General features: G+C 44.8%; 51 protein-coding genes (1 of these 51 running past the window's edge). 28 read left to right on the top strand and 23 right to left on the bottom strand.

The annotated features are described in order from the left end of the window. From P5674_RS01045 to P5674_RS01005, 9 genes are all read right to left on the bottom strand, one after another. A protein-coding gene (locus P5674_RS01045) for an N-6 DNA methylase (protein ID WP_006619130.1) crosses the window boundary here: on the bottom strand, positions 1-1519 show its 5' portion. The gene continues 14 nt to the left of window position 1, outside the view; only the first 1519 of its 1533 coding nucleotides appear in the window; the start codon lies at positions 1517-1519; the stop codon falls past the left edge of the window. Positions 1520-1521: 2 nt separating this feature from the next. Continuing rightward, the gene (locus P5674_RS01040; protein WP_006619131.1) at positions 1522-1965 is read right to left on the bottom strand and encodes a hypothetical protein; all 444 of its coding nucleotides are present in this window, start codon (positions 1963-1965) and stop codon (positions 1522-1524) included. Positions 1966-2679: 714 nt separating this feature from the next. Then, entirely contained in the window at positions 2680-3720 is a 1041-nt protein-coding gene (locus tag P5674_RS01035; protein WP_006619132.1) for a UbiA prenyltransferase family protein, read from the bottom strand. A gap of 57 nt (positions 3721-3777) precedes the next feature. Further along, positions 3778-4803, bottom strand: a complete 1026-nt coding sequence (locus P5674_RS01030) for an NAD-dependent epimerase/dehydratase family protein (RefSeq protein WP_152088601.1) — start codon at positions 4801-4803, stop codon at positions 3778-3780. Then, the gene (locus tag P5674_RS01025) at positions 4800-5366 is read right to left on the bottom strand and encodes an ElyC/SanA/YdcF family protein (protein WP_006622036.1); all 567 of its coding nucleotides are present in this window, start codon (positions 5364-5366) and stop codon (positions 4800-4802) included. Before P5674_RS01025 ends, P5674_RS01030 begins: the two co-directional genes overlap by 4 nt. After that, positions 5366-6424: an NAD-dependent epimerase/dehydratase family protein gene (locus P5674_RS01020; protein WP_006622035.1), complete on the bottom strand. Its 1059-nt coding sequence runs from the start codon at positions 6422-6424 to the stop codon at positions 5366-5368. Before P5674_RS01020 ends, P5674_RS01025 begins: the two co-directional genes overlap by 1 nt. After that, complete coding sequence (locus P5674_RS01015) at positions 6417-8546, bottom strand: hypothetical protein (protein WP_315669723.1); 2130 nt, start codon at positions 8544-8546, stop codon at positions 6417-6419. Before P5674_RS01015 ends, P5674_RS01020 begins: the two co-directional genes overlap by 8 nt. 39 nt (positions 8547-8585) lie before the next feature. Then, positions 8586-10004, bottom strand: coding sequence for a GMC family oxidoreductase N-terminal domain-containing protein (locus P5674_RS01010; protein WP_006619137.1), 1419 nt, complete (start codon positions 10002-10004; stop codon positions 8586-8588). Further along, positions 9997-10365, bottom strand: a complete 369-nt coding sequence (locus P5674_RS01005) for a hypothetical protein (protein WP_006619138.1) — start codon at positions 10363-10365, stop codon at positions 9997-9999. The genes P5674_RS01010 and P5674_RS01005 overlap by 8 nt, the downstream gene beginning before the upstream one ends. A 218-nt stretch (positions 10366-10583) precedes the next feature. Here P5674_RS01005 and mnmA point away from each other — a divergent pair, with 218 nt between their 5' ends. Further along, positions 10584-11663: a tRNA 2-thiouridine(34) synthase MnmA gene (gene mnmA, locus P5674_RS01000; protein ID WP_006619139.1), complete on the top strand. Its 1080-nt coding sequence runs from the start codon at positions 10584-10586 to the stop codon at positions 11661-11663. 133 nt (positions 11664-11796) lie between these two features. Further along, complete coding sequence (locus P5674_RS00995; protein ID WP_014277482.1) at positions 11797-12438, top strand: ParA family protein; 642 nt, start codon at positions 11797-11799, stop codon at positions 12436-12438. Positions 12439-12499: 61 nt separating this feature from the next. On the opposite strand, the gene P5674_RS00990 is transcribed toward P5674_RS00995, so the two are convergent. From P5674_RS00990 to P5674_RS00980, 3 genes are all read right to left on the bottom strand, one after another. Next, a complete protein-coding gene (locus tag P5674_RS00990; protein ID WP_006617138.1) occupies positions 12500-13909 on the bottom strand; it encodes an NAD(P)(+) transhydrogenase (Re/Si-specific) subunit beta in 1410 nt (469 codons plus the stop codon). Beyond that, positions 13906-14202 carry an NAD(P) transhydrogenase subunit alpha gene (locus P5674_RS00985; protein ID WP_006617139.1) on the bottom strand — a complete coding sequence of 99 codons (297 nt, stop codon included), beginning with the start codon at positions 14200-14202 and terminating at the stop codon, positions 13906-13908. The genes P5674_RS00990 and P5674_RS00985 overlap by 4 nt, the downstream gene beginning before the upstream one ends. Positions 14203-14317: 115 nt before the next feature. Beyond that, positions 14318-15463, bottom strand: coding sequence for a Re/Si-specific NAD(P)(+) transhydrogenase subunit alpha (locus tag P5674_RS00980; RefSeq protein WP_006617140.1), 1146 nt, complete (start codon positions 15461-15463; stop codon positions 14318-14320). A 479-nt stretch (positions 15464-15942) separates the two neighbouring features. Between P5674_RS00980 and P5674_RS00975 the strand changes: the two genes are divergently transcribed. From P5674_RS00975 to P5674_RS00935, 9 genes are all read left to right on the top strand, one after another. Further along, on the top strand, positions 15943-16458 hold the full coding sequence (locus P5674_RS00975; protein WP_006617141.1) for a DUF2808 domain-containing protein: 516 nt from the start codon (positions 15943-15945) through the stop codon (positions 16456-16458). Positions 16459-16590: 132 nt separating this feature from the next. Continuing rightward, the gene (gene rpmH / locus P5674_RS00970; protein ID WP_006617142.1) at positions 16591-16728 is read left to right on the top strand and encodes a 50S ribosomal protein L34; all 138 of its coding nucleotides are present in this window, start codon (positions 16591-16593) and stop codon (positions 16726-16728) included. Between the two features lie 176 nt (positions 16729-16904). Further along, on the top strand, positions 16905-17294 hold the full coding sequence (gene rnpA / locus P5674_RS00965) for a ribonuclease P protein component (protein WP_006617143.1): 390 nt from the start codon (positions 16905-16907) through the stop codon (positions 17292-17294). Then, the gene (locus tag P5674_RS00960) at positions 17266-17658 is read left to right on the top strand and encodes a PH domain-containing protein (protein WP_006617144.1); all 393 of its coding nucleotides are present in this window, start codon (positions 17266-17268) and stop codon (positions 17656-17658) included. Before rnpA ends, P5674_RS00960 begins: the two co-directional genes overlap by 29 nt. Before the next feature lie 140 nt (positions 17659-17798). Then, entirely contained in the window at positions 17799-18971 is a 1173-nt protein-coding gene (gene yidC / locus P5674_RS00955) for a membrane protein insertase YidC (protein ID WP_006617145.1), read from the top strand. Between the two features lie 8 nt (positions 18972-18979). Continuing rightward, positions 18980-19456, top strand: coding sequence for a Jag family protein (locus tag P5674_RS00950; RefSeq protein WP_014277484.1), 477 nt, complete (start codon positions 18980-18982; stop codon positions 19454-19456). A gap of 37 nt (positions 19457-19493) precedes the next feature. Further along, complete coding sequence (locus P5674_RS00945; protein ID WP_014277485.1) at positions 19494-19997, top strand: YceD family protein; 504 nt, start codon at positions 19494-19496, stop codon at positions 19995-19997. Between the two features lie 7 nt (positions 19998-20004). After that, positions 20005-21510, top strand: coding sequence for an AAA family ATPase (locus tag P5674_RS00940; RefSeq protein ID WP_014277486.1), 1506 nt, complete (start codon positions 20005-20007; stop codon positions 21508-21510). A 126-nt stretch (positions 21511-21636) separates the two neighbouring features. Then, positions 21637-22077, top strand: a complete 441-nt coding sequence (locus P5674_RS00935) for an SH3 domain-containing protein (RefSeq protein ID WP_006619271.1) — start codon at positions 21637-21639, stop codon at positions 22075-22077. 355 nt (positions 22078-22432) lie between these two features. On the opposite strand, the gene galT is transcribed toward P5674_RS00935, so the two are convergent. From galT to P5674_RS00920, 3 genes are all read right to left on the bottom strand, one after another. After that, on the bottom strand, positions 22433-23443 hold the full coding sequence (galT, locus tag P5674_RS00930; protein WP_315669721.1) for a galactose-1-phosphate uridylyltransferase: 1011 nt from the start codon (positions 23441-23443) through the stop codon (positions 22433-22435). 45 nt (positions 23444-23488) lie between these two features. Then, positions 23489-24544, bottom strand: coding sequence for a 4-hydroxyphenylpyruvate dioxygenase (gene hppD / locus P5674_RS00925; RefSeq protein ID WP_006622014.1), 1056 nt, complete (start codon positions 24542-24544; stop codon positions 23489-23491). Positions 24545-24630: 86 nt separating this feature from the next. Beyond that, entirely contained in the window at positions 24631-26031 is a 1401-nt protein-coding gene (locus P5674_RS00920; protein WP_006622013.1) for an NYN domain-containing protein, read from the bottom strand. A gap of 415 nt (positions 26032-26446) precedes the next feature. Here P5674_RS00920 and P5674_RS00915 point away from each other — a divergent pair, with 415 nt between their 5' ends. After that, positions 26447-27964: a UbiD family decarboxylase gene (locus P5674_RS00915; protein ID WP_006670706.1), complete on the top strand. Its 1518-nt coding sequence runs from the start codon at positions 26447-26449 to the stop codon at positions 27962-27964. A gap of 90 nt (positions 27965-28054) precedes the next feature. Here P5674_RS00915 and P5674_RS00910 read toward each other — a convergent pair whose 3' ends face one another. Both P5674_RS00910 and P5674_RS00905 read right to left on the bottom strand, forming a co-directional pair. Continuing rightward, a complete protein-coding gene (locus P5674_RS00910) occupies positions 28055-28852 on the bottom strand; it encodes a pentapeptide repeat-containing protein (RefSeq protein ID WP_315669720.1) in 798 nt (265 codons plus the stop codon). Positions 28853-28987: 135 nt separating this feature from the next. Further along, positions 28988-31360 (bottom strand): DNA phosphorothioation-associated putative methyltransferase, encoded by a 2373-nt coding sequence (locus tag P5674_RS00905; RefSeq protein WP_006670708.1) that lies wholly within the window; start codon positions 31358-31360, stop codon positions 28988-28990. A gap of 140 nt (positions 31361-31500) precedes the next feature. Between P5674_RS00905 and P5674_RS00900 the strand changes: the two genes are divergently transcribed. Next, the gene (locus tag P5674_RS00900; RefSeq protein ID WP_008051942.1) at positions 31501-32730 is read left to right on the top strand and encodes a potassium/proton antiporter; all 1230 of its coding nucleotides are present in this window, start codon (positions 31501-31503) and stop codon (positions 32728-32730) included. Between the two features lie 28 nt (positions 32731-32758). Next, entirely contained in the window at positions 32759-33313 is a 555-nt protein-coding gene (locus P5674_RS00895) for a DUF3124 domain-containing protein (protein WP_006622007.1), read from the top strand. 60 nt (positions 33314-33373) lie between these two features. Here the strand turns inward: P5674_RS00895 and P5674_RS00890 are convergent, their stop codons facing one another. Together P5674_RS00890 and P5674_RS00885 are read right to left on the bottom strand one after the other, a co-directional pair. After that, on the bottom strand, positions 33374-34396 hold the full coding sequence (locus tag P5674_RS00890; protein ID WP_006622006.1) for a serine hydrolase domain-containing protein: 1023 nt from the start codon (positions 34394-34396) through the stop codon (positions 33374-33376). Between the two features lie 15 nt (positions 34397-34411). Further along, entirely contained in the window at positions 34412-37621 is a 3210-nt protein-coding gene (locus P5674_RS00885; RefSeq protein ID WP_315669719.1) for a hypothetical protein, read from the bottom strand. A 362-nt stretch (positions 37622-37983) separates the two neighbouring features. Between P5674_RS00885 and P5674_RS00880 the strand changes: the two genes are divergently transcribed. The 4 genes from P5674_RS00880 to P5674_RS00865 all read left to right on the top strand — a co-directional run bounded on the left by P5674_RS00880 (position 37984) and on the right by P5674_RS00865 (position 43029). After that, positions 37984-38208 carry a hypothetical protein gene (locus tag P5674_RS00880; RefSeq protein WP_006622004.1) on the top strand — a complete coding sequence of 75 codons (225 nt, stop codon included), beginning with the start codon at positions 37984-37986 and terminating at the stop codon, positions 38206-38208. 348 nt (positions 38209-38556) lie between these two features. Beyond that, a complete protein-coding gene (gene ppc, locus P5674_RS00875) occupies positions 38557-41664 on the top strand; it encodes a phosphoenolpyruvate carboxylase (RefSeq protein WP_006670891.1) in 3108 nt (1035 codons plus the stop codon). Between the two features lie 213 nt (positions 41665-41877). Next, positions 41878-42480: a hypothetical protein gene (locus P5674_RS00870; RefSeq protein ID WP_006622002.1), complete on the top strand. Its 603-nt coding sequence runs from the start codon at positions 41878-41880 to the stop codon at positions 42478-42480. A 45-nt stretch (positions 42481-42525) separates the two neighbouring features. Next, the gene (locus P5674_RS00865; RefSeq protein ID WP_006622001.1) at positions 42526-43029 is read left to right on the top strand and encodes a YbjN domain-containing protein; all 504 of its coding nucleotides are present in this window, start codon (positions 42526-42528) and stop codon (positions 43027-43029) included. A 104-nt stretch (positions 43030-43133) separates the two neighbouring features. On the opposite strand, the gene P5674_RS00860 is transcribed toward P5674_RS00865, so the two are convergent. Then, positions 43134-44435, bottom strand: coding sequence for an LCP family protein (locus P5674_RS00860; RefSeq protein WP_006622000.1), 1302 nt, complete (start codon positions 44433-44435; stop codon positions 43134-43136). 63 nt (positions 44436-44498) lie between these two features. Here P5674_RS00860 and P5674_RS00855 point away from each other — a divergent pair, with 63 nt between their 5' ends. Both P5674_RS00855 and P5674_RS00850 read left to right on the top strand, forming a co-directional pair. Next, complete coding sequence (locus P5674_RS00855) at positions 44499-45548, top strand: mannose-1-phosphate guanylyltransferase (protein ID WP_006621999.1); 1050 nt, start codon at positions 44499-44501, stop codon at positions 45546-45548. Positions 45549-45699: 151 nt separating this feature from the next. Beyond that, positions 45700-46665: an aldo/keto reductase gene (locus P5674_RS00850; protein WP_315669718.1), complete on the top strand. Its 966-nt coding sequence runs from the start codon at positions 45700-45702 to the stop codon at positions 46663-46665. Between the two features lie 252 nt (positions 46666-46917). On the opposite strand, the gene P5674_RS00845 is transcribed toward P5674_RS00850, so the two are convergent. Further along, positions 46918-47136: a hypothetical protein gene (locus P5674_RS00845; protein ID WP_006619289.1), complete on the bottom strand. Its 219-nt coding sequence runs from the start codon at positions 47134-47136 to the stop codon at positions 46918-46920. Between the two features lie 216 nt (positions 47137-47352). Between P5674_RS00845 and P5674_RS00840 the strand changes: the two genes are divergently transcribed. Continuing rightward, a complete protein-coding gene (locus P5674_RS00840; RefSeq protein ID WP_014277498.1) occupies positions 47353-48669 on the top strand; it encodes a hypothetical protein in 1317 nt (438 codons plus the stop codon). A gap of 10 nt (positions 48670-48679) precedes the next feature. Here P5674_RS00840 and cobS read toward each other — a convergent pair whose 3' ends face one another. Continuing rightward, positions 48680-49480 (bottom strand): adenosylcobinamide-GDP ribazoletransferase, encoded by an 801-nt coding sequence (gene cobS, locus P5674_RS00835; protein WP_315669731.1) that lies wholly within the window; start codon positions 49478-49480, stop codon positions 48680-48682. Between the two features lie 510 nt (positions 49481-49990). Between cobS and P5674_RS00830 the strand changes: the two genes are divergently transcribed. The 5 genes from P5674_RS00830 (at position 49991) to P5674_RS00810 (ending at position 54456) form a co-directional block, all read left to right on the top strand. Beyond that, positions 49991-50440: a hypothetical protein gene (locus P5674_RS00830; protein WP_006617290.1), complete on the top strand. Its 450-nt coding sequence runs from the start codon at positions 49991-49993 to the stop codon at positions 50438-50440. Between the two features lie 45 nt (positions 50441-50485). Continuing rightward, positions 50486-51598: a tRNA guanosine(34) transglycosylase Tgt gene (gene tgt / locus P5674_RS00825; RefSeq protein ID WP_014277499.1), complete on the top strand. Its 1113-nt coding sequence runs from the start codon at positions 50486-50488 to the stop codon at positions 51596-51598. A gap of 102 nt (positions 51599-51700) precedes the next feature. Next, complete coding sequence (locus P5674_RS00820; protein WP_006617292.1) at positions 51701-51838, top strand: photosystem II reaction center protein K; 138 nt, start codon at positions 51701-51703, stop codon at positions 51836-51838. 196 nt (positions 51839-52034) lie between these two features. Continuing rightward, positions 52035-52832, top strand: a complete 798-nt coding sequence (locus P5674_RS00815; protein ID WP_315669717.1) for a tetratricopeptide repeat protein — start codon at positions 52035-52037, stop codon at positions 52830-52832. A 379-nt stretch (positions 52833-53211) separates the two neighbouring features. Beyond that, positions 53212-54456 carry a hypothetical protein gene (locus P5674_RS00810; protein ID WP_014277502.1) on the top strand — a complete coding sequence of 415 codons (1245 nt, stop codon included), beginning with the start codon at positions 53212-53214 and terminating at the stop codon, positions 54454-54456. A 65-nt stretch (positions 54457-54521) separates the two neighbouring features. Here the strand turns inward: P5674_RS00810 and cysK are convergent, their stop codons facing one another. Next, on the bottom strand, positions 54522-55490 hold the full coding sequence (cysK, locus tag P5674_RS00805; RefSeq protein WP_006617295.1) for a cysteine synthase A: 969 nt from the start codon (positions 55488-55490) through the stop codon (positions 54522-54524). A gap of 277 nt (positions 55491-55767) precedes the next feature. Here cysK and rnc point away from each other — a divergent pair, with 277 nt between their 5' ends. After that, entirely contained in the window at positions 55768-56508 is a 741-nt protein-coding gene (gene rnc, locus P5674_RS00800; protein ID WP_006617296.1) for a ribonuclease III, read from the top strand. Next, positions 56501-57580 (top strand): Gfo/Idh/MocA family protein, encoded by a 1080-nt coding sequence (locus tag P5674_RS00795; RefSeq protein WP_006617297.1) that lies wholly within the window; start codon positions 56501-56503, stop codon positions 57578-57580. Before rnc ends, P5674_RS00795 begins: the two co-directional genes overlap by 8 nt. The last annotated feature ends 91 nt before the right edge of the window (positions 57581-57671 follow it).

The raw sequence follows: 57671 nt of genomic DNA, 5'->3' as shown, positions 1-57671 counted from the left end.
CCCCAATTCCCCCCCCAATTCCTCGTCTATCTACATGGTGGGGGGAAGGAAACCGGGTTTCTTTGAGAAATCGGGTTTCTAGCAGGGGTGATAGCCTCGGATGTAAATTTAAACAATTGAGAATGCTGGTTTTGATGGGTCTTTTTTCATCCCAGAAAATCAGTGAATTATAAAAAGCGATCGCCTCAGCAGAAGTGAGTATTTGAAATACTGCGATCGCCTCCGGTTCAGTGTCGAAGCTCAAAAAATAAACCGTATCATCAAATAAAACAGGTTTTCCCTTCAGGGGACTTATCAATTGAAACTCTAGTTTTTTGTAAAGCCCACAAATCGCGATTTTCCAAGGTTTAAAGGTATAGTCTCCTACCCCAAAAATAGCAAAACGAGGATGATTTTGATAAATTTTGCTTTGGCGACCATCTAAATTCGCCGCATTCTGTTCAAGATAATTCCAAGTTTGGGGCGCATGGTGTTTAATTAAAGCTGTGTCTTCACCCAGAGATTTTTGAGTAACCAGGACATATTTATCAGTTTGGCTAATCTTCCCATTAGCAATATCTGAACCTTTCAAAAGTGGAAAAATATAATCATCCTCCAGGTTAACTTTTTCTCCCCAACCATTCACCAGATCATTATTAACTTGACGAAGTTCCATAATTTTGGCACAATCATGTTTAATTCCCGATCGCCATTTAATCAAGGGCTGAGTTTCGGAATAAAGAAAACTCAGTTTTTGAAAAGTGACCATATCCGCAATCAGCCGATTATGAGAGAAACCAATCCTCTGGAAATCTGCACTTTCCAGACTGGGGAAAATATCACAAAAATAGCGTTTTAATTTACCCGAAAATTCACAGAATACAAAACATGATTCAACCGCCGCATTAAAATACTTTTTAGCATCAATTCTATAGGTGGAAAATTGACATACATTTTTTTGGCGATCGTGCAAATAGTATAAAATTTTTCTGGCAACAGAAGTTTTACAAACCATCCCCAGATAGCTATGTTCATAATTCTGCAACCATTCAATAATTTGAATAAGCATCCATTCCGATAGGTCAAAATTGCTTTTTCCAGTTAAAGCATCTAATCCTTTATATCCGAGAAAGTTGCTTTTTTGCGGCAAATTATTACCCGATATTAACCCTTGTTGTGAATTGGTAATCCAAGGCAAATTACCTATAACCAAGATTTCCCCCGACTGTTCCAAGTTTGACAACGGGAAATTTAACAAATCTCCATGGTGCAAAATAACTCGCTGATCATGTTTAATAATTGGACTATTTTTAGCTGCTTTAATATAATCAGGGTTAATCTCTAATCCGACAATTTTTGCAGCCGACTTAAACTGTTGAATCGATGCCACAATGAAATTACCGACACCACAGGTGGGTTCCACAATCAAATCTGGATTAACCCCTAAACTTGACAATTTTTGGCAAATTCGTTCCGCTAACTCTATAGGAGTTTGAAAATCTCCATATTCTATTGTTAATTTGCTTTTGATAACGGACATGGCTACTCAAAACGATAAACGGTAATTATACCATCTTCTTGACCTGCACGTTCAATCACTCTTCTATACTGTAATCTCCATTGTAAAGCATTGGAAATTGTCAAAAACCCAAGTTCAGGAGGATTAGCCATGATTTCTTCGGCAATATTTATGGCTTCAATTTCATCAACGGGGAGATTTCTATCCCACATAAACGCAATTAAATCATCAACATTTCCTTCATTGTGCAAAATTTCACGAATCCCGCGAGTCATTTGAAAATCGGCTGTTTTCTCTGATTGCACATAGATCACATTCAGAATCTTTAGATTAGCAGTTTGATTGTCATGATGATCTAGTTTGTCGTAAACAAACACTAATAGAGAATATCCTAAACCAAAAATTTTTTGTCTAGCTGACTTGAAAGGACAGGATGACTGAGGCTGTTTGATACTCGTCACTTTCATATCAACTTGAAGTTCCGGGAAATCAATACCAATGGCTGAATTTCCTTCTCTAAAATCATAATTATTTTTGAGGTAGTGTCTAAATTTTTGCTCTAAGTAAGTCCCTACCTTTTTACCATCTGTAATTCCATAAAGTGAAGGTTATAGATGTTGAGATTCTAAGATGGAAAATCTTTCGGCTTCAGAACACAGAGTTTTTATGGTTAAGGCTTGCATAGCGGATAACACTGATCACAGTAAAACAGGGTAATATAGTTAAGGGCGAAGAGTCTCCGGGAGGGAACAGCACACCCGGAAACCGTAACTGCTGTCTGCCGGGTCAATACAGTCGCGGTAGGCACAACGACAGTAACCCGGAAAGCTGCACCACGAACCGCCCCGCACCACCCTTTTGTCTCTGGATTCCAAAAGGTTAACTAAATTTTCAACATAGATATGCAGACCATTCCACACTCGACCATTCGAGGGGGCACCGCCAATATAGTGGCGTGTTGGAAATTACTGACGGGGGTGGTTCCCCTATGGCAGTTGTAATTAGCGAGGTCAGGTCATAACCGCATACGGTACAGGTTTCGACCTCGTTTTCTGTGTATTTGGTTTCACAGATTGGACATTTAGCCATAATTCCCAAACCTGATTTACAGCTAACTAATTATACAACAGATTGATCACCCTCGGCAATCTAAAGAAATCGGGTTTCTAGCATGGGTGATATTAAAGAAAAATATGCAGGTCAAAATAGACGATCGCTAAATAGGAAACTAGCCACAGAAATAGGCTGATTTTAATGCTGTTATCTTCGATTAAAATGCGATCTGGTTCTTCTCCGGCTGCTAAAACTGTGACGATCCGTTTGTAGTGCATTACTGCATAATAGACAATGGGAACGGTGATGACTAAGGAAGTGTTTTTACCGGAACTGATGGTAAATAGAGAATAACACATGATGGTCATGGTGGCTGTACTGTTAATCAAAGAGTCGAGATAGGGTAGGGTATAATGGCATAAAACCGGGCGCTGTTGATTCTTTTGACCGCGTTGATAAAATAGTTGGATATATGACTGTTTTGGGGTGGGATACAGGGAGTCTGGGGATAATTCTTCTAGGGATTCGATGGGGTTTTGTTTGTGGAGGAGAGAGAGGAGTTCCGATCGCCTTTTGGCGAAACCTTGAAATAGGGTTAAAAAGAAGGTACAAAGGGTAATCCAAGCGGTGGGGGTGTCTCCGACGGCGTAAATTCCGGCGAGGAGACGGAGGACGAAACCGAAGGCGATACAATTGACATCAAAAAGGGGAATATTTTTGAGTTTTAGGGAATAGGCGACATTGTTAATTGCATACAATAAGAGACAGGAAAAGGTGGGGATTCCCAGATGGTAAGAACCGATGAGAGAAAGGGTGATTAAAAAGATGCCGATCGCTCTGGCGGTTGTTAATTGTACCCGTCCGCTGGCGAGGGGACGAAATCGCTTTTTGGGATGTTGGCGATCGCGATCGATGTCTTGAATGTCGTTGAAAATATAGACGGCTGATGCCATCATGGAAAACAGGACGACCATTAAAATGCCGTTGGCGATCGCATTTATTTCTCCTAACTGACCCCCAAAAATTACCCCCGCCAAACAGAACAGATTTTTAGTCCACTGGTGGGGACGCAGTAGCTTGATTATATCCCCAATTCCCCCCGATTTGTCTGGGGAAACTTCCGCAGAATTGGGATTAGATACTCTAGCATATTTCGGTTTAATTTTCATAGGAAATTTAGGTTTAATTACACCCCTTGATTCAGCCGGATATGATAATTATAACAGTTAAGACAACTGTTTGAGCAACCAAAGAATTTTTTCTTTAACTGGTTTACGGTGCGCGGAACCTGCTTTTTCTGCCTGAATTTTATCATAGTTTTGCTGGAACCAATCGTAACTTTCCTGGAACATTTCATCATTAGAGTATTGGGGTTGCCAGCCCAAATTTAACAGGGGTTGAACATCGAAATAAAACTCTTTATGATAGGTGAGATAATGCCAGGGTGCGAGGGGGCTTAAACCGACAATATCTAATAGTCTCAAGGTGCCAATTGTCAAGGTAGTGGGGAGACTTTTTACCTGAGAATCAGTGGCGGCATAGCTAATTAAATGTTCCAAACCTTCCCGCAGAGTGCCAAAGCGATCGCTTCCGACATTATAAATTCCCGGTTTCCCTAAATCCAAGGCTAATAGGTAAGCGTCCATTAAATCCAGAGCATGAATAAACTGGAATTTGATATTTCCATCCCCGATAACGTAGACATTTCGCCCTTCTTTAATCCACTCAAATAGAATCTGAAAAATGCCTAACCTTCCCTCGCCCAAAATAGTCCGAGGGCGGATGACAATTAAGGGTAAACCTTGGCGATCGCAAACTTGACGGACTGCTAATTCTCCCGCCAATTTTGCGCGTCCGTAAATTTCCACCGGCTGGGGTTGAGTTTGGTTAGTAATGGGACATTGAGGGTCGCCAAATAAGGCACTAGAACTCATGTGAATAAAACTGCTCACCCCGGCTTGAGCGGCTTCCTCAGCGGCGATACGACTCCCTTCGACATTCACCTCCCAAAACTTCTTTCCCGACTTGGTAAGGGGGACTAAAGCCACATTATGATGAACGATATCAACGCCTTTCATGGCGGCGGCGACACCTTGGCGATCGCGAATATCGCAGTTAATATATTCAATATCCTGGGGGCGAGTGGGATCTTCCCAAATATCAAGTATTTTGACTTCTTCTCCCCGTTGCGACAACCGACGGGCGATCAGATTTCCTAAAAAGCCAGAACCCCCTGTTACCAGATGTTTCATGGACTACCGCTAACCTTCCAAATAATGACTCTGCCAGCATCGTAAACTAATGTCGCCAATTCGTAAAGGAATTGGATCGGCGGATAATTATAAAACCATAATCGGGGGGCGATCGCCATAGAATTATCAACCTTTTCTGGACGACAACCTACTACTTTTTGCACGGGAAAATCGCAGGATTTAAACATTATCCGACTTCGGAAACTGTGGGGTTTATTGCAGTATAAAATTACTGAGTATAGGGGCCAATATTTTTCCTGCTTTAACCAATAACGCAATACCCGCGCATTATCAAAGGTATCTAAATAGGTTTTATCTCGGACATTTTGGGGAACTAAAACCTGTAAATCTGGGCGCAATTGCTGGAGAAATTCCCCGGCATAATCTTCCTCAGATTGGGAATGTCCGAAGGGATTACCAGGCGCAACAAACACGCGAGAATTGGGTTCAGCATCGGCGGCTAACTGACAGATTACGGCTTTAAAATAAGGGGATAAGTTATCGACGGCTGCAGTGGCTTCTGTAGCGGTTAATCCCTCGGTTACGATGATATAATCAGCCATTAGTTATCAATTCCTCGGTAATTCTCGAACACCCATTTCAGACTACGACGCATTCCTTCTTCTAGGGAAACTGTAGGAGAATAGCCTAATTCTCGTTGGGCTTTGGCGACGGAACAGGCGATAGTTTTATTCATTTCTGATAATACATGAATTTTCTGCTGATATAATCCTAAACTCTGCAAAGTGCCATCAACTAAGGTGGCAATATCTCCGGTAATTCCGGGTAATTTTAAACGTTTGTGGGCGCAAGTTTGGTTAAATTCGGATTCTAGCAGTTTCTCGACTGTATCGATAATTTCATTCATGGAATAGGGGCGATTATCGGCTATCCAGTAGGTTTCACCGTTGGCTTTTTCGGATTCGGCTGATAGCAAAAGTCCTTGACAGAGATTGTCTATATAAGCCATCGATCGCAAATTATTTCCATCTCCTACAATGGGACCTTTTCCATCCCGAATCATTTGGAAAAATAGGGTTTGTCGGGGGGGTTGGTTTGGCCCGTAAAACCAGGGCGGACGGACGATAACGGTTTCTATTTTTCCTGATTCCTGCATGGACATAACGGCTAACTCCATCAGCATTTTGGATTTGCCATAATTCATATAGGGATGGTAGGGGGATTTTTCATCAAATAAATGATCGGGGTGGGGATTGCAACCACAGGGAGAATTAGAAGAGACAATCACAGCCCTTTTGACGCGATTGGTGACGGCGGAATTTAACAGGTTTTGGGTTCCGTTGACATTTATATGATAAAATTCGGAAACGCGCGGAGGGTGAATGATTCCGGCGGTATGAAATAGAATGGCATGATTCGCATTTTCACAAAAGCGATCGCAGTCTTGGGGATTTCGCAAATCTCCGACAATCACTTCAATTTTATCGGAGAGGTTTTTCAAAATTTCGGGGTCTTGACCGGGTAAAATTAGACAGCGAATAATCTGATTATTTCTGGGTTGGGAAAAAGCCTCAATATCTGGGAGTCCTTTAACTAGGGCTTTGACCAAACTGAATCCCAACCAGCCTAATGCACCTGTAACTAAAACTAGATCACTCATGGTCTCTCTCTGGTCCTCCTAGAATAATTAACGGAATTTCTCGTTGTAGGGTGACAAACTCCCCCCTATCAGGATCATAAACCCAAGCGTGAATAGTGGTTTCTCCGGGGGGAATATCCGGCGCGGAAAGTTCAGCGATCCAACCAGATTTTGAGTAGCGATCGCTATGGAAATATTCGGCCACCTGGGGGGTTTCCAAATCGATCGCAGTGTCGGCGAAGAAAAAGTCCTGGTCGCTATATGAAAAAAAGACGCGATCGGGTTGTTGGTCGCGATCGCCAAACGCCGCCCAACCGTTTAGCATAAAGCGATCGCCGGGGTTGAAAGTTAAGGTGGCGAGGGGGGGGTTAATATAGCCGTAAATGCTTTCAGGTTGGCGGTTAAAGCCGGGGTTAGGGATGCCATCAAGAACTACTTTAATCTGAGTTTCTCCCGCCAAAGGTAGTAATTCTGAGGATTCCCCTATCTTGATCCATGCTTGAATTGATGTATTTTCATACAGATTAAAAACTGCTGTTTCTATGGCAGCCCCAAAAAAATGTTGGTCAATCTCTGGGTAAGAAATTGCTGTGGCTTCTGAAGACCTGGAAAGTATCATCAGCTGATTATTGTCATTAACTAGCTGGGGATTAAGTTGTAATTTTCCGTGCAATATAATCCAGCCATTTTCATGGTTTTGGGAAAACACACCTGGGGAATTGTCCCAGACGATCGCACCATAATTTTCGGAACTCTTGATAAATTGTAGTTGAGGACTGTCAATAAATCCCAAATCATTTAAGACGATCGCTGTTTGTTTAAAGCGATCGCGAGAGGGGATAATTTCAAACCAGTGCCAGCAGTGAGGAGAGCGATCGTCCCAAACTTGGATCACCTTCAGACATCTGGTTATCTGCTGAGAAATTTGCCGATATTCTTGACCTTCGTTAATGGCATATACTGAATTAATTGCGGTTAGAAAAATTATCACGATCGCTACACCAGTTAATCCCCGTTTACCGGGAAGAAGGGGAACCTCTCCATTGGCGAAATATAACCCAATTTGTAACACCGCTACCCACAAAAAGAGGGAATTGCTGATATATCTGGAACCCAAAGCAAAATCTAACCCTAAATCGGTAAATAATGCGGCTTCAACCCTGCCAAAAGTGGTAATGGCTGCAAATAGTAAGGCGAACAATGCTAAACTAATCCAGGGGGCGACAGTTTTTAAAAATTGGAACCCGTTTTTTTGATATCCCCAGGCGATCGCACCCCCAAAGCTGAATAATACCAAAACCCCCAAAATATTGGCTAATGGCACAGAATAGAAACCTAGAGGCGCTCCTAATAGGGTGACAAAAAACCGCACCCAGAACACTGGATGATTGAGCAGATACAACAGGTTAAAGTTGCTGGGATTGTTGCTGTCATATCCCAGCAAATAAACGGCGGTAGTAATGGCAAATAATCCTAGCCATATCAGGCTGTTTTTTAATCCTGATTTGATGGGAGTATGGCTTAAAAAAACTGTGGGTAAAATCGCCAACCATGCTATAATGCCTTGGGCTAATGTGAAGCTGGCAATGAGGATGGGTAGAGTCGCCAAAATTAGGCTATTTTTGGCTGGCGGTGAATTGAGAACCCAGAGAGAAGTTGTCACACACAGATTAACTAGAAATATCCCCAATTGTAATCCCCACAGCCAATTTTGATACTGTCCTAGGGAAAACAGAATCAGACAGGATAGACCATTAATAATGTGGAATTGGCGGGAGTGCGAAATATCTGGATAACATTGGCGAGAAATTTTGACAATTAACATCCCGTTAAGGATGGCAAATAACACCCCGATTAAGATTTCATAAATCTTCTCCCAACCGGAAATAAATGCCAAGGGGACGATAATTAATCTCAGGAAAAAGTAGCGATGATCATTGTACATTTCGGCAAAATCGCTTAACCCAGCTTTTCCCTGGGCTATTTTCTCAAAGATGGTGGCGATCGCCCATTCATCCCAGAGGGGAACTCTCACGCCGTAGATAATCACAAAAGCAATTAAAATTAAAACCGGAATCAGGTAGAGTGCTGTGGTTGATCTAATTGTTATTTTCCGGGGAATTGACAACATTATTGATGGCATAAATCAGAACATTTTTGGCAGTTGGCAATTGTTGACCGGCTAAAGTTGGTCTAAAAATTTTAACGCATTCCGTCGAGCGATCGCCATAATCGACCCTTGAGGATTCACGCCAGGGGCGGTACATAACAGACTTCCATCAGCAATATAAAGATTGTCAAAGCCATGAATTTTGCCAAAGGAATCGACCGCACAAAGGCGGCGATTTTCCCCCATAGGACAGGAAGAAAACAGATGAACCGTCATCAAATTGGTACTCGCCGCCGGGAGAATTTCGGGGATGCGATCGCCATCGTCTCCCTTCAACCGCCCAAACCCCGACAAACTGGGATAAACGGCGATCGCCCCCGCCTCAAATAGCAGTTGAGACAACTTCCGCAAGCCGTCACCCAAATCCCGCAAATCCTCACCCGTGAGGCGATAGCGCACCAAAGGATCGCGAAAACCGGGGAGAGTACGCACCGACCCCCGACCGGAGGCGGTAATCATGGCATAATAAATCGCCATATTTTCCCAGTGGCGGTGTACCTCCCCCATATACTCAGGATGATCCACCATTCCCACCGACAGGTAAGGGGGGGAACTAATCGAACAGCCAAAACTGAACCGGGGGGCGAACTCCTTAACCTGATGGACGGGAACCCCCATATCAAGGGCGTTAACAGGTTCGGAAAATTGGGCGATCGCCTTAACCGTCGGATGCAGTTGTAGAGAATTACCAATATTTTCAGTAATCCCACTGCGCCGCAACAAAGCCGGGGTTTGGATAGCCCCGCCACAGATAAACACCGTTTCCGCCTCAATTTCGCCCGTATTAGCCCACAGAGTCCACTTTTGACCCCGGCGACCAATTCGGTTAATTCGCGTCTCTGAGCGCAACCTACACCCCGCCCGTAACGCGCGAGGAATAAAGGTTTTAGTCATTGACTGGCGCTTTCCCTTGGGTGGCAAATTCGGGTCATCCTGGGTTTCATAGCGAAACCAGCGCGGCACTTCTAGGGACTCCCAGCCTAACTTGATAGCCCCTTGGTGGAGTTTCAGAGAGGCGGCGGGGGGTTTTCCCGGTAGGGGACAGACAGTAACAGCCTCTTCGCAGGCTTGAAAATGGGGTAATAGGTCAGCATCCCCTAAACCTTCCACCTGAAACTCAGTCCGCCACCTCTCCAATACCTGCGGCGGGGTTCGATGGTACAGCCCGCTGTTGATTTCGCTACCTCCCCCCACACAGCGACCTTCGACATATTGCACTTTGGGGGTTCCTAGGGCTGCTGTTAACCCGCCATGGCGATATTTCTGCACCATTTCTTCCTGGGAAAAGGGCGCACAGGACTCTAGGGGAAGAAAAGCCCCTTCTTCGATAAGTAGCACATCCCGTCCGGCTTCGGCTAATAAACAGGCGGTAATTGCACCTCCAGGACCGGAACCAATGACGGCAATTTCACAGGACTGGGGTTCAAACATGGCGATCGCATTGATTGGAATTAACCAAAGATTGCCAACACAGTACCACTAAACTCTCATAAAAGCGCATCAAATCCCGACAGGGACTAAAAGGGGAATTTTTCCAGGCTTCGATTTGTTGGCGACGAAGCTGGTGGGGTTGACGATGAAAGGGTGAGGCGTTTAGCCATCCCCAGCAGTCGAAAATAACGGTTAATAGCCAGATGGGAAATTGCAGATAATCCGGCATTCGGCGATGTTGTTCGAGGACAAATCGCACGACATCATTATGATAAAATTCGCGGGTTTCCTCCGTGGGGGTGCGATCGTAAATAATTGAGTAACAGAGGGCGGAGGCGGTACTATTAAATAGTTTCGTCATGGCTATCAATTCGATTCACTCCTGCTTAAAACTTAATTGGCGATCGCCACGAAACTCAACAACTATGTTTCCTTACCGATATTTAGCACAGAAACCCCGTTTATAGGGTTTGACGGTGGGGGAGTTTCCCTGAGCGCGAGCCTACTACTACTTTAGATCTGATAACATATAGTCTAGTCGTGTCGCGACGGGTGGAATTGGTAGAGGCGATAATTTAAATGCAAAAAATTGTTGTTGGTCTTTCAGGAGGGGTTGATAGTTCCGCAGCCGCGGCTATTCTGCATCACCAAGGATATGAGGTGGTGGGGTTAACCCTATGGTTAATGCGGGGTAAGGGTCAATGCTGTTCCGAGGGTATGGTGGATGCAGCCCATATCTGCGAACAGCTTGGCATTCCCCATTATATTGTCGATAGCCGCGATCTGTTCCAAACCCATATTATTGATTATTTGGTCGAAGGATATGGGGCGGGGATTACTCCTTTACCCTGTTCCCAGTGTAATCGTGCCGTTAAGTTTGGCCCGATGCTGGGTTATGCTTCTACGGAGTTAAATATTAACCGCATCGCTACTGGTCACTATGCTAGGGTTTCCTATAATTCACAATGCGATCGCCATCAGTTAAAACGCGCCGTCGATCGCACTAAGGATCAGTCTTATTTTCTCTATGATTTAACTCAGGATATACTAGGCGCTGTGGTTTTTCCCCTCGGAGAAGTCCCGAAATCCGAAACTAGACGCATCGCCGCTCAGTATAACCTCAAAACTGCTGATAAACCCGAAAGCCAAGACCTCTGTTTGGTCGAGGCTAATGGTTCTATGCGCGCCTTTTTGGATAAATATATTACTGGGAAAAAAGGCGAAATTGTCGATCCTGAAGGTCGGGTTTTAGGAGAACATGATGGCATCCACCACTATACTATCGGTCAACGCCGAGGTTTGGGAATTTCTGCACCTGAGCCATTATATGTCCTGAGTATTGACCCCGGACGAAATCGGGTAGTAGTTGGCGATCGCGATCGTATGACTCAAACCGAATGCACCATTAGGCGCGTTAATTGGGTATCTATTGCGCCGCCCTCTGAACCTATCCGCGCCGAGGTACAAATTCGTTATCGCAGTAAGCCATTACCCGTAACCGTGGTTCCTTTATCTTCCGAACCAGACCCCCAAATTGGCACCAGAGTCCGACTGATTTTTGATGAGCCTATTTTCGGAATTACCCCTGGTCAGGCGGCTGTATGGTACTCCGAAGATTTGCTCCTAGGTGGCGGCGTGATTGAACGTCAGACCACTTAACCCATAACCCCAAAATAGAGGCTTGTTCTCCCTATCTTGGGGCTTTCTGGTACGGGGAGGCGATCGCATCTTGTTCGCTACCAAACCACCTTTCGTGTTATGTTTTCTAAGCAAGTTATCCGATTCAGATAGAATGCCGACAATTTTAGCGATCGCCAATGGGAAAGGTGGAGTTGGTAAAACCACAACCGCCGTCAATCTCGCTGCTATACTTTCGAGCAACTTCTCCACCCTCCTAGTAGATACAGACCCCCAGGGTTCCGCTATGTGGTGGGTTGAACAGGGAGAAATGCCCTTTGATGTCTCAGAAGAAACCAATCCTAGTCTCCTGAAACAGCTAAGGAAAGTTCAACAAGTCCAAATGATTGTCGTTGATACCCCCCCAGCCTTGAAATCCGAATCCCTAGCCGCCGTAGTCCAGGTAGCTGATTATCTAATTTTACCCAGCCAAGCCGCACCCATGGATTTAGTAGCCTTAATGGCTACTGTACGCGATCGTGTCGCCCCCATCAACATTGATTATAAAGTCCTGCTCACCAAAGTTGACCCCCGCAGTATTGGAGATGCTTTTGAGGCTCAAAAGTCCTTGCGGGAATCAGGTATTCCAGTTTTCCAGAATTTTATTCGCTCCTACAAAGCCCATGAACGCTGTCCCCTAGAAGGCGTTTCCATTATTCGGTCTCGCAGCAAAAATGCCAGAGAAGCAGCATCAGACTATCGCCGCGTCGTAGCCGAACTCCTGAGAAGCCTAACATCAAACCCCAATACAGACTGACATCCCCCGCCGTCCATGGGACTCGAAGGATGTCAGTAGAACCGGAAATTATTGGAAAAGCCTAGAGTTGTTTAACCTCAGAAGCCAACTTAGCAACCATATCCTTAGCGCTGCCAAATAGCATCATAGTTTTGTCCTTGTAGAACAAATCATTATCAACCCCAGCAAAACCCGTACTCATACCACGCTTAATCACAATAGTATGCTTGGCTTTATCTACATCCAGAATCGGCATTCCGTAGATCGGGCTATTTTTATCTTCCCGCGCCGCCGGGTTAACCACATCATTAGCCCCAATCACCAGAGCCACATCAGTCTGTTCAAATTGGGGGTTGATGTCATCCATATCATACAACTGCGGATAGGGAACATTCGCCTCGGCTAACAGAACGTTCATGTGTCCCGGCATCCGTCCCGCCACCGGGTGAATTGCATATTTCACATCCACCCCCAAGGATTCTAGCATATCCACCAGTTCCTTAACCGAGTGCTGTGCTTGAGCTACAGCCATGCCATAACCCGGAACAATCACCACAGAACGAGCATACCCCAACATCATCGCCCCTTCTTCCGGGTCGATATTGCGAACACTCTGATTGGTTGCACCACCAGAAGCGCTAGGCGCTGCCGCTGTACCTTCACCTGTACCAAACCCAGCAAATAGGACGTTGGTAATCGAGCGGTTCATCGCCTTACACATGATCACCGTAAGGATAATACCAGAAGCACCCACCAAAGCCCCAGCAATGATCAGCAGGTTATTCATCACCACAAAACCCGCCGCACTAGCAGCTAACCCTGAGAATGAGTTTAACAGGGAAATCACCACCGGCATATCTCCGCCACCGATAGGGATAACAAAAAGCACTCCCAGCACCAGAGAAATGCCCACTAAAGCCAGGAAAACCGGGACGTTGAAGGGTTGTACACAGATATAAACACTTGCCCCAACAAAGCTAATTAACAGGGCTAGGTTAAAGGGTTGTTGCAAGGGAAACAGAATCGGAGAGCCACTCATAATCCCTTGCAGTTTGGCGAAAGCGATGAGGGAGCCGGTGAAGGTGACACCGCCAATTAGAACCCCTAACACCGCTGTAACAGTAGTTGGTAGGGGGGGAGCATCAGAGGTAGCTAAATAGCGCCAGAACTCGCCTACAGCCACCATAGAAGAAGCGGCACCACCGAGACCGTTAAACAAACCGACCATCTGAGGCATATCAGTCATTTCGACTTTATAGGCGGCGATGCCACCAATAGCCGAACCTATGGCGATCGCTATCAGAATTGTGCCGTAGTTGAGAACCTGCTGATTAAGAAGCGTAGCCACGATCGCAATTAACATCCCAATAGATGCCAATATATTCCCATTGCGAGCCGTCGCCGGAGACCCCAACTTTTTCAGACCAAAGAAAAACAGGGTTACCGCCACCAAATAACTTAACTCAATGCCTGTTGGTAGAAAGTCGATCATGCTTTAACCTCCTTTTTCTTGAACATTTGCAGCATCCGGTCAGTAACCAAAAAGCCACCCACAACATTAATAGTAGCCAGTACCACAGCCACAATACCCAGAATCACCGTGATGTTCCAATCCTGTTCTCCGGCAATAATAATCGCCCCTAAAACCGCAATTCCTGAGATGGCATTAGCCCCAGACATTAGGGGCGTGTGTAGGGTTGGTGGTACTTTCGTAATCACCTCAAACCCGGCAAAAGATGCCAGGACAAAAACAAATAAAGCCGAAATCAGAGTTTCTGTTGTCATTCAATATCTCCAGTAGCTTGGAAAGCGTCTAGCTGTTCGTCACTGTTACCCAGTGACCCGGCCGCCCACCGCAGTTTCCCCCTCACAAAGAGGCTAGAGATGCCTGTGGTGTTTACTATTGACCCACAGGAACTCCCAAAGCCTCTTTAACCCGTTGGGAACGAATTTCGCCGCCGTGGGTAACACAGGCTCCATCGAGGATGTCATCTGCGAAGTTTAGATCAAGTTCTCCCTCCTTAGTTACCATCAGTTGTAATAAGGCTGAGAGGTTTTTAGCATATACTTCGCTGGCATGAACAGGCATGGAGCCTGGTATGTTAATGGGTCCCATGATGGTGACACCATTTTTCTGGATGTTTTTACCTGGTTCTGAACCCTCGCAATTCCCCCCCTGTTCGGCCGCTAGGTCTACAATCACTGAACCTGGTTTCATTTGAGCCACCATGTTAGCGTTGACTAGAACCGGGGCTTTTTTGCCGGGGACTTGGGCGGTGGTAATCACCACATCAGAAGCAGCGACGTGCTGGGTTAGCACTTCCTGGGTGTGTTGTTTGGCTTGCTCTGAGATTTCTTTGGCATAGCCTCCCTCGGCGACGGTATCTTCGTCTAGGGTGACATCTACGAATTTAGCCCCCAAACTTTGGACTTGTTCTTTGACTTCTGGGCGAATATCAAAGGCTTCTACGATCGCTCCTAAACGCCGTGCTGTGGCGATCGCTTGTAGTCCGGCTACCCCCGCCCCTAGAACTAACACTTTAGCCGGTCGGATAGTTCCGGCCGCCGTGGTCAGCATCGGGAAGTATTTAGGCAAATTCGCCGCCGCGATCAGAACTGCCTTATATCCGGCAATATTAGCCTGGGAAGATAGGGCATCCATACTTTGGGCGCGACTGGTACGCGGGACCATTTCCATACTGAAAGCTGTCACCCGGCGATCGCTTAATTTTTGGATCAGATCTGGCTCTCCCAACGGGTTGAGAAATCCGATTAATACTGCTCCCTCTGCCATTTTGCCAACTTCCTCTTCTTGTGGCGGGCTCACTTTCAGCAGGATATTGGCTTCTCCCCACAGCTTGGCTGAGTCAGTAATCACTTGGGCTCCCGCTTCCTCATACAGAGCATCCGAAAAACAAGACCCTTCCCCGGCTCCGGCTTCCACATAAATTTCTAAGCCTTGTTTAACTAGACGAGATACTACGTCCGGGATCAAAGCCACTCGGCGTTCATTAACGTTCAGTTCTTTGGCGATCGCAATTTTCATCAAAAACTCCTATATCTCAAATTCCGTCCCTTTTCGACGGCTTGACCAAAATCTTTTCGCGTTCTGGGTGGGTTTAGCAGTCTTATTTGTGATAATTGAGGGCTGACAGTTAAACCCGCCCCTACAGGATTCTATGATAGCGATCGAAATTTGATCTGCCTTGGGAAAGTGCGTCACATCAGAACATTTGTCATTTTTTGATGACAAGCATCCCATATTACAGCACCCCACCTCTCTGGCCGTCTGGGTTGAAGTAGCCAATCAAAATGTGCAACCTTTGCTACAACAAGCTAATCACTGCTACCACAGCAACTCGACACAATGATCATGATTGTGCCAGAATGAGTGTCTAGTTTGACATCATAATCGTAGTTGTTCCGATTGATTGATATCTTAGGTTTGTCTTTATGTCAAAAATAATCCTTTAACCATAAGTCAAATTGTTACCGCCGTTACACTTATCGCAGGAGTTTGTATCAATGAAAATCCGTTCTCTAGTTTCTGGTTTGACAATGACTGGCTTTTTATTGGGAGCTTTTCCGACCCTAGCTTGGGCGCAATCAGGTCCGGGTGTCACTTTGTTTGGTGGACCGGAAAGGGCGAATTTGCTCAATTTCTTTCTACAAAGTGGCCGCTCTGGTCGCTGGGACCGCTACAGATTAAGAATTCCGGCGAGACAGCTAAATATGGCTGTGGCTCTGATCTCGATTTCCTATCCTGAACATTTCGAGGGTAGATTTGACCCAGATCGCATTGAAGTTCGTATCGGTGATCAGTCAATTCCCCTAGAGGAGGTAATCTGGGATGCCGAAAACAATTTTATTGAAATCTATCCCGAAGAACCCATCCCAGCCGGACAGTCCTTGGAAATTGTCATCTCCAACGTCAGAAATCCTACCTTTGGTGGGATGTTCCACTTTAATGCTAATGTCCGCAGCCCCGGTGATGTGCCTCTGTTGCGCTATGTTGGTACTTGGGTCCTGAGCATTGATTAACATCTGCTGGGGCGGTTGAGTTCATCACATCAACGGCTCCTAGACTCGCCGCCTGATGTCTCTAATTTTAGCCGGTGTATGTGCTAAAATAGGGGATTGTGATTTTAACACTGATTGTGGGAGGATAGACAAATGGCTCAACAAACGCTCAAAGGAACTAGCCGTAAGAAAAAAAGAGTATCTGGGTTTCGGGTACGGATGCGGACTAGAAATGGCCGTGCAGTGATTAGGTCTCGGCGGCAAAAAGGACGGTCACGGTTATCTGTTTAAGGGAGTTAACTCACAGCAGATGGTCAATTGAGTTTGGGAATAGTTATAGCAGTGGTCAAAACCCTGAGAAGCAAACCATAGACTCAATCTGTGATTGATATTAGCCCTAGGTTCTATTCCCGGTGATGCACCCTCGCTGGTCTAAGTGTCAACTGCTATAACTAATAAATATCGAAATGTTGCCTCAAGTAAATCGACTGCGCGCTCCCAAAGATTTTAAGGCAGTCTATACTAGGGGACTACATCGTAAAACTGCTCATTTAACCCTAAGAGCATTAAAACGGTTAGTTCCGCCTGAGATAGATGCAGGAGACCCACCGAGTCGGTTTGGTATTTCTATAAGTCAGAAGGTTAGTAAGCGCGCGGTGCGACGAAATCTGCTCAAACGACAAATTAGAGCCGGACTGCGAGAGTTATTACCAAAAATCTCGCCAGGTTGGGATGTGGTGATTGTGGTGAAGCCAACGGCGATCGAGTGCAATTATGCAGAAATTCTGCGAGAATTAGAAAAGTTGTTAGTACAAGCAGAGGTTTTACATGGGCATTCGCGAGGAGAGCTTTTATGAAGGCGGGCCCCATATTGGTGATCTGATTATAAATTTACTGATCGGATTTACAATTATCGGCCTGCCTTTGACTGTGGGAGCGGTGGTGCGGGCACTGTGGCTGCGTTATCGTATTACTAACCGCCGGGTTTCTGTGATTGGAGGATGGATGGGACGCGATCGCACTGATGTGGTGTACTCGGAAATTGTCAGTGTGGCGAAAGTGCCTAGGGGACTGGGAGCCTGGGGAGATATGGTGCTGACCCTAAAAAATGGTAACCGTCTGGAACTAAGAGCTTTGCCGAGATTTCGAGAGCTTTACGACTACATTAGTGAAAAAATTGCTCAAAAACAGGGAAGACCGCCGGGTGTGATCGGTCAGTAACTTCAAATTCACCTGATAGGCTAGAGAGTGTTGATGGGTGGTAATGAGCAAAGATCAGATCGAAGGAAAAAGTTCCACCTGGGGAACTAAATTGTTAAAATTTGTATAAAAAATCAAGCAGCTAGGTTAACTATTGACGCATGGACTTTGGTATTGGGTTTCTTTCCAACAATTTGATGTTACCGATCCTGGATTTTTTCTACGGGATCGTCCCTAGTTACGGTTTGGCGATCGTAGCCTTAACTCTGGTGATTCGTTTTGCACTATATCCGCTGAATGCTGGGTCAATTCGGAATATGCGGCGGATGAAGGTGACGCAACCGCTGATGAAAGAGCGAGTGGACAAAATTCAAAAGCTCTATAAAGATGACCCGGTGAAACAACGCGAAGAGATGAGCAGAGTATATAAGGAATTGGGTAATCCTCTGGCGGGTTGCTTTCCATTACTGCTACAGATGCCAATTCTATTTGCTTTGTTTGCTACCCTGCGAGGATCACCTTTCTCGGATGTTAACTACACCATTGACCTGCAAATTTTTCCCCAAGAACAAATTGAGCAAATTCAACCGCAAATATATAAGAGTAAGGCTCAGAATGTTTATGTAGCAGATGGGGTTCACTCTTCGGTACAGGCGTTGATTGATACTGGTAATAGTTTGGCTGTGGGACAAAAAACCGAGGTCAAATTTGAAACAGCACAGGGTGAAAGTCTACGGTCGAAGCTCGATAGTTACGAAAATCCGAAAGTTAAACCCCATTGGATGGTAACTAAGGGGGAAGATAAGGTTCAGATTGATGATGAAGGCAATTTGGTAGCGGTGAAACCGGGTGAAGTGACTATCCAAGCCAGCCTGAAAGGAATTGCTGCTGATAAGGGATTTTTGTTTATTGATGCCTTGGGACGGGTAGGAGCTTTTGATGATGATGGTAATATCCACTGGGATATAGTGGGGATGATTTTGGGATTTGGGATTAGTTTGTATATTAACCAGGTACTATCTGGTCAAAATCAAGCTGGTTCTGGTAATCCTCAACAAGATACGGTTAACAAAATCACGCCAGTTTTATTTACGGGGATGTTTTTCTTCTTCCCACTACCGGCTGGTGTTTTACTGTATATGCTGATTGCTAATATTTTCCAAACAGGTCAGGCGTTTATCTTGTCGCGGGAACCTTTACCGGAGAATCTCCAGAAAATTGTGGAGGAGTCTAGCGCGAAAACCAGCACAAAAGACAAAAAAGACAAGAAACAAGGTGAAAGTGGACGTGCTTCACTTCCTTTTGAACCAGGACATTCTAAGAAGAAGGCATAAACTAAGCAATGGAGAAGACTCAAATTAGTCAAGGTCAGGAGTGGATAGAGGAACTCCTAAAACTAGGAGATATTTCGAGTAATGTGGTCCTGAAGCAGGAGGAGGACTCCTGGTGGTTAACCATTGAAAATCCCAATCTGTCCCCTGAACAGGCTAAAAATCTGATTGGTGATGGTGGTGAGGGACTCGATTCGATTCAGTATTTGGTGAATACAATTCTGAATTTGGGGAAAGACAACGGTGAAAAAGTGGCTTACACTGTGGAGCTAAATGGGTATCGTGCCCGCCGCTACCAAGAATTAAGGGCTTTGGCAGAAAATGCGGCGAGTCAGGTGCGACAAACGGGGATTGAGTTAGAAATTAAGTCTCTATCTTCGGTGGAACGACGGCTAATCCATAATATTCTCAAGGATAGTGAGGGTGTGGAAACTTATAGTCAGGGGAGTGAACCCGATCGCCGTCTAGTGATTAAAGCGAAAGCCTGACAAACATTTTGGCATGGGGAGCGAGGGCGGAAATATTATGGATGCTATTTACATCCCTCATTTGCTTAATGCACATCAGCGGACGGTGGAGTTTCAGTTTGAGGAGTTTATCCCGGATTTGGATACTCTGACTCCGGTGCGAGGGTATATGCGAGTTAGTCATAGGACGACATTTTTGGATATCCAGGGTCGTGCGGAAGCGATTGTGACTTTGACCTGCGATCGCTGTCTGAAACAGTACAACCACCGCTTGAAAATCAAGACTTCTGAGGTGATCTGGTTGGAAAAATCGGATTACCAGATCGCGGAAGAGGTGGAGGTGGCTTTTGAGGATTTGGTGGAAACTCTGGACCCTCAAGGGCATTTTTCTCCTACGGATTGGTTTTATCAGCAATTGTGTTTGGAACTGCCAGGTCGTAAACTGTGTGACCAAGATTGTCAACTACCTGCTGCACCGAAGCCGGTTTCGGAATCAGTAGATGCACAGATTGATAGCCGCTGGGCAGCCTTGGAAGCGTTAAAAAAACAATTATCTGGATAAAAAAGCGATGAGCCAATTTAACCAGGAGTTTGAATTATTACTGCGATCGCGCTATCCGGTCATTTATATTCCCACATTAGAGGAGGAGCGCCTGGAGTTAGCTATCAAGCAGATAGGAAAGAACCAAGGCAATCGAGCGGTTTATGTGTGGGATTTTGTGGACGGTTACAACGAGGGAAATCCTAATGATATAGGATTGGCGGTTCGTAACCCCTTACTAGCTTTGGAGTTTGTGGAAAAAGTGCCGGACACGACACCGGCGATTTTTATTTTGCGGGACTTTCATCGGTTTTTAGATGATATTTCGATTTCTCGTAAAATCCGTAACCTGGCGCGTAGCCTGAAGTCTCAACCGAAAAATTTGGTGATTATTTCCCCCCAAGTTACTATTGCTGAAGACCTCAGCGAAGTGATCACGATTCTGGAATTTCCGTTACCCGATCGCCCCACTATTGCTAAGTCGGTAGAAGGGCTATTGATGGCAACGGGACAAACCCCGGAACCGCGTCTGTTAGATGAAATGGTGCGATCGTTTCAGGGTCTGTCTATGGAGCGAATTAGGCGGATTTTGGCTAAGGCGATCGCTAATCATGGGGAACTACAACCCAGTGATATAGAGCTGATTTTGGAAGAAAAACGCCAAACTATTCGCCAAACTCAGATTTTGGATTTCTACCCGGCCAAGGAAAATATATCTGATATTGGCGGACTCGATAACCTCAAAGATTGGCTACTACGGCGGGGCGGCTCTTTTTCGGAACGGGCGCGACAGTATGGATTGCCCTATCCCCGTGGTTTGCTGCTGGTGGGGATTCAGGGGACGGGTAAATCTCTGACGGCTAAGGCGATCGCTCACCATTGGCATTTACCCTTATTACGTTTAGATGTGGGGCGGTTGTTTGCGGGACTGGTGGGAGAGTCAGAATCTCGGACTCGCCAAATGATTCAGTTAGCAGAGGCTCTCGCTCCCTGTGTCCTATGGATTGATGAAATAGATAAAGCCTTTGCGGGGGTTGATGGTAAGGGCGATGCGGGTACAACTAGCCGGGTATTTGGCACTGTGATCACTTGGTTGGCTGAGAAAACTTCTCCGGTTTTTGTCGTGGCTACTGCTAATAATATCCAATCTTTACCGCCAGAAGTTCTGCGTAAGGGTAGATTTGATGAGATATTTTTTGTGGGTTTGCCTAACCAAGATGAGCGGAAGGCGATTTTTGAGGTACACCTAACTAAATTGCGCCCCCAAAGTCTCAAAAATTACGATATCGATCGCCTAGCTTATGAAACGCCGGATTTCTCTGGGGCGGAAATTGAGCAAACTTTGATTGAAGCTATGCACATTGGTTTTAGTCAAAATCGTGATTTCACTACTGAGGATATACTGGAATCGGCTAGTCAAATGATACCTCTGGCTCGTACAGCCCGCGATCAGATTCAATTTTTACAGGATTGGGCGGCGGCGGGTAAGGCTAGATTGGCTTCCCGACAAGATAGCCTCAATAAGCTATTTTAGACGGGGAATAGGCTATGTCATTTGTGGCTCCCCTTGATGTGGTCCCAATGTTCGCTATCATCAGGTTTGATTTAGTCGATTGTTTTTGGCGATCCGGATCAGATAATAAATGTTTCCCCAAATACTATGAGTCTTTATGGCATCTTTAAGTTTTTAGTCGGTGTGTTCCTAGCTATCTTGATTTTGGCGGGTGCAACTCTGGCCGCGGCTTTGTACTTTGCCGCTAGGTTGACAGAACTCCCGGAAAAGCCGACTTTTGCTACTGATCAACCAGTGGTGGTTGAAACAGCCAGCACCCCTACTCCTGAGCCTACTCCTGAGCCTACTCCTGAACCTGAGCCACAATTAGAGGAGGGAGCCTATCGGGCGATCGTGGTTCAACCCATTGGGTTAATTATCAGGGAGAGTCCTAGTCTTAATGCTAACCGGGTCGGTGGGGTCGGATATCAAGAAGAGGTTATTGTTTTGGAAGATAGCGGAGATAGACAATGGCAGCGGGTTCGCGCTGCAACTGATGAGGGTCGCACGGGTTGGGTAAGGGGTGGCAATACAGAGCCTATTAACTAAATTCTTGGGGTTGATGGCAGATGTGATCTGAAACACAACTTTCACCATGAGGCGATCGCACTTAGGGTATGAAACCCATCACCAGTTTCCATCCGTAAATTCACTGATTTACTTGATCGCGATCACTGCCAAATCTGCCACACCTTGAGATTATATATAATACTTACCTATTCTGAGCATCAAAGCTCACTCATCTTTCGTAGCATCTCTTTCGTAGTATCTCACTGGATTAGTGCCTAAAACAAGGCCAACAATTCAGAACGCGGTTTTCATCAGATATAAGCTGCCCCTGGGTCGCCTTTTTTTTGCTCCTGTAAGCGGCCCTCAGCAATGACCCACAGCAATGATGACTTTTTCAAATACTAGAGGGAATTTTAATAGAGCGTAAAAATTCGGCACTTTCTTCGGGAACAGATGTATTAATATACATTCCGCTTCCTAGTTCAAAGCCGGCGGTTAGGGAAACGCGGGGAATGATGGCAATATACCAGTGGAAATAATCCGTGCGCTGTTCAGCCGTGGGTATGGAACGAATAGTATAGTTGAAATCGGGGTTATTTAAACCAAAATAAAATTGAGACATTACTACTTTTAGCGTTTGGGCTAAATCCGGGATTTCTAAATCCGTAATTTCATCAAAGGAAGAAGCGTGATTGCGGGGAAAAATCCATGTATGAAACGGGGAAAGGGCGGCGTATGGAATAAATGCCACAAAATGCTCCCCTGCGTAAATAATGCGATCGCCTGCTTTTAGTTCATCTTTGAGGGTGCGACAAAAAAGACATTCTCCCGTATCATCGTAGTAGCGGACTGCTTCCCTAGCGCGATCGCGCCATTGATAAGGAACAATAGGAAGGGCTGCAATTTGGGAGTGAGGATGTTCTAAAGAAGTCCCAGCACTTCCTCCGTGGTTTTTAAAAATAATGATGGTTTCAACTCTAGGGTCTTTTCGTAGTTCGCCATAGCGTTGGCGATAGACCCGGAGAATATTGCTAATGTCTTTAATATCCATCAAAGCAATATTTAAATCGTGGCGAGGGTGTTCGATTACTACTTCATGATATCCCACTCCCGACAGGGATTTAAAGATACCTTCACCATGACGAACTCGTTGACCAACATCAGAGAGAGCCGGATATTTATTCCCTACTACTCTCACTCGCCAACCACCATTATCAGCCAGTCGTAAACACTCTTGAGTTCCGGTTAGATGTTCATTTCCGGGACAAAATGGACAGTCATCTCGGTAGGTAGGTAAGGGTTCTAGTTTAGACAAGGGGGGCGCAAATTCATGGGGTCTTTTAGACCTTTCTGAGGCAATAATTACCCAGTCTCTAGTGATTAAGTTTTGTCGTAGTTCAGTCATTATATTTTCCTAAGTATGAGCATAAATAGGCGGTTTTGAGGGTGGTTAACTACGGTCTATCTGTTGCCTTTCTATCGCTTCAAAAAGAGCCTGAAAATTGCCTTCACCAAATCCTTGTGCTGACTGACGACGTTCTATTAATTCCCAGAAAAAAGTGGGTTGATTAAAAATTGGATGGGTGAAAATTTGCAACAGCATTGATGCTGAATTTGAAGGATGCCAGTCTACTAAAATTTGATTTTTTTTGACGAGTTCCCAATCTTGCTGTAGTCGGCAAGCAGCTCCCCTAGCCTCGATTGTATCATAATAATTTTCGGGAATTGATAAGAATTGTAAACCCTGATTTTTGAGAAAACCAACGGTTTCAATAATGTTGGTTGTCGTCAGTGCAATATGTTGTATTCCTGAACCTCGGTTAAAATTCAAAAATTCTTGAATCTGGGAATTTGGGGAGGCGGGTTCATTGATGGGAAATTTAATTTTTCCTTGGGGGGATGTCATCACCTGACTGTATAAGCCAGAGTAATCAGTTTGAATGTTAAAACTTTGTTCGGGGTTGAGTCCTAAAACAGAATTGTACCAGTTTGCCGCAACATTGAGATCACCTACTTCGACATTTAAGACGACATGATCAATGGCTGTTAAATGAATCGGCGATCGCTTTAGTTTAATTGGGTATTGACAGCCGGGAAGCCATTTATAGGGGGAAATAGCCTTAACTTCAATCAGGGAATGTTGCAAGGAACCCCAACCGGAAATAATTCCCCATTGACTAGCAGCGATCGCACTATCATGGCTTTGTACGGGTTGCAGAAGTTTTGCGCCGCCAGAAATAGCGCGATCTATTGTTTCGGATAAATTGTCTACCCGAAAGGCTATATCAGCAATTCCGGGGGGGTGTTGGCGGAGAAAGTTCGCCACCGGACTCTGTGGGTGGCGGGGTGAGGACAGGAGGATATAAATCGGACCATTGGCCATGGTGATTGTATGATCGTGATCATTGATGTTTTGTCCCACCTCCTCAAATCCGAATTTGTCGATAAACCAGTTGCGAGATACTATGGCATCCTCAACATAGATATGAATGTGGTCGAACTCCATAAATTAGTGATGACAATTTGGCCATAATTGAGACAATCCACCTTTTAGTATAAGAGATACAGACAGGCGATCGTGGGTAAATTAACTCAGTTCGGATTTAATAAACCAACCTGCCAACCTCTGGAGGTTTGTTTGAGGTGAAAGGAACCGCAAGACTCCAAAAAATTGGGTAATTTTTTGCTATGATTCAATTGGCGAAGTAACTTATTGATAGGTACATGATATTTGGTCATAAAATTACTCGCTAAAATTGAGACATCCACTAAAGAATTAGGGGATTTTTTAGTTATTTCTTTGATAATACTAACTAACGCATTTTCTAAATCATCGGTGGATTTGATTGGTGTCGGTGTAGTGTTTGATTTATTTTTATGGGCAGTCTTGGGTGGTAAGCTATCCGTAGAAATCGTGAAATTTTCATTAAATAAAGTTACATAAATTTGAGATTGATCTGAGATTTTATGTACCGCAAAAATCAGAGGGTTTTTGAGAAAAATATCCTGGACTTTAAAATCAATAAAGTGTTCAGCAATTACCTGGCTCAAAGTCAATTTATGTTGATGATGATAAAGGCTAGATATTTTGGTTAGCTTAATCCAATAGCAATTAGTGCGCTTTTGTTCAGCCACAATTAACTCTTGCAATTGTTGCAGCAATTCTTCCACTTTGGGAATAACTTTTTTGGACGATGATAAGGAATATTTTTGAGTCGTGCCATTTTGACTATTAAATACCACAATTTGGTCTTGATCTTTGCGGACATGATAAACAGTCAAACCGTGAGATTGTAAAGTATTACAGAGATGAATTAAGGCTTGATCTGATGAGCAAACCAGCACTTCTCGCGCCGTAGGATAGTGTACAAAAATTGATGACCCCACCGTTGCCATTTTGAAATCCGCGCTATCCTTTCCTGCGGGTACATGAATCAACTGATAGCCTCGTTGATGAAACTCGGCATCTTTTTTGCCTAAACTGCGCCAGTTCGCAAAAGCCACCCTAATTTGTAAAGGATAATGACAGATTTTTTCTAAAAACTTTTCGGCGTCAGCGTTTAGCTGAATATTTTCCGCATCAAGTAGTAGAATACTCGCTCCTTTATCAATCATTCCATTACCATTTAAGTTAGGAATCGAAGCATTTAGATGTTGGTTTTTATCGTAATTGAGGAGTTGCTGAAGTTTAGGCTTGAGTTGATTAAAGGTATTAGTAGCGATCGCTTCTGAATTTAGCAGAGATCTCAGATAAGATCTCACCCAAGATAGCAATACTTCGGGGTTAGGCGCTTGACCCAACCCGTGATTCAATTTAGCTAACAGTTTAGTTTTATACTCAGGTTGTTCCCAGGAAACACTCTGATAGCGGATATGTAAGCACTCCGGGTGCTGTTGTTGAAACGACACAACGGTCTGATAGATCAGGTTACTGATCTGATTAACCGCCGTAGTTCCATTATTCGTCTGTGGCACGAGCGACTTATGGGGCATACCCCTACACAAACCGTCAAAATTTGTTCTCTATTCTTTAGATTAGCATGGAGGATGGCGATCGGGTGGATCATCGTCAATAACTATGATCCCCCATCCGACTAATGGCTTAACTACTCCTCTTTTGGGGTCTAATCACGCACCCCAACAAGATTATACCCCTGACGTTGATAATGATATCATACTTGGGTATAATCAGGGGATAGGATCATCAGCAAACCTACGGACATCTAAGGGTTATAATCATCTGAGCCAGGGACTCTGGCTGTCCGGGACTCCGTGGATAGTGATTTCCCGTTGAGGGAACAGTGAGGCAATAATGGTTCGATCGCACCATAATTGAGGTTTGATAAGTACCATGATTAACAGGATTATGTCACAATAGAAAACAGTTAATTGAAAAACTGTAAAAATCATGGCACGAGATCTGCGGGGATTTTTGAAAATATTAGAAGAACGGGGACAGTTACGAAGAATTAGCGCCCTGGTAGACCCGGATTTAGAAATTGCCGAAATTTCCAACCGAATGCTACAGTGTGGCGGTCCTGGGCTGTTATTTGAAAATGTCAAAGGTGCCGCTTACCCGGTAGCCGTGAACCTGTTGGGGACCGAACAAAGGGTCTGTTGGGCGATGAATATGGAACAGCCCCAGGAGTTAGAAGAATTAGGTAAAAAACTGGGGATGTTACAGCAACCTAAACCACCTAAAAAAATCTCCCAGGCGATAGATTTTGGTAAGGTTTTATTTGATGTGGTGAAAGCCAAACCTGGGCGGAATTGGTTTCCTCCCTGTCAGGAGGTGGTGATTGAGGGAGAAGAGGTAGATTTAACTAAAATTCCCATGATTCGCCCTTATTCTGGTGATGCGGGAAAAATTATTACTTTAGGATTGGTAATCACTAAAGATTGTGAAACCGGAACTCCTAATGTAGGTGTATATCGCTTACAATTACAGTCTCATAATACCATGACTGTTCACTGGTTATCCGTGCGTGGTGGCGCGAGACATCTGCGGAAGGCGGCGGAAAATGGTAAAAAGTTAGAAATTGCGATCGCCCTAGGTGTTGATCCGCTGATTATCATGGCGGCGGCTACTCCCATTCCCGTAGATTTATCTGAATGGTTATTTGCGGGATTATATGGGGGTTCTGGGGTACAATTGGCTAAGTGTAAAACGGTGGATTTAGAAGTTCCCGCAGATTCAGAATTTGTCCTAGAAGGAACTATCACCCCAGGGGAAGTGCTACCCGATGGACCCTTTGGTGATCACATGGGTTATTATGGGGGTGTCGAAGATTCGCCACTGATTAGGTTTCACTGTGTCACCCACCGCCATGATCCTATTTATTTAACTACTTTTAGCGGACGACCACCCAAAGAAGAGGCGATGATGGCGATCGCCCTTAATCGGATTTATACTCCTATTCTGCGCCAGCAGGTATCAGAAATTTGTGATTTCTTTTTACCAATGGAAGCCCTCAGCTACAAAGCCGCAATTATTTCCATTGATAAGGCTTATCCCGGACAAGCGCGCCGCGCGGCTTTAGCCTTTTGGAGTGCTTTACCGCAGTTTACCTATACCAAATTTGTGATCGTGGTGGATCGAAATATTAATATCCGCGATCCGCGCCAAGTAGTATGGGCGATCGCCTCAAAAGTTGACCCATCAAGGGATGTATTTATTCTCCCCCATACCCCCTTTGATAGTTTAGATTTTGCGAGTGAAAAAATTGGTTTAGGGGGAAGGATGGGTATTGATGCGACCACCAAAATCCCCCCAGAAACCGAACACGAATGGGGGGAAGCCTTAGAATCTGATCCAGATGTCGCTAAAATGGTGGAACGTCGCTGGGCTGAATATGGGTTAGGAGATTTGAATTTAAACGAAGTTGACCCTAATAAATTTGGCTACGAAATGAATTATATTCAGTGACCCCAACCGTATATGGGCGGGTTTATCCGTGCTATTGACAGCTATTGACAGCTAAAAATAAGCCCCAAAACCCGCCTTTGATGAGTTGATTTAATCAAAAATCGCCCCCCGGTTTTTCAAGTCAAACTTGGCATTTTCCGAAAGTCCAATCGCCCCTTTAAATTGAGCGCCTTCTACTTGAGCATTAGTCAAAAAAGCGCCACTCAAATTAGCCCCTCGCAAATCTGCGCCCTTGAGATTAGCCTCTTTCAAATTCACCCCAATTAAATTAGCTTCCGTCAAATCAGCATTAGTTAAATCATGTTTTTGACCCCCATGATTAGAAATTTTCCAAATCACACGCCACTTAGGGTCTAACTGAGTGTCATCATTAATTAAAGTACTACTCAAATTAGCCCCCCTAAAATCAACATTGAGTAACATAGAACCACGTATATCTGCACCAATCAGATTAGTATTATTTAGTTGTGCATCTTGCAGGTTAGCATTACTCAGATTAGCCCCAATCAGTTTGCTTTGAGTTAAGTTAGCCTGTCTGAGATCCGCGCCAATTAGCTGGGCATAAATTAAATTGACACCACCCATACTGGTACTAAATAGTTGAGCCTGATTAAGAGAAGTCCCCATCAAATTAGCCCCATTCAAATAGGCTTTGGTCAAATCTGCACCCCGGAGATTAGCATGACCCATATCCGCATTAATTAAATTAGCTTCTATCATTTCTGCTAGACTTAAATTCGCTTGAGTAAGAGTAGCATTCATCAAATTAGCTTTATTCAGATTAATGCTATTAAGATCAGCCCCTTGAAGTTGAGCGCCAATTAAAATAGCCTTGTGAAAATCTCGCTCCCCTTGAGCATAAGATGCTAGTAATGTTTCAGCATTCATCTGGCTTTTATCTCCTAGTTAGTTAAAATTAAAGGGCAATTGTCCGGGTCGTTAATATCAATATCATCAATGAGTCGTGGCAGGTTAAAAAACACAAAAATATGCTACTATGGAGAGGTTTAAGATGATAATGAATTACTCCTCACTGGGTGTGGTTTCCTGGTTTTCTGTTCCGGTATGGTCGTCCACAGATTGGGATTTTGGGCGACGATTTCGGCGGGCTGATTTCATCAGTTTAACCTGATAAGGATCAGCATCCGATCGCCAATAAACTCTATGTCCTCGAATTTCCGCGCAGTGTTCCTCCAGACATTTTAACCAACCTCCGAGGGTTTGAATAGCTGATTTGTCATCCAGAAGCCCCCAGTCTTGTTCCTGACAGGTAAGTTTAGCAAACTTTTCATACGAGGGATAGTCTGGGGTAACGAAGGCTTCCTTAGCATAAAGAATCGGAGCATTAGCACCCTGATAACTTCGATAACTGACCTGGAGATCTCGCAGGTCGATCGCCATTTTGGTTTGTAGGACCGGATGAGGATTAGTATCAAAATCAGGATAAAATAAATAGGTTATTTTCGGCGTTTTAATATGAAATTTAATCAACGTTGTTCCTTCTAAGCGTCCAATCGTCTGATGGGCGCAACCCTCATACACCCTTAACAGGGGGTCGAGTTTCTCTAGGGCGCTAATATGAACCCAAAGGGAGTTTGGGCGCTTCTGACCTATTTCGCTATGATAACAGCATTCAGCAATTATATCAGGGTTCCCCATACTATAAAGCATGACATCAGCCAAAGCACAAGCCTTCTTATAGCTACCAAATAACCCTTTAATGTCATTTTTGACCTGTGCAGATAAATCCGACAATTTCGGACGTTTTCCAAACTGACTGAGGGCTAGATAAACCAGCAAATCTTGGCGACGACGATCTGCTACTTTTTCCCATTCTTGTGAGTTAGTGGCTTGCATAATTACCTTAAAAGCGCGTTTAATAGTTCCAAATTCTGCCTCAATTTCGGAAGTTTGTGGCAGTTCTGACCCCACCGGAAGCCGACCGCGATCGCACAAAAACTCTATCAAAGGTTGCAGGAGTTCTTGATATTCTTCAAAACGCTTAACCTGGACACAAATGCGGGGAGAAGAAACTCGCGATCGAAATCGGGAGGCGCGAAAATTCTCAGCTTCTGATTCATCTCTAAATACCAAATAAACACCCAAATCAATCGGGATTGAATCCACATTCAAAACCTGATCAATATAGATTTTCAACTCCTCTTGCTGGTAATACTTTTGAAAAGTATTGCGATTAGTAATCACCCCATCTCCATAAGCAATAATACCACGATCGCAATCATCAATCAAAATTTGCGCCGCCACAATTAACACCCTTTCCGTTAACTCCCAGGACCGAATTAATGCTTCCCGTCTTTCCACCTGACATTCAATCACATTAATCACATAACCCAGATTCACAATTTCCGATACAATTTGGGCAGTTTCTGGGGAATAGTAAGGGTCCCAACCTGCTGATAAATAACCGCGATCGCTTATTTGTTTTAAATCACCTCCATAACCACAACCATAATCAAAGAAACTGCTATTTTCCCGAAATAATCCCGCTTCCAGCGCCAGGCGTACAGGGCGAGATAAACTTTTCCGAATTATCGCAGCTTTGTGGCGTTCAATGCGAGGAGTAATCGTAGCTGTTTCCCATTCCTGATCAGACAGATACACCACCTGATGATCCTGAATCGCCACACCACATCTAACCAGATGATTTAACCAACCTTGGCGGGTTCCAATACTGCTATAAAGTCGAGTTTTTTTACTCAACAATCCTAGCTTTTCCTCCATCTGGGTTAATTGGTAAAAACTGTCATAAAGGGGATAGTCCGCCGCCACAAAAGTTTCTTTACGGTGTAGGATAGGCGGGTTATTGCTGTTAGTATAGTTAGAAAAATTTACTCTACCCCTAGGGACTATCACTTGATAACTCGTGGCTAAATCCGGGTGAGCATCTGTATCAAAATCTGGGTAAAATAAATAAGAAATAATCGGTTTATCCGTATGAAATTTAATCAGAGTTGTGGGGGGAACTGGGTTAAGCGCTTGGCGGGCTAGATGTTCATACAGGCGCAGCAGCGGGTCAAGGCGGTTAAGGGCAGAAATATGCACATACAGCGCGGCGGGGAGTTTTTTACCAATGGGGCTTTGGTGACAACAATGGGCGATCGCCCTAAGTTGATGAAGGGCTAGTAAAAGCTGGTTAACCCTCACACAGGCTTGCTGGTAGCTACCAAAAGTGCGATCGATTTCCTCATGCCACTGTGTCGAAAGGTCACTAAATCGGTTAATCTGGGGGGGAAGCTGAAATTCAATCGCTTTCTGGGCTAAGTATAAAATCAAATCATCGGCGGTGGGGTGAACATTTAAACCCGTTGTTGGGCGGTGATTGATGGCAAAATCCCAACTGTCACTGCTACACTGAATGACATCATGGTTGTTCATTGCAACTGATCTCCACAGTCGGACTATCTTAGCAGCTATTATATGACATAAAGACCTCCAGGAAAATTCCTCCCTTGTCTTTTTTCAAAAAGATTGCTATATATTTAGCAGTTTCCGCCAAACCTTAACCGAAATTTTAGATGATTGCGATCGAATATTTATCTATTGCCATTGCTATCCTGCTGTTAGCTAGTGTCATTGCTAGTAAAGCTGCCATTCACTTAGGTGTTCCTAGTTTGCTACTGTTCCTAATGATTGGAATTGTCACGGGTTCCGAAGGTATAGGCGCTATTGAATATAACAATCCCGAATTAACCAGGACTATCGGAGATATGGCGCTGACTATTATTTTATTTTCCGGCGGACTAGATACTAAGTGGGCGAAAATTCGTCCCGTGTTAATTCCCGGACTCACTCTCGCTACAGTAGGAGTCGGGTTAACCACTCTTTTATTAGGGATTTTTGCTTGGTTTATGCTGGGTTCCTTTTCCACCTTTAATATTGGCGTAAGAGGAATTAATTTAACTGAAGGATTATTGTTAGGGGCGATTATTTCTTCTACTGATGCAGCCGCCGTATTTTCAATTTTGCGATCGGGTAATTTAGGTCTGCGGGGAAATCTGCAACCTTTGCTAGAATTTGAATCTGGCAGTAATGACCCCATGGCCGCTTTACTAACTATTGAAATCGTGCAAATCTTGGAACAAGGGCAGTTCTCATTGTGGTCTTTAATCCTATCGGTGATTATGCAAATGTTGATGGGCCTGGCGATGGGATATGGCTTGGGCAAGGGGACAGTTTGGGCCATTCGTAGCATGAATTTAACTGCTGAAGGGCTATATTCTGTAATGACACTCGCTCTAACTTTGCTGACCTATGGTTTAAGTACCGTTGTCGGTGGTAATGGTTTTCTGGCTGCTTATATAGCAGGTTTAGTGGTTGGCAATTCCCACCTTCCTAGTGCAGGAAAAAATATTTTTAGTTTCTATGAAGCCCTAGCTTGGCTGATGCAAATTATCATGTTCTTAAACCTAGGATTGCTAGTGATTCCGTCCCAACTTATTCCTATCGCTGCGGTGGGAATAGCAATGGGTTTATTTTTAATTTTCGTGGCGCGTCCCATTGCTACCCTTTCTTGTCTATCATTAGTAAAGATGCCAATAAAAGAGAAACTATTTGTTTCTTGGGTAGGTTTACGGGGGGCTGTTCCCATTGTTTTAGCAACTTTTCCTTTAACCGCTGGTATTCAAGGTGCTAATCAGATTTTTCATGTCATCTTTTTTATGGTGATTGTATCTTTACTGGTTCAGGGTCTATCCCTATCACCTCTAGCTAATAAACTTGATTTAATGGCGGAGTCAGAAAATTAAAAATCTCAATTTGCGGGGTAAAATTATCATGAAAATCAACATATTTATAGGGGCGATATTGGCGGTGATTTTAGTCGCCTGTACACCCCAACCAAGTACCATAACAGGTCAACAACAATCGGGGTTAGAATCAACTACAACCGAAAAATTTACCGATGCGGCTCAAACCATTGATATTAGTGAAATTCAAGCTATAGCAGGACAAACTGTTTATATTCCGGTTTACTCTCATATCTATTTCCGAAACACCCAACAGGCTTATAATTTAGCCAGTACACTTAGTATTCGCAATACAGACCCAAATTCTCCCATCATTATCACTTCTGTGAGTTACTACAATACTGATGGTAATTTGGTTAAAAATTACCTTGATAGTGCCCTGAAAATGCCACCTCTCGCCAGCATGGAGTTTTTTATTGAACAAAGCAATACTAGCGGGGGTTCTGGTGCTAATTTTCTGGTTGAATGGGTATCAGAAAGCGCCGTTTCTGAACCGATAATGGAATCAGTAATGATTGGTGTATCAGGAACCCAGGGGTTAGCTTTTACCAGTCGAGGACAAGTAATTAATAATCAACCATAGATAATTAGATGGTTTTCAGAACCCCCTCGCTGGGGGAGAGGGTTACTTAACTACAGTCGATTAAAATTCATCCTCAAGAATAACTGCCAGAACCCGCTCAATGATATAATCGGGAGTGGTATTAGTATCTTCATCCAGCAAAACTACAATAGTCATTTCCTCATCAGGAAGATGCCATAAGGCTGATGAATAACCATCTATTCCCCCAGTGTATCCCCAAACATCTCCCCATTCTTTAGCATCCCAACTATTAACTCCTAAGCCATAAAAACCCCCCTCATTATCTGGAAACCAATTAATCATTTGATCAAAGGTATCCTCATTTAAGAGTTCATCAGTCATAAATAGGGTTTCGGCAAATTTTCCCACATCATAAGCACTGGAAATTAAGCCACGATCGCCTAAACCAGTGCCTAATTTTTCCGGACTGATGCAATTTTGACAACTCTTGTGTTTCGGGGGGGGAGTTTCGCGGTATTCGGTAAAGGTATCCTTTAAACCGAGGGGGTCAAAAATCCGCGATCGCATTTCTTGATACAGAGGATTTCCGGTTACTGCTTCCACAATCAACTCTAGCAAAATATAGTTAGTATTCGAGTAACAATGACCCGCGCCAGGAACCCCCAGAGATTCTAAATTATCTGCCAAACAGATAGCCTCTTTAGCCGTCAAAAACTGATTTTTTTCCCGTTGACTAGCGGCTTGTTGAAACTCATCAGTTTCCAGGTAATCATCTAAACCGCTGCTATGATTAAGCAATTGTCGAATGGTAATTTTATCGCTATTTTCAAGGCGATCGCAGATTTCCTGATCCAGCCATTTCGTCAAATTATCTTCTAAATCAAGGCTACGATTTTGGTATAATTGTAAAACCACCGTAGCCACAAAAACCTGACTAATACCACCAATCCGAAAGCGATCGCGACGCTGGACTTTATGGCGTTTGGTAACATAAGAAAAACCCGATGCTATCTCATATTTGCCTTCAGGGGTTGCCACATAAAGAACTCCCCCCGGCACATTTTGTTCCGCCGTCGCTTCATCTAAAAGAAATTGTAAACTTTCAGTTAAGGCCATCATCATTACAACTAGAGTGTATTATAGTTTAGGATTAGCTATAATATCATTATCCGGCCAAGGAATCACCTTTTGAGTCGCCAAATATTCAGCCACAGCGATCGCGCCATAGCGGTTGAGATGACTAGGGTCAGAGAAATAGTCATAATTATCCGACCAGCGCCACCCCAAATCGAGAAAAACCAAACCCGTTTCAGCAGCCACCCTCTCCATGTGTTCACGGAATTTCTCCTCATAGGCACTGCGAACCGGGTCAAAATAATGATCAGTTAGTGGCATATTGACAAATACCACAGGAATCCGAAATGATTGAGTATAAGCGATTATATTCTTCAAAGATTGGGTCTGAATGCCGTCTAATTGAAAATTTTGATAATCGCTATCATAATAACCCGAAACCTTAGCATGATTTTGATAGTAAATTTCCGGGTCAAAGCGCACCGATAAAGGCAAAAATCCATTGGGCAAAAATCTAGCTTCCTCCTCGGTTTCTGCCTCGGCTAATTCCTGTTGTTCCGAGGGGGTTGGCGGGGTAGCAAAGGCGCGACCATTAGCAATAGATTGTAAAACTGCCTTGAAGCGATCGCGCTGTCTATAGGCTTGGGATACCTGGGAAATTTGTTCTTGAATAGCCTGTTGAAACTGCTGTTGGTCCCACCTTCCGTCTAGGGCATTTTCCGTCAATGCTATCAAAGTTTCCTGAAGATTTGGGGGTGGTTCAAAGGAATCTGGGGGGACAATTTGAAAAGTTCCTTGGCTAATTTGTTGATAGGCTTCTGATGCAGAAATCGCCTGATAAGTCCGGTCTTCTCGACCACTATTTAGCGCCCGCACCCCATCAGCTAAAATAATCAACTGAGGCAATTGTTCAGGGGGCAAAATCCGCCGAATAATTAAATCAACAATTTGCACTGTTGCCCCATTTATGCCAAAATTAAACACCCGTAAAGGCGGATGACCTTCTGCTACCAATCCCCTACTCAAAACCTCTGGATCAATGCCTCGCAAGGCGCGAGAACTGCCGATAATTAGTATATCTGGGGGTCTTTTATGGGTGGCGATATATTGTTGATAGCGGACAATCTGTTCATCTAGTTGTTGGCTGCGGAAAGTCGGGTAAACAAATTGCGACAAACGGCATTGAGTATCATCAATATCACAAGCAGCAGCGATCGCCGATTTTCCTGGTCGGGAAGTAAAACCAGAGTCATTAAAAACCCCATCACCTTCACTCACAGCCAACACCTGTAAACTCGATAGCCAACCCGTGGGGGGGTCTTGTGTCAAGGTAGGGACTTGTTCCCCTTCAGTTTCCGCCTCCGAAATATCAGCAGAGATAGCAGTCATAGCAATAGAATCAAGCAGACTCCCCACCAGGCGATCGCTCTGCCAAACCATCAGCAATCCCAGTAGCCCACAAGCCACAGCCAGAGCGCGTTTCTGATACCTCTGAGAGGTTTTTTCAACGACAATATCTGGGCAGTTTTTACTGGTAAATAACTGAGAAGCCATCAAAACTTGGCTAATGGTTTCGCTCAGGTGATGCAGTGCTGATAAAACCTGAGATGATGGCAAATCACTATCTGCACCATCAACATTAATAGCCGGAGAAAATACCAACTGTCCGACCTGTTCTCCCACCGCCGTGGCGGTTAATTCTGAGTCGATAAAATCTTCCGAAGCAGTTAATGGTTGATCTATCTCCGTCGGTTTTAAGGAAATACCATAGCGCCAGAGGGGGTGTTTTTGACCCGCCCGCCGTCCATAGATGCGGACTCCTTCCACCCCTTCAATTCCTTGGGCTTGTAAAAATCTAGCGATCACGAGGGCGACGCGAGACTGAGAAGGACAAGTAGGCGCTTCTGTCATCACATGGATAAATTTCCCCTTGCGTAACGCCAGAACTTTAATTCCCCCGGTGGCGAGTTTAGTTTCTAGGTCAGGGTTAATCAGACGTTCAATTTGGAATTTAATCGCATCGATATCCCCTTGGGCGGCGAGGGTCTGGGTGGGGGTTTGCAGGTCGGGATGTTCAAAAGCAGGTAAATTTAGCCAATCAATCCAAGTCGGCTTTTGGGCTTCTTTACCTGTGGGGCTGATTTCTACGCCGTAAATAGTGGCGGCGCGAATACCTTGGGGGCCGATCGCATTTAAAATTTCCCGACAAGCGGTGACAACGGTTTCCTTCTGGGGGGAGAGGCGACGACGATGATTTTTCGTATCTCCTAATTGGTGACAAAACAGGTGTAGGGTAGATTCTTTCAGAGTCGCCCTAAGTCCAATATCTAGTGCCGCTAGTTTTTGATTAAGCAGAATGGCGATCGCCTCAGAGTCTCCCCAGCGCGCCCAATCTTTCAGAATGCGATCGGGGGGAGTTAGGTCAATCCGTAGCATCCAATCCGCTTTAGTTTCCCCTTCCACCCTTAGTAAAATGCAGGCATCGCGGAAGTCTTGCAGTTGCAATTCCCGCAGTCTACTAGCTATAGGTTCCGCTAATAGGGAAGGGTCCGGGCTGTAGGCTGACTCACACAGTACCCATAACCGCCGCCGTTTAGATCTCCATAGGGTTGATTTGTCGCTTTTCTGGTTGCGAATGCTGACTTTGACGCTGACCCCCAACCCGCCCATAATTTCGCTCAGAATACTGGCGATCGCATCAGGATTACCCCGGCGGGCTAAATTTTCCGGGGTTGCCACTAGGGCTGGTTCCACCGGACTATCGGGAGGGGTAGCTAGGTCAGTTGGTGGCTGCTGATTTTCCGCCTCCGTGTCATTAACCGGGGTAATGATGACCCGGGGCTGGTCAGAAACAGTAGTCGTTGAGGAAGATTGGCGATCGCCAATGAATGTGCGATCGGCTATATCCCCCAACCATTTACGCAGTCCCACACCCTGACCCTGATCTCCTGTTGACCGAGGGTGCAGTGCGTGTACTGTAGCCGAAGTCGGATAATCCAGTTTAACCGTCCACTCCGGGCGTTTAGCACCTGTCTCGCGACCCGAAACAAATATCTTATAAATTTTCGGCGCATCGCGGGGCAGCAAGGATTCTAGTGGCGTGCGGTCTAAAGCCATCTTGAATTGAGACACCACCACCGTCTCTCGAGGAGAGGGCTGTCCCTCGCACAAAATATGTAAATGATTCCCTCGCAACCTGGTCTGTACCTCAACCCCGGCTGTGGCGATCGCATCAATTGACCATTGCGTTAATCCTGAATAATCCCTAACCACGCGCTACATTACGCCAAAATAAGTTACAATCTACACAATTCCGAATTCCGGGTTCATGGGTACTCTCAGGCTTAAACTCCTGAAAGAACCAACTGACCTCGCTTCCCAACTCTTGGCAGCACCAGACAGGCCACTGCTTGCCACGATCTTACTGTTTTTATGTTCGTTTCGAGAGTCTAACCGGCTAATTAAGCCCCGACAATACCATTATACATATTCCCATAGTCAATTTTCCCAGGGGACGCGGTAGCGACCCGCCCGCACATATTCAGCATAACTCAGCGGCCTCTCTGACGGGAAGGTTGCCCCGGATCACATCTTCTGGCATAGTTAGCTTAACCAACTGTTGAGGCAAGTTACAGATGTCTTCTGCTGATGATACCCCTGTTTCCGACCCTATAGCCCCGAAAACCCCCCTTTTACCTTCCGATTTGCTTTTGGGGTTGGCCACAACCCCTGTGGTTGTGGCTTTTGCTGCCATTCCTATAGTGCAAGAGTTGGTGTTGAGTCTCAGTGAGGGTAGCGAGGAAGTTTTCCGAGGCGCGCGCTTACCCGTCCTCCATTTTCCTAACCAGGGAAGCTACTAGCCTCCCAACCTTCCCTGGATGTTTATTTGCCCCATAATTACTCACCAAATACAGGTAATAAATTCAGCAGCCCGAATTGATGAATAAGGGCTGATGGGAGGGGATATTTACCCTAGGGGGAAAGCCGATTACCTGGGGTAAATATATCTGGCAATATGTCCCCAAAATGCCTCTCACTGATTATAGCACAACCGGGGCTAATTTAATTGATAAATTAGATACAATCATCGAAAATTTGATAGTGTGATGATGGGAGTTTCTTAGAAATTTCTGGGGAGATATTTCACCGAATGTCTACCGGGCAAGTATAATGTTTAAGATATTCTTGCTAACTACGGAACAGGCCCTATGAGTTCACTGGTCCAATCCTCAGAACCAATCCCTAGCGCAGTAGTGTCATCTAACGTCACTGCAGGAGCTTCTGAACTGTTGTTAAGGAATCGCCTAAAAATTGTCGAAGATTTATGGGAAAGTGTCCTACGTCAGGAGTGCGGAGAGCAATTGGTAGATTTACTTCTACAGATGCGATCGATGACCTCACCAGAAGGACAAGCATCGCCGGATTTACAAGCCAATGTCTGGCAAATTATCAAAGAGCTTGATATCAATGCAGCCATTAGAGCAGCGCGAGCATTTGCCTTGTATTTTCAACTGATCAACATAGTCGAGCAACATTATGAGCAGCGCGAGCAAGAGTTAGCCTATGCTCAGATCAAACAACAAGGAGCACCAGAGAGTCCCGCCGACAAGTCGAATCGCTCCATTTTTGAAACTCGTCATCAGCGCTTTTCCACAGCCGAAGAAACACCAGTGGAGCTATTAAATCAAACTAGCCAACGCCAAAATGATCGCGATTTAGCCACATTCCATAACCTATTTCCGATGCTGCAAAGGCTAAACGTCCCCTCCCAGGTGATTCAGCGGCTACTAAATCAACTCGATATTAGGTTAGTATTCACAGCTCACCCCACAGAAATTGTACGCCATACAATCCGCACCAAACAGAGGAGGATCGCCAAAATTCTCCAGCAACTAGATACAGTAGACGAAAGTTATGGCAAAGTAGACAATAAAGATCCCGAAGCCACCGGGTTAGTAAAAACTTGGACAGGTGAACTACAAGAACAACTAACCGAAGAAATAAGGCTGTGGTGGCGTACTGATGAACTGCACCAGTTTAAGCCCACAGTTTTGGATGAAGTCGAATATAGTTTGCACTATTTCCAGGAAATCTTATTTGATGTAATTCCCCAACTGTACCAAAGGATTAAACAAACCCTACACCCGTGTTTTCCGCACCTGAAACCACCCAACTACGATTTTTGTAAATTTGGGTCTTGGGTGGGAGCCGATCGCGATGGTAACCCGTCAGTCACCCCAGAAGTCACCTGGAAAACAGCCTGTTATCAACGGGGTATGATTATAGACAAATACATTCAGGCTGTTGATCATCTAAGTCAACTGTTGAGCCTATCTCTGCATTGGAGTGACATTTTACCAGAATTACTCGAATCTCTAGATCGCGATCAGGTACAACTTCCAGAAGTTTATGATCAGGTAGCCATCCGCTATCGCCAAGAACCCTATCGGCTCAAACTATGCTACATACACAAGCGCCTACAAAATACCCGCGATCGCAATCAGAGACTTTCTACCAGTAACGAAGTAGAAAGGGAACGCGAGCGCATTGTCACCAAAGAAAACGCCGGAAGTCTGTACAATTCAGGCTCGGAATTTCTGAAGGAATTAAAGCTAATCGAGCGGAACCTACTAGCCACAGGTATCCAATGCCGAGATTTAGAGAACCTCATCTGTCAGGTAGAAATTTACGGCTTTTATCTAGCGCGGATGGATATGCGGCAGGAATCCTCCGTACATAGTACAGCCTTAAATGAAATTGTAGACTATCTGCAACTACTAGCCAGGCCCTACGATGACCTCACCGAAGCCGAGCGCACCCTGTGGCTAATCACAGAATTGCAAACCCGCCGCCCCCTAATTCCCGCCGAGTTACCCTTTTCCCAAAAAACCTGTGAAACCATTAACACTTTCCGGGTCATGCGAGAATTACAGCAGGAATTTGGTCAGGAAATTTGCCAAACCTACATTATCAGCATGAGTCATGATGTTAGTGACCTGCTAGAGGTGCTGTTGTTAGCCAAGGAAGCCGGACTGTATGATCCGGCCACAGGAATTGGTAATTTGCAGGTAGTACCCCTGTTTGAAACCGTAGAGGATCTTAAAAAAGCCCCCTCAGTAATGAAAGACCTGTTTGAGTTACCCCTATATCGCGCACTGCTTGCGGGTGGCTACCAAAAATATCAGCAGGTCAGCCAAGATATGAACGCCTCTCTACAGGAGATTATGTTAGGTTACTCCGACAGCAATAAAGATTCGGGGTTCCTCAGTAGCAACTGGGAAATTCACAAAGCCCAGAAAGCCCTACAAACCTTGGCGGAATCTTACTATGTCAGTATTCGCATCTTCCACGGTCGCGGTGGCTCTGTGGGACGCGGCGGCGGACCGGCTTACAAAGCCATTTTGGCTCAACCCGGTAAAAGTATTAATGGCCGCATTAAGATTACCGAACAGGGAGAGGTTCTCGCCTCCAAATATTCTTTGTCTCAACTGGCTCTGTATAATTTGGAGAGTGTAGCCACAGCCGTGATTCAAGCCAGTTTACTCCATACCGGGTTTGATGAAATTGAACCCTGGAATCAAATTATGGAAGAGTTATCTGTGCGATCGCGATCGTGTTATCGAGCTTTGATTTATGAACAGCCGGACCTAGTTGATTTCTTTGAGCAGGTAACACCCATTCAGGAAATTAGCCAATTGCAAATTAGCTCCCGGCCCGCTCGTCGCCAAAGTGACAAGAAAAAAGATATTTCCGGTTTACGAGCCATTCCTTGGGTGTTTAGTTGGACTCAGAGCCGCTTTTTGCTACCCTCTTGGTATGGGGTCGGTACAGCCATAGAGCAGTTTATTCAAGAAGAACCCCAGGAAAATATCAAACTGCTCCGTTACTTTTACATTAAATGGCCATTTTTCCGCACTACCCTCTCCAAGGTAGAAATGACCCTGGCTAAAGTTGACCTAGAAATGGCTCATCACTATGTGCGGGAGTTGAGTCATCCTAAAGATCGCGATCGCTTTGAGGATTTATTTGAGCGCATAGCCAAAGAGTTTAATCTGACCCGTCAAATGGTTCTGGAAATTACCGGACAGCAACAGTTACTAGATAATGATCCCGTACTTCAGCGCTCAGTGCGACTGCGTAATGGCACAATTATTCCTCTCGGTTTATTGCAAGTGTCTTTACTCCAGCGCCTGCGTCATCATGGAACTTCTGCTACTCCCGGCGTAATTCATTCGAGATATAGCAAAGGGGAATTGTTGCGCGGTGCTTTATTAACCATCAACGGTATCGCCGCCGGAATGCGTAACACAGGCTGATCATCTCCAGACCTGGGACATCTTATCAGTCGCCAACTATCACCAGTGGGGAGTTTAGGGGCGCGTGTCCTTAGACTTCCTTGCTACCACAGGAAAAACGTGCTATTGATTAGGGGTATTTTTCAGACGTTCCGGGGGCGGGTTCCGTGAGTTGACTGGTTTTTCCAATGGCATATCTAGCACCCGCCCCTACAGTTCACGCTATCGCAATTTATGTCTGTACAACTTGTACCTTTGCATATCCCTAGTGGTTGGGCAATTCTGCACAATTCTTTTGGTGATGTAGACCCAGTGATCGAACATGGCTACATTATCAATGGTGAGTTTTTTAATGAAAATTTGCTATCCGCTAAACCAATTGAGTTCAACGGAACAGACTGGGTGACAGTGGGTGACGGCTATCTATTGCAGTTAGGATGGTATCCTGAATATCGTCCAGAAGGCTGTTATCGCTTAACCGTCAGCCAGGGAAGTGGTGATCAAAAAATTGTGGTTAAATACGAGTCTAAAGAACGGGAGGAAATTCGTCAGGTCCTACAGCGTTGTTTGGGTTGGGTTTCCCGTCGTGTGGGTATAGATGAAATTGGTAGCCTACTAGAAATTGAAGGCAAACAAATTGATAAAAATCCGCTAGGTTTCCGGGGAGTCCGCAAAAAAATTGTGGGGATTTCCGGGGATAAACTCAATAGATCAACCTATAGTCAGGTGGGTTGGTGGTCGCCTGTTTACTATGAGGTTTGCAATATGGCTTATCTCGACCAAAAATCAAATCGGATAGACTCTAATGGCTTGACACCAGAGAACAAGATGGCATAATAATGCTCACCAAAAACTTACTTGATTGAGGAGATTTAAACACTAATGGTCGTGTCTGAACAAAATCAACAAGCATCCACATATACAGACGATCGCTTTTTTAACCTGCCCTTGTTCGATATCTTAATCGAGTTCTTTAATGAGGATGGTTGGGTTTATAAAGAAATCGAACATCGCCGAGTCGTGGCTTTGGGAATTGAGGGCAAAAATGGTCGTTTTGATTGCTATGCGATCGCCCGGGAAGAGGAAAAACAAATCACGGTTTACTCGATTTTTCCGGTGAAAGTACCAGACTATAAACGCCAAAATATCTCGGATTTTGTCACCCGGGCTAATTATGGCATGGTGATTGGTAATTTCGAGATGAATTTCTATGATGGGGAAATTCGCTACAAAACCAGTTTAGATGTAGCAGGCGATCGCTTAACTCCCGCTTTAATTAAGCATTTGATTTATACCAATGTTTCGACAATGGATAAATTTCTCCCTGGTATTATGTCGATTATTTACGGCAATATTTCACCAGAAGAAGCCATATCACGGTATTAATTAAGTGGGTCAGTAGGGGCAACCTTCTCTGGTTGCCTATCCTTTCCCACCCCAATAAACCTGACTAAACACTTGACAAAAAAGCAGATTTATGGTATGTCTGCTTAAAATCTTTGTTGCCAATCGTCACCAACCCGGATGGTCAAATCCGAATTAATTGCACCAGTAGAAGAAGCCCTAACCGTACCAAAACCGATATATTCTTGCAACATTTCAGCACTAGCTAAATCTCCCCCCTGGACAATAATCTGAGTCGATCGCATAGTATAAGGCAACCCCGGCACAACATAAACATTATTAAAGCCCTGCTTAAACAAATAATCCGCGACTCTTTCGGCTGCTTGTGGGTTTCCAGAGGCATTTTGTACGGCAATTTTAGTACGTTTAGACAATTCCTGATAACCCGATCGCTGTAATGGTCCAGGTAAGACAAACCCGGTAGAATCAACCCGAAAATATTGAGCCATAATGCGATCGCGTGCCGCGTCATCAACCACCCAATAACTCGTATATCCGCCCATGTCTCGCCCAGGTAACATCACCATTCGCACCTGTTGCGGTTCCAAATTCAACCCAAACTTAACCAGAGTCAGCATCTCCTCAAAATCCAAATTAGTATCAACATACTTCAACATCACCCGAATAATCTGAGGAATACGTGGCAATACATCAGGACTCTGTAAACGTTCTCGAATAGCCTCCATTAAAGCCTGTTGGCGTTGAATCCTGCCAATATCTCCATAAGCATCACTACGGAAGCGAGCAAAATGATCAGCCTGATCACCATCAATAGTTTGCCATCCCGGAGATAAATCAATCTCCAACTGTTGGGTATTATCCCGATAGGACATCGGATAGGGAACAAACACCTCCACCCCCCCCAACAAATTCACCAACTCCTTAAAAGCGCCAGTGCTAACTCGGACATAGCGGTTAATCTGCACCTGATTAAGGGTATCAGCTACCACCTCCGTAGCCAAGGAAGCGCCGCCCCAATAGTTAGCCTCGTTAATCTTACCCACACCCATACCAGGGATAAAAACCTCGGTATCACGGGGAATTGATAGCAAATTCAGATGGCGATCGCTCGGATTAAAATTCACCAAGATCATGCTATCACTGCGACCCCCAAAAACTTTCCCATCTTGTTCCTCGTGTGGTAGGGGGGGATCTATCCCCATGACCAAAATATTCACAGGTCGGGACAGACGAAACCGAAAGCGATCGCGCCATAATGAATTGAGAACCATCGATGCACTTTGTGGCTGTTCCGGTTTCAATGGAGACAGCAAAGCCGTTAGCGCCCCCAAAGTCGCCGAAGCGCTAGTAATGATCAGTGCAATAAAACTCAAAAATATTACCCGCAGGACTTTAGGTTGTCTTTGGTTGGTGGTGGGATAACTCATAAAATCGCCAATATCCTTTAATCTTGAACATGAAGTCAACTGAAGCTCAAAACTTTAAATCGCATGATACCCGTTATTCTCGCAGGTGGTAAAGGTGAGAGGTTCTGGCCTCTGAGTCGTCGTATCCGACCCAAACAATTTCTCAGTTTAGACGGTACTGGTCAAAGTTTATTACAAAGCACAGCAGAACGCTTGCTACCCTTGAGTAAAGGTGGTCCGGGTTTGTGGGTGATTACCTCCGCACTCCTAGAAAATGGAGTTCAGCAACAGTTACCCGATATCCCACCCGCAAATATTTTAGCCGAACCCCAAGGACGAGATACCGCCCCCGCCGTCGCCTGGACCGTCATTGAAGTTGTCCGTCGCTATGGGGAAGATACCGTGATTGGCTTTTTCCCGGCTGATCATTGGATTGGAAAACCGGATATTTTCCACGAGGCGATTAAATCAGCGGAAAATTTAGCTATCAGTCAGGATCTAATTGTCACCCTGGGGTTACAACCTCAATATCCGGCTACAGGTTACGGTTACATTGAACAGGGCGAAAAAATTGGCACTTTTGGCGATTTCACTGCTTATCAGGTAGCCCAGTTTACGGAAAAACCTGATCAAGAAAGGGCTGATCAATTTTTGGCTACTGGTCGGTTTAGTTGGAATGCGGGAATTTTTATATTTAGGGCTGGGGTGGTTCTTCAGGAATTACGCGCCTATGTCCCCGATTTGATTACCGCCCTGGAAGCTGAAGGAGCCAAGGCTTATGCTAACATTGAAAAAATCAGCATTGACTATGCACTGATGGAAAAAACCCAGAAAGCCTGTGTTTTACCAGTCTCTTTTGGCTGGGATGACCTGGGAGATTGGAATTCCTTAGAACGTCTTTTACCGAAACAAAATGGCAATGTGGCATTAGTCCGTCACTTGGGACTCGATACCCAAGATTCTATTCTGTATGGGAGTGATGAAAATGAGGTGATTATTACTATTGGGGTTCAGGATTTGGTGGTTGTTCGCGATGGTAATGTGACTTTGATTGTTGATAAGAACCGCACCCAGGATATTAAAAAGGTCTTGCCTCAGTTGGAGGATGATCCTGATTTGAGAGAACTTTTATAGGGAGGGCTGGCTACTTATCTGGTAGGGTGCATCTATCTTTGAGATGACAAAGGATCAATCTTGAGTAGCCATTGCTATAAGGCGATCGCTTTCTTTGGTACTATTACGGTTGATTGTTCAAGTAAAATAGCTAAAACAGCCTAGGAGAAAAATGAAAACACGAAAACTTGGTAAATCGGACATTGAAATCACCCCGATTATTTTAGGGACTTGGCAAGCTGATAAACGTTGGTGGAAAGGTATTGAAAAAGCCGACTTAATCCAGGCTATGCAGCAGGCGGTTGACCTGGGAATTACTACCATTGACACTGCGGAAATCTATGGTGATGGTATCTCGGAACAACTGATAGCTGAGGCGTTGTCAGATAGACGCGATCGCCTCATTTATGCCAGCAAAGTATTTGCGACCCATTTACAATATGACCAGGTAATTGAAGCGTGCGATCGCTCCTTAAAAAATCTGGAGACCGACTATATAGACCTGTATCAAATTCACTGGCCAACGGGTTCATTTAATACAGAAATTGTGCCTATTTCCGAAACAATGGCTGCCCTAAATTTGCTCAAACAACAGGGAAAAATTCGAGCCATTGGAGTCTCCAACTTCTCCAAAAATCAACTAGAAGAAGCCAGCCAATATGGTACTATAGATAGTATACAGCCTCCCTATTCCCTATTTTGGCGCGATGTGGAAAGGGAAACCATGGCTTATTGTGTAGAACAGAAAATCTCAATTCTCGCTTATTCTTCCCTAGCCCAGGGACTACTGACGGGAAAATTCGGAGTTAATCATCAATTTCATCCCGAAGATCATCGACTCAAAAATAAACTCATCCAAAACCCAGAACATTATAGCCGGGTTCAAGAAGCAATTAATCAGTTACGCCCCATAGCGGCAGACAAACACTGTACCATAGCACAATTAGCACTGGCATGGCTAATTTCTCAACCTCAAACTAACGCCATTGTGGGGGCTCGTAATAGCGCCCAAGTTGAGCAAAATGTGAAAACCATAGATATTCAACTTTCCCAGGAAGAGGTTAGCCAAATAGACCAAATTGGGCGTATAGTTACGGATCATCTGGAAAATGAATACCCAATTTTATGGAAATTTTGACATGGCGATCGCCAAAGCAGTCGGAAAGGGGAAATTCTCAGGGTTTCAAGAGAGGAAATGGCAGTTAGTTAACTAACCTAAAACTTAGATGGTCACAGCCAAAAATATCCGTTCATTACGAGGCTAGATGAGCTATCAAATAGCAGCATCAATCGGAAATTAAGGCAACCGTTGAACCTAGGTAAATAGACAATAACTAAATTGTCGGATCAGTCTTGAGTCAATGAATTTTCCAATCAGCCAAAGCTGCATCTAGTTAAGAGAAGCCGCCATAGACTGGGATGATAAAATTTCGCGAGATTCTTGTCGGACCTGTCCACTCATAGCGGCTACTTGCAAGTTAGCAAAAGCATTGAGTTCAATAGCATCATATTGAGAATTTTGGAGAATGTACCGGAGTTGATTTTCAGCTTCCAAGGTTAAATAACCAGTGGCGATCGCTTGTTGGACTACATCTTGAATACACAGCATAGTGAAATTACGGAGTTGTGATTGGTTTAAACTATATTTAGTATCGCTGTTTGTCAAGATAAGGGCAGTGATTCTGATATAGTGTCACTTGTGATGTTCGGCTGATCAGCCTATGATCTAAGTCCACGCTTACCAGGTGAGCCAGATCACGGATATCCATAATTTTAGGCAATTGTAGGCCTAGTTGATGTACAGCGTGTAGTTTTCCCCAACCTCTTGCCTGCCTGGATCGCCATAATTTATGATGAGCCGAGGGATGATCTGATCAGTAATGGAGGGGAAATGATGGCAACAGACGACCTACAACAATATCTAAACAGTTTAGGCGATCGCTACCCTAAACTAGGGCAGGCATTAGAACAAGCAGCAAAAGCCCTAAAAGACTCAGGAACTCCCATAACGGATCAGTTACTGCAAGGGTTGATTAACTATAACCGTGATTTCGCCAATTTCCAACAAACACTACAAAACCGGGGACAAACCACCGCCCTAGCCGCTAGATCCCTGGTAGAGTTACAGCAGTTATACCAAAAAATAACCCCAGTCACAGATGAGGGAGCCATTCCTCAGCAGGTTTTATCCTTGCTAGAGCAAATTCTCGGGCTGACCCACAGCGAACAGAAAGACTTTGCACCCCTACAACAGGCCCACAAACAGGCGCAACAACTCAAACAGCAAATTTCCCAAATAGATCTCAAATCAGACCCACGGGTAAAAGCATTGCTCACCGGAGAGCATCCCCTCAATATTCTCCTAAACTTGGTGAATAGGGGAGACCAACTCAATGATGAACAGTGGGCAAAATCGGCAGAAATTCTCGAAAATGCCTTTGGGAAATCTTTGGGGGTAGCTATTTCCAGAGGAAAAATTGTCAGTCAGTCGGGGGGGTCAACAACCACTCAACCGCCATTGAATGTGACAGCAGTTGAACGTCCCACGGCTAACCCAGATATTATCATCTTAGAAGAACCTACCACCACTACAGCCCCCAGTGATGTGATTATTGTTCCCAGTGTGGAAATTAACCCGAAACCTCTGACTATTGATGGACAAAATATTGTGTTTGGCAATACTGCCATTGTCGGTCAGCCGACAGGGAAAGCGGAAGTTAAACCGGGAAGTGTGGGGTTGCGCGTGAGAGTGCATTTACAGGGGTTAGGCGATCGCGATTTTGGCGGCGGAGAATATGCTGGCACTAAGGGTCAAGGTCGCCGCTTGGAGGCTTTCCAAATGGCGATTAATCCTCCGGTTCCGGGTTTGGATATACAATACATGGCTCATATTGCTCAAGTTGGTGATAGTCCCACCGCCTCCAACGGTCAAATGGTGGGAGAACCCGGCACAAATCGCCAAATAGAAGGCTTTGCGATTAAGCTCGCTGGACCAGAAGCCCCGAAATATGATGTTTTCTATAATGCCCATATTCAAAATAAGGGAGATGTTCCCGTTTGTAGTAATGGTCAATATTGTGGTACTCGTGGGCAATCTTTACGAGTTGAGGGGATAAAAGTTTGGGTAGAACCCAAAAAATAATCCCCCTTGGTTAATCTCCCTCTAGGGCTACCAGTAAACATAATAATAGGGCTTCTGTCCACTCAACCACAGCCCCATAGGTGTCTCCGGTATGCCCGCCTAGGCGGTAGTTTAACCAGATTCCTGTCAGAATAGCGATCGCACTTCCCCCAAGCAGTAGACCCACCCCTACCAGCCAGCGATCGGGTTCTAACCAAATCTGCAAGCCACTCAACCCCGAAAGTAGCAAAACCCCGGGGAGTAAATCCAAGGGAGAATAGCTCAAATCTTTGTGAAATGCTCCCTTTCCTTCTGCTTTCAGATAAGGATAACGAGCGATCGCCACTAGCTGTCCCCAGCGTCCCCAAGCAGCCACCCCCATCAAAATTAACCAGCGTGTGCCGTCTAAATCAGCTAGGGCGGCGGTTTTTAGCAGTAAAATAGCTACAGCGGCGATCGCCCCAAAAGCCCCAGTTAAACTATCAGCCATCACCTCTAAGCGTCGCTTCTTGTCAGTCACCGCCAACCCATCAGCAGTATCCATCGCCCCATCTAAATGCAGTCCCCCGGTAATGGCAATCCAACCTACCACTACCAAAGCCGCCCGCGTTAATACCGGACAGCCCAACAACTGCAAACCTATGTCAGCCAGCCCTAACAATCCCCCAATCATTAACCCCATTACCGGCGCGAGTCTCGCAATTCCCCGAAACTCCAACGTCCAAGACGGAGGAATAGGTAAGCAGGTATAGAAAGCCACAGCAGCAGCTAAAGCCGCTCGTAGCTGTTCCATATACCTAATGAGCGATCGCCAGACTGTCTCAAAACCCATAAAACTTAAACTTAAATTTTGCCATAGCTCTATAATATTTCTTAGCTTATGCCACAATTGAGATGAAACCTGTTGGGGTCTAAACATATACTCTAATACCGCCCAGATAGTTCTCCTGGCTACGGAAAGTCAAAAGTCAAGAAATATCAAGAAAATCTGGTCAGATCAACTTTCACAGTCCTAGCTTTGCTACAATTGTGTATAAAGTTAGATCTCCAACACACCCAAGCTGAAATATAATCTCAGCCACCGGGTTATCGGTAGATTTCTGAGAAGAATGCAAGTGGCGAGACAATCTAAGTAGTACAATTACTCTGTTTTTCTCAAAACTTGCTTCGTTAAGCCTTACACGGTCAACGGTTCAGGGAAAAAATCTGTCATACCTAGGGTGCTAAATTGTCCTAAACTCTCTGCGTGAAACTGACCTTATAACTATCGGCTTAACTAGGTAAAGGTGCCAGGTGGCGGTTTTGGTTTAGGAGAAACTATAAAACTAGAGGCTTTTGCTCTATGAGTTACGATCAATTAAATTGCAGGGTGTCTGCTCCATGTATTATCGATACCGGAATCGTTGTTAACAAGCGCGATATGCAGAAGTTGCTGGTTGACCTCGGTAGGGTTCGCTATATACATATCCAAGACAGCCAGGTAAAAAGTCAAGGCGAAGGTCATATCCTGGAAGTGTTTGCGGATCAACAGCAGGCTACTCTCATTGCTAACCATGCTTTGTATTTGAATGTTTACAGTTTTGATTATCTCGAACTGAAACAATCCTCCGATAATGAAACCTATTTCGACTTAGTGCAAGATGGGCGATTACTGCGATTAGTTCCCCTGTCTAATCCTTTACAAGACCAGGCGACAAGGAATTTACAAGCCGCCGCCTTTGATGCGGTCATGGATCAAGTCCTATCAAATAACTGGGATACCCCCATTGATGATGATGATTGTCCCTTTTAATTGTCATCAATTGATATGATTTTCTCAGTTTTGTAGTTTAACTTCATGCCCGAATCATTTTCGTTTCAAATACAGGCTCGCTGCACTCAAACTCAAGCGAGGGCAGGGGTTTTTGTCACTCCCCATGGTATCGTGGAAACTCCCCGATTTATGCCAGTGGGAACCTTGGCTAATGTCAAAACTTTGACTCCGGCTCAACTCCTGGATACGGGCGCTCAGATGGTGCTATCCAATACTTATCATTTGCACCTACAACCAGGGGAAAAAATTGTGGCGGCGGCGGGGGGACTACATAAGTTTATGGGCTGGAATGGTCCGATATTAACGGATTCAGGAGGTTTTCAGGTTTTTAGTCTCAGTGAAATGCGGACGGTGACAGAAGCGGGGGTGCGGTTTCGATCGCCTCACGATGGAGCAATTATTGAATTGTCCCCAGAACGCTCCATTGAGATCCAAAATCAATTGGGGGCTGATGTGATTATGGCCTTTGATGAGTGCCCCCCTTATCCGGCTTCTAGGGAAGATGTGATCGCAGCCACCGATCGCACTGTTAGATGGCTAGAACGCTGCATAGCTGCTCATAACCGACCAGAGGCAGCCCTGTTTGGTATCGTACAAGGGGGAGTTTACCCAGATTTACGGGTGGCAGCAGCTAAAAAATTAGTAGAATTTGATTTGCCAGGTTATGCCATTGGCGGGGTGAGTGTCGGTGAACCTACCGATTTAATGGAAATGGTGGTTCGTGTCACTACCCCCATTTTGCCAGACCATAAGCCTAGATATTTGATGGGGATAGGAACTTACCGGGAAATGGCACAGGCGATCGCATCTGGTATAGATTTATTTGATTGTGTCATTCCTACCCGTTTGGCTCGTCATGGGGCGGCTTTGGTGGCCGGAGAACGCTGGAATTTGAAAAATGCCCAATTTCGAGAGGACTTTCGCCCCCTCGACCCCAGTTGTCCTTGTTACACTTGCCAAAATTTTAGCCGCGCCTATATTAGTCATCTGGTACGCGCTAAGGAACTTTTAGCCTATACTCTCCTGAGTATTCATAATGTTACTGAACTGATTAGGTTTACTACCCGTATCCGAGACGCGATTTTGAGCGATCGCATGACTGACGAGTTCGGACAATATTTGCAAGTTGATTGCTAACCATAGCCCGATCATCTCAGAAATTATCGCTTAAATGAGAATTGTCGCAAAGATTTGTTAAAATTCTGTAAGCCATATTTTTAGTAAGAGGTTAATTGATTCATGGAAGCAGCACTGCTATTGGCAAAACTGCCAGAAGCCTACTCGATTTTTAGCCCGGTTGTTGATATTTTGCCCGTTATTCCCGTCTTTTTCCTGCTGTTGGCTTTTGTGTGGCAAGCTGCTGTCGGTTTCCGATAAGCCCAAACCCGCTCAGGCTATCGGTCCTATAGTGGGTGTGTGGTGTGTGAAATCCCACAGCCTAGCGTGCCGATAGCCCCTTGGAATTCCATCAATGGGCATAAGCTAGAATATTAAGCGCCCACTTCATTTAACTTATGTCATGATGTTGCTAGGTTGAGGTGGTCTGGATCAGGATTTCAGAAATAAAGTTGTTATGCGTACTAATGCGATCGCCCTGTGCAAGTCTGTTGTTATATTGACAACTATAGTTTTAACTCAGGCAGTCCCCCCGTCTGTGGTAGCCCGGTCTTCTCCAGGGGTTGTTAGTCAAATCACCGCTAAAGAGTTTTTTGATCGCGGTGTCGCCCGTTACCAACGGGGAGATAAACAAGGGGCGATCGCTGATTTTACCCAAGCTATTCGCTTGAACCGTAACTATGCCCTCGCTTACTATAACCGGGGAGTGGTAAGGTTTAAGAGTGGCAATAACTTGACTGAGGCGATCGCTGATTTTACCCAAGCTATCCGCCTTAATCCTGAATATGTTGATGCCTACTATAATCGTGCCATTGCCCGTGTCAAAGTTCAACAATACTGGCCGGCTATTGATGATATTACCCAGGTGATCAGGCTCGACCCCTCTCATGATCGGGCTTTCTATCTGCGGGGATTAATTTATTCGGAAAATCTTAAAGATTATCAAACGGGGATTAATGATTTTACTGAAGCGATCCGCCTTAACCCCGGAAACCCAGCACCCTATTTTAAGCGCGGGAATGCTCGCTATCGCATTGGCGATCGTGAAAGGGCTATTGATGACTATAACAAAGCCATTGAGATCAACCCATCAGACCCAGAACCTTATTATAACCGAGCCATCAGTCGCTACCAAATTGGCGATCGCCAAGGCGCTATCTTTGACCTACAGAAGTCCGCAGACCTATATATGGATTTGGGTAATTTCGAGAAATACCAAAAGGCGATCGATACCTTAGAAAAATTTGGTAATTAATTCCCCTAGCGCGAACCTAGCAACACACCTTTACCGAATCTTTACAAACTTTCGGCAAATTTTACCAAAGTTTTATAGACTTGGTGTTATGTTTTGCCTAGAATGTGGGTAGACGGGTGTTAGATACTTAACCTTAGTGTCCGTCTGACTCCTGTACCACAGGACAGACATGGGGACTAAACAAAGAACTATCGCATCTATTATAGCATTTTTCCCGGTTTCCTGTCGTCATGGGCTGGGTTTAGGGACATATTTTAAGGATTTGATCAGACCTATCAGTTCTGATCAGTTTTGGTCGTGCCAGTCTCAAGGGTCAGTGTTCGCTGTGTTTGTTGGTAGGTAAAAATTAATTCTTGATGAGGATAGAGAAATTACCGTGATGAATTATGGGTTCACCCACTATCATCAGACGACCTTGGACGAGCAACTCCTGTACAACCACTTGCAAAAGTTGGTTGGGGTGTCGTCCCCACAGGAGATGCTTGCTTCTTTTCGTGGTCTGTTTTTGGGTGAACAGGAATATCAAGTCACGGAAGTTTGGCAAGCCTTGGAAAGAATTGTTGATTCCGAATCAGTCCGCGATCGCTTTCCGTTTATAATTAACCGCTGCTGCTATATTTTGGTGAACCAATGGCAGAAGCAGTCCCGTCTACAGTGGGCTATTCCAGAACTGATTGATATACTGCTCATACAACCGACTACTTTACCCTCTTCCTGGACCGCTCATCGTTTGCGTAGATTACTCTACAAATTTGTGCAAACTGACCAATATCAGGCACTACGTCGGCTCGCTAATGCTTTTCAAGATAGCACCAAACCCGAACCAGATTGTCAACCCAAGCTAGAAAATTTGATTGTTCGTTATCCCTATCTGTACGAACATTGTTTTTTGACCGATCATAGTGAAATTGATCAACGTCAGCAAATTCGGAAAATGCAGGAGGCGGCGGGACGGAAATTTGATCGCGACTTGTATCAATACATTAGCTATCAACAAAAAACCACCCTCCAGGAATTGGGGGTAAATCCTCCCCATAATCCTACCCTATTGAGCGATCGCCAACTTAGCCAAGCTATTGACCACTTTACCGGACAAGTAGATGGGGGATACACCTATAACGAGTCCTCTCGACTATTTCTGAAACAGAGTAGTAAAGCCGGTTCATATCATAGTTTTAAAGGGGATCTATATGAGTATTTAACTAGCTCTATGGATGGTAAATATGCTAACCGTTACTTTAAAAGGCGGCTGGAGCAAACCCTAAAAAATACCCTATCCCACAATGATTCTCATAGCGTCAACAGTAGTCTAGTTGCCGGAACCTGTAAAAGGCTATTAGATTTTTTGGTAGTTGAAAGTCCGCAAAAACCTCAGCATTTTGTCTTAATTGACCTCACCAATAACCTCGGTGTAACTAACGTCATGGGTTTAATGCTAAAAATTGTTCTGGTATGTCGGCAGACCAAACGAGAACTAGAAAAACGATTTGCTGTGTTATTTACCCATTATAGCAATTTTGAACGACCCCAAGTCGTTTGGCTGATTGAGTCCCTGGAAAATCTGAATATTGCTTTTAGCACTCATTTCGGAGCATCAGCTATGCGATCGCTCAAGATTTCCTAGACAGATTGGCGAGGGAGAAGGAATCATGATCAACCCTCTCCCCAACGAACAATATCGCCCTTTTATTAATTATTAATTAGCAGGGTTTGTTGTTCCTCATATAAATCTTGGAATAACGGCGTACTCAGGTAACGTTCCCCGTAACTCGGTTGAATCATCACAATTAACTTATCTTGATTTTCTGGTCTTTGAGCCACTTTAATCGCCGCACACAAAGCCGCACCCGAGGAAATCCCAGATAGTAACCCCTCTTCCCTGGCTAGACGGCGACTATAGCTAAAGGCTTCCTCATCACTAACTGTAATTACCTCATCAATTAGTTCCACTTTCAGCACCTCTGGTACAAATCCTGCACCAATACCCTGAATTTTGTGGGGTCCAGGTTCACCACCAGAAAGAACCGGACTGTTAGTGGGTTCAACGGCGATCGCCTTTAATTGTGGTTTTCGTTGTTTAAGCACATCCGCCGCCCCCGTAATTGTACCACCGGTTCCCACTCCCGCGATTAAAATATCAACCCGTCCATCCGTATCGTGCCAAATTTCTTCAGCCGTAGTGCGGCGGTGAACCTCTGGATTAGCCGAATTGTTAAACTGCTGTAACATATAGGTATTGGGAACCGCATCGACCAGTTCATAAGCGCGCTGAATGGCTCCTTTCATCCCTTTAGAACCGGGGGTTAATTCTAATTTAGCTCCATAGGCGCGGAGCATAGAACGCCGTTCTAAACTCATGCTATCAGGCATGGTTAGAATTAACTCATAGCCTTTCGCAGCCGCCGTCATAGCCAACGCAATGCCAGTATTTCCTGATGTAGGTTCAACTAGGGTAGTCTTACCTGGAGCGATCAAGCCTTCGAGTTCCGCAACTTCGATCATATATGCTCCAATGCGATCTTTAACTGAGGCTGTCGGGTTCATCCCTTCGAGTTTAACCACAATTTGAGCTAAACAGCCTTCAGCTTGAGGAATTCGATTCAGTTGTACCAAAGGGGTACGACCAATCAATTCTGTGATGTTGTGAGCAATACGCATGGTGATCTCAATAACTACAGTTAACCTCAATTCTATAGTGATTTGGGCAGGCAAAAGTCAACCGTGAACCTGACCAGGACAGCAGAAATTGTCAAACTTTCAATATATATGCTAAAATAATCTACTTTTAGGGCAGACTTTGCCATGATTGAATGCCTACATCTTGGCGGAAATTTAATCATAATTAACCTAACATATCGACGATATCATATGTTATAATCATGGTTAAATCCACCTATTAAAGATACCATAAAAGTTAAATTTGAGGTAATTAAAGTTGCAAAAGTTTAACCGAGTTACTCATCCACAACGACAACATCAGTTAGAAAAGTTAATTGAACGGTTGGGATTATCTCCTCAACATAAGATTGCATGGCAATTGCTTGATTTGGCACTAACTCATCCCAGTGTTTCAAGTCAGGATAATTATGAACAACTGGAATTTGTGGGTGATTCGGTGGTGCGTTTAGCGGCTTCAGAGCTTCTGTTTGAAACCTATCCTAATGCACCAGTGGGAGAGTTTGCGGCGGTGCGATCTATTTTGGTGAGCGATCGCATTCTGGCGGAAATTTCTGAGAGCTATGGTTTGGGAAGATATTTGCTGGTGGGAGGAAGTGCTACCCGCGATCGCCTGGGAGAAGAATCTCGTTTAGCAGATTGTTTTGAGGCGGTTTTGGCTGCACTATATCTCAGTACCAATACCCTAGAGTTAATTCGTCCTTGGTTAGATCCACACCTGCTAGAGCGAGCTACTGAGATTTTTAATGATCCGGCTCGCCAAAATTATAAGGCTGCTCTCCAAGAATGGACTCAAAGTTGCTATAAAATTTTGCCCCAATATAAAGTTAATGAAACAGGTTATGCTGGTGATGAAGGGCGCTTTACCGCTTCCGTGTGGCTGAGGGACGAACAATTAGGTACAGGAACAGGTAAAACTATTAAAGCTGCTGAACAGGCGGCGGCTCGTGTGGCTTTTTTATTAGTAGCCAAAAATGGAGGAGAAACAGATAATGAATGACCCGATTAAAATAGCAGTTCTCGGTACAGGACGCTGGGGTGTCCACTTGATCCGAAATTTTCAAAATCATTCTGGGTTTGAGTTAATAGCAGTAGCTGATAGTAATTCCGAACAGTTAAAAGCTGTGGGAGAACGATTTACACTCAACCCCGAACAAATGTTTGAGCATGGGTTGGCGGCTCTGGAAGTTCCGGGACTACAAGCTGTGGCGATCGCTACTCCCGCCGGCACTCATTATCACTTAATTTCAGCCGCGCTACAACGTGGCTATCATGTCTTAGCTGAAAAACCTTTAACCATAAACCCCGCTAAATCTTGGGAACTTTGGGAACTGGCTCAACAGCAAAATCGACAATTATTTGTCGATCATACCTATCTATTTCATCCAGTCGTTAACCGGGGTAAACAAGTCCTTGCTCAAGGTGTCTTAGGTCAACTACGCTATGGCTATGCTACCCGCACCCACTTAGAACCTGTCCGCCAAGATGTTGATGCTCTGTGGGATTTAGCGATTCATGATATTGCTATCTTTAATACCTGGTTGGGTCAAAAACCTGTAGCCGTACAAGCCACCGGAACTGTCTGGCTACAAGGCGATCGCCTTTTGCAAACGGAGGATAATTCCCCAGCATTTCCCGGTAGTAAACCAGGTTTATCTGATTTAGTATTAGCTACCCTCACTTACCCCGATAACTTTCAAGTTTTCCTACATCTATGCTGGTTAAATCCTGACAAACAGCGCCGTTTAGCAGTGGTCGGAAGCCAAGGAACATTAATTTTTGATGAATTATCTTCCGAGTCTCCTTTAACCCTACAACGCGGCTATTTAGAGCCTGTCAATGGTGGTTGGAAAGGAGCAGGTCAAAGTCGGGAAGTTTTACAGGTCGAACCTGGGGAACCTTTAAAACAAGTATGCGATCGCTTTTTTGAATGTGTTAAAGCCAATCAACCCTGTCCAATTTCTTCCGGTAAAATCGGAGCAGAATTAGTTGATATCCTCTGGGGTTTAAGTCAATCAATACAAACAGGAGGACTCCCTCACCCCGTCGGCGATAATTCCTCAGAGAGTTAAACAAACAAAAAGCGCCCCCCTGGTGGGAGGCGCTTAATTTAATCGAAGCTATAAATTAGCCGATTTGAGGTGCAACCAAAGCTACAGGCTC

It is taken from the genome of Limnospira sp. PMC 289.06, from assembly GCF_032350395.1.
In the GTDB taxonomy this organism is placed as follows: domain Bacteria; phylum Cyanobacteriota; class Cyanobacteriia; order Cyanobacteriales; family Microcoleaceae; genus Limnospira; species Limnospira platensis.
Note: the sequence above shows the minus strand (reverse complement) of the source record. Positions and strands in the feature narration are given on the sequence as shown.

Excerpts from the sequence above, each read along its gene's own strand:
- P5674_RS00950 (WP_014277484.1), top strand. The coding sequence starts at position 18,980 with ATGGAGAAGACTCAAATTAGTCAAGGTCAGGAGTGGATAGAGGAACTC.
- P5674_RS00980 (WP_006617140.1), bottom strand. The coding sequence starts at position 15,463 with ATGAAAATTGCGATCGCCAAAGAACTGAACGTTAATGAACGCCGAGTG.
- mnmA (WP_006619139.1), top strand. The coding sequence starts at position 10,584 with ATGCAAAAAATTGTTGTTGGTCTTTCAGGAGGGGTTGATAGTTCCGCA.
- P5674_RS01035 (WP_006619132.1), bottom strand. The coding sequence starts at position 3,720 with ATGAAAATTAAACCGAAATATGCTAGAGTATCTAATCCCAATTCTGCG.
- P5674_RS00990 (WP_006617138.1), bottom strand. The coding sequence starts at position 13,909 with ATGATCGACTTTCTACCAACAGGCATTGAGTTAAGTTATTTGGTGGCG.
- P5674_RS01020 (WP_006622035.1), bottom strand. The coding sequence starts at position 6,424 with ATGAGTGATCTAGTTTTAGTTACAGGTGCATTAGGCTGGTTGGGATTC.
- P5674_RS00935 (WP_006619271.1), top strand. The coding sequence starts at position 21,637 with ATGAGTCTTTATGGCATCTTTAAGTTTTTAGTCGGTGTGTTCCTAGCT.
- P5674_RS00900 (WP_008051942.1), top strand. The coding sequence starts at position 31,501 with ATGATTGCGATCGAATATTTATCTATTGCCATTGCTATCCTGCTGTTA.
- yidC (WP_006617145.1), top strand. The coding sequence starts at position 17,799 with ATGGACTTTGGTATTGGGTTTCTTTCCAACAATTTGATGTTACCGATC.
- P5674_RS00855 (WP_006621999.1), top strand. The coding sequence starts at position 44,499 with ATGATACCCGTTATTCTCGCAGGTGGTAAAGGTGAGAGGTTCTGGCCT.
- P5674_RS00890 (WP_006622006.1), bottom strand. The coding sequence starts at position 34,396 with ATGATGATGGCCTTAACTGAAAGTTTACAATTTCTTTTAGATGAAGCG.
- P5674_RS00810 (WP_014277502.1), top strand. The coding sequence starts at position 53,212 with ATGAATTATGGGTTCACCCACTATCATCAGACGACCTTGGACGAGCAA.
- P5674_RS00795 (WP_006617297.1), top strand. The coding sequence starts at position 56,501 with ATGAATGACCCGATTAAAATAGCAGTTCTCGGTACAGGACGCTGGGGT.
- ppc (WP_006670891.1), top strand. The coding sequence starts at position 38,557 with ATGAGTTCACTGGTCCAATCCTCAGAACCAATCCCTAGCGCAGTAGTG.
- rnpA (WP_006617143.1), top strand. The coding sequence starts at position 16,905 with ATGTTGCCTCAAGTAAATCGACTGCGCGCTCCCAAAGATTTTAAGGCA.
- P5674_RS01005 (WP_006619138.1), bottom strand. The coding sequence starts at position 10,365 with ATGACGAAACTATTTAATAGTACCGCCTCCGCCCTCTGTTACTCAATT.
- P5674_RS00910 (WP_315669720.1), bottom strand. The coding sequence starts at position 28,852 with ATGAATGCTGAAACATTACTAGCATCTTATGCTCAAGGGGAGCGAGAT.
- P5674_RS00865 (WP_006622001.1), top strand. The coding sequence starts at position 42,526 with ATGGTCGTGTCTGAACAAAATCAACAAGCATCCACATATACAGACGAT.
- P5674_RS00870 (WP_006622002.1), top strand. The coding sequence starts at position 41,878 with ATGTCTGTACAACTTGTACCTTTGCATATCCCTAGTGGTTGGGCAATT.
- P5674_RS01025 (WP_006622036.1), bottom strand. The coding sequence starts at position 5,366 with ATGGCTGATTATATCATCGTAACCGAGGGATTAACCGCTACAGAAGCC.
- P5674_RS00905 (WP_006670708.1), bottom strand. The coding sequence starts at position 31,360 with ATGAACAACCATGATGTCATTCAGTGTAGCAGTGACAGTTGGGATTTT.
- cobS (WP_315669731.1), bottom strand. The coding sequence starts at position 49,480 with ATGGGTTTTGAGACAGTCTGGCGATCGCTCATTAGGTATATGGAACAG.
- P5674_RS00985 (WP_006617139.1), bottom strand. The coding sequence starts at position 14,202 with ATGACAACAGAAACTCTGATTTCGGCTTTATTTGTTTTTGTCCTGGCA.
- P5674_RS00995 (WP_014277482.1), top strand. The coding sequence starts at position 11,797 with ATGCCGACAATTTTAGCGATCGCCAATGGGAAAGGTGGAGTTGGTAAA.
- tgt (WP_014277499.1), top strand. The coding sequence starts at position 50,486 with ATGCCCGAATCATTTTCGTTTCAAATACAGGCTCGCTGCACTCAAACT.
- hppD (WP_006622014.1), bottom strand. The coding sequence starts at position 24,544 with ATGGAGTTCGACCACATTCATATCTATGTTGAGGATGCCATAGTATCT.
- galT (WP_315669721.1), bottom strand. The coding sequence starts at position 23,443 with ATGACTGAACTACGACAAAACTTAATCACTAGAGACTGGGTAATTATT.
- P5674_RS01040 (WP_006619131.1), bottom strand. The coding sequence starts at position 1,965 with ATGAAAGTGACGAGTATCAAACAGCCTCAGTCATCCTGTCCTTTCAAG.
- P5674_RS01010 (WP_006619137.1), bottom strand. The coding sequence starts at position 10,004 with ATGTTTGAACCCCAGTCCTGTGAAATTGCCGTCATTGGTTCCGGTCCT.
- P5674_RS00895 (WP_006622007.1), top strand. The coding sequence starts at position 32,759 with ATGAAAATCAACATATTTATAGGGGCGATATTGGCGGTGATTTTAGTC.
- P5674_RS00960 (WP_006617144.1), top strand. The coding sequence starts at position 17,266 with ATGGGCATTCGCGAGGAGAGCTTTTATGAAGGCGGGCCCCATATTGGT.
- P5674_RS01030 (WP_152088601.1), bottom strand. The coding sequence starts at position 4,803 with ATGAAACATCTGGTAACAGGGGGTTCTGGCTTTTTAGGAAATCTGATC.
- cysK (WP_006617295.1), bottom strand. The coding sequence starts at position 55,490 with ATGCGTATTGCTCACAACATCACAGAATTGATTGGTCGTACCCCTTTG.
- P5674_RS00880 (WP_006622004.1), top strand. The coding sequence starts at position 37,984 with ATGTCTTCTGCTGATGATACCCCTGTTTCCGACCCTATAGCCCCGAAA.
- P5674_RS00920 (WP_006622013.1), bottom strand. The coding sequence starts at position 26,031 with ATGCCCCATAAGTCGCTCGTGCCACAGACGAATAATGGAACTACGGCG.
- P5674_RS00845 (WP_006619289.1), bottom strand. The coding sequence starts at position 47,136 with ATGCTGTGTATTCAAGATGTAGTCCAACAAGCGATCGCCACTGGTTAT.
- P5674_RS00820 (WP_006617292.1), top strand. The coding sequence starts at position 51,701 with ATGGAAGCAGCACTGCTATTGGCAAAACTGCCAGAAGCCTACTCGATT.
- P5674_RS00915 (WP_006670706.1), top strand. The coding sequence starts at position 26,447 with ATGGCACGAGATCTGCGGGGATTTTTGAAAATATTAGAAGAACGGGGA.
- P5674_RS00860 (WP_006622000.1), bottom strand. The coding sequence starts at position 44,435 with ATGAGTTATCCCACCACCAACCAAAGACAACCTAAAGTCCTGCGGGTA.
- P5674_RS00815 (WP_315669717.1), top strand. The coding sequence starts at position 52,035 with ATGCGTACTAATGCGATCGCCCTGTGCAAGTCTGTTGTTATATTGACA.
- P5674_RS00940 (WP_014277486.1), top strand. The coding sequence starts at position 20,005 with ATGAGCCAATTTAACCAGGAGTTTGAATTATTACTGCGATCGCGCTAT.
- P5674_RS00945 (WP_014277485.1), top strand. The coding sequence starts at position 19,494 with ATGGATGCTATTTACATCCCTCATTTGCTTAATGCACATCAGCGGACG.
- P5674_RS00830 (WP_006617290.1), top strand. The coding sequence starts at position 49,991 with ATGAGTTACGATCAATTAAATTGCAGGGTGTCTGCTCCATGTATTATC.
- P5674_RS00850 (WP_315669718.1), top strand. The coding sequence starts at position 45,700 with ATGAAAACACGAAAACTTGGTAAATCGGACATTGAAATCACCCCGATT.
- P5674_RS00975 (WP_006617141.1), top strand. The coding sequence starts at position 15,943 with ATGAAAATCCGTTCTCTAGTTTCTGGTTTGACAATGACTGGCTTTTTA.
- P5674_RS01015 (WP_315669723.1), bottom strand. The coding sequence starts at position 8,546 with ATGCCATCAATAATGTTGTCAATTCCCCGGAAAATAACAATTAGATCA.
- rpmH (WP_006617142.1), top strand. The coding sequence starts at position 16,591 with ATGGCTCAACAAACGCTCAAAGGAACTAGCCGTAAGAAAAAAAGAGTA.